The sequence below is a fragment of the Haloferax chudinovii genome, from assembly GCF_042663345.1.
Taxonomy (GTDB): domain Archaea; phylum Halobacteriota; class Halobacteria; order Halobacteriales; family Haloferacaceae; genus Haloferax; species Haloferax chudinovii.
Genome location: NZ_JBHTAB010000001.1, coordinates 126,870 through 184,540 on the forward strand (window position 1 = coordinate 126,870; position 57,671 = coordinate 184,540).

Here is a 57,671-nt window from a genome sequence, read left to right on the forward strand (position 1 = left end):
GTACGAGTCACCGGGCGACGACGGTCCGTATCCGACCGCGTTCGACGCCTACGAGGCCGTCCGCGAGGACGTGGCCGCGTTCGTCGGTGCCGAGACCGAAGAGGTGGCGCTGACCCAGAGCACCACCGACGGCATCAACCGCATCGCCACCGCGCTCGACTGGGAGGCGGGCGACGTGGTCGTTCGAACCGACCTCGAACACCCGGCGGGCATCCTCCCGTGGCGGCGACTCGAACGCGAGGGCGTCGAGGTCCGCGTCGTCGAGAGCGAGGCGGGGCGACTCGATATGGACCAGTACGCCGAGGCCGTCGCCGACGCCAAACTCGTCTGTTTCAGCGCCCTGACGTGGAACTACGGGACGCGACTCCCCGTGGCCGAACTCGCCGATATCGCCCGCGACGCCGGCGCGCTGTCGGTGGTCGACGCGGTCCAGTCGTTCGGCCAGTACCCCGTCGATGTGGAAGACTGGGGCGCGGACGTAGTCGCCGGTGCGGGTCACAAATGGCTACTCGGGCCGTGGGGCGCGGGCTTCCTCTACGTCCGACGCGAGGTCGCAGAAGACATCGAACCGCACGCCGTCGGCTACCGCGGCGTCACGGAGCCGAACGCCGACGGCCTCGACTTCGCGCCGGGAGCCAAGCGCTTCGAGGTCGGAACCACCAACCCCGCGCCGCACGTCGCGCTCCGGGAGGCTATCGACGTCGCCGACCGCGTCGGCCTCGACCGGACCGAAGAACACAGTCGCGACCTCGCGAGCCAGTTTATCGAAACCGTCCCCGAGGGCCGGCTGTTGAGCCCGCACGACCCCGAATCGGGACTCGTCTCGTTCGAGGTCTCCGACCCCGAGGGAACCGTCGAGCGCCTCAAGTCGGCCGGCGTGGTCGTCCGGACGCTCCCCGAGCCGACGGCGGTCCGCGCGTCGTTCCACAACTTCAACGACGAGTCGGACGTGGCGGCCCTTCGCGACGGACTCAACGGGGAGTGGTAGTTTCCACCAGTCTACCGCGGCGGGCGAGCGTCGGCAGAGGTCGCAGTATCTGCCTCGTCGGCGAACGTTCATATCCGACGGAGCGGAATCCCTGGCCATGCATCCCACGGCACGCGAGTTCGCCGACCGAGTACGCGATTCTCACGGATTTGAAGCGACTATCGAGGAGTTCCCCGAGGGAACTAAGACGGCCGACGACGCGGCGGCGGCTGTCGGCTGTGACGTCGCCCAAATCGTCAAGAGCATCGTGATGCGCGTGGGCGACGAGACGGTCGTCGTCCTCACGAGCGGTGCGAACCGCGTCGACGAGGGCTCGCTCGGCTCCGAGTTCGGCGTCGAACAGGGGGCGGTTCGAAGCGCCAACCCCGCCGAAGTGAAAGAGGCGACCGGCTGGAGCATCGGCGGCGTGCCGCCGACCTGCCACGCGACGGACTGCCCCGTCCTCGCGGACCCGACGTTCGAGTCGTTCGACCGGATTTGGGCCGCCGCGGGGACGCCCGAGGCGGTGTTCCGACTCACGCCGGACGACCTGCAAACACTCTCCGCGCCGCGGTTCGTCGACGTGTTCGAGTGAGACACGAGCGGTATTCAGCCGTATTCCGAGATAGGAGCGGCATCCAGCCCTACTTCCGAGACAGGAGCGGTATCAAGACGGACACCCGACCTCCACCGTCGACCGCGACGAGAACAACACCACTTTGTCCGCTGTTCTTCACCGTCGGTACGAAGTTCCCATCGCTAGAGAAAACGGTGAAACTGCCGCAAAGCTACTTCGAGCCGACCGTAGCGCCGCGGCTGGTGCGTCAGGTGAGATAAACTCTCCGTTCGGAGAAAATGATTACTGGATGTGGCCTTCGCGCCGAAGCTGGTCCGCGTCCTCGCCGGTGTAACGCCATTCGATGTTGGCTTTCTCGTCCTGCCAGTCCCACGGTTCGACGAGCACGACGTCGCCCTCGTTGATCCACGTGCGGTACTTCATGCGGCCGGGGATGCGACCCATGCGGTTCTTTCCGTCTTCACAGCGGATTCGGACGTGATTGCCACCGTTGTGCTCTGTGACGACTGCGAACAGCTCGTTGTCGTTGGGCATTCGAAGGTTCCGACGCCCTTGATTTTCACTCACGGTCTTACTCAGGGACGGAGACGGATAACTTATCGGATACTCGTGATACCAAATGTCACGACGTTGAAACAGACTGGCTGGAGTTTCGAACACCCTGTTGTCCGATGTTTCTCGACAGATTGGCCGGTAAGAGGGATAGCTCGTGGGTACAACCCGCACACAGACACATGTCGCTGGGTCGTTGCTGGGCCGTCGCTGGGCCTGTCGCTGAAAGCGGGCGGGCGCGACGAGGATCTCGATGATTCCCCTACAACACCACTTTGTCCGCAGTTATTCGTCGTCTCAGCCCCTGAAAAGACGCGTTCACCGATTCACAGAGCTTCGCAGAGTCACGGAGAACAGATTCCGTCGGTAGTCGAGGACGAGCGAAGAAGTCGGGTTGACTCGGCCGGCTGAGACTAACCACGCAGTTGTGTGACGACCCGTGTCAACGAGCGGTCGGAAGTGTCCGGTGAGTGTTGACACAGACACCATGTTGTCCGCTGTTCTCGGTGAGTGTGAACGAGGGGACGAGACGGTGTGAGGCGGGGGACACTCACACCACTTTGTCCGCTGTTCTCGGTGAGAAACGGTACCCCCCGTCGTCGTGAGCGGGTTCTCTACCGTCGGTTTCCAACCAGTCGGGTTAGTTTAGAGTCCTAAAGAAGTGGACTAAAAGAACCGTCCTCAAACAGTCCACATACAACTACTATAATTGTTTGTACTACGGAGTGAATTTTAATTATAGCATAATAAATCTTTTTCTATTTCAAGACAAGCGGTCCCGTCCAGTTGAACCACTTGTTACCTTTGGCTACCAGAACGGCGGACAAAGTGGAGGGGGTGTGTCCCCGCCAATCTATATAAAGGACGAGAACAGCGGACACTGCGGACGCGGTGGTTTTATCAATAAAGTGGTCGAACCGTGGTACTATGCCCCTATTCGAGCGGGACACCGAGATTTATCGGGACAGGGACGCCCTCCGGGAGGACTACCAGCCCGAGGAACTCGTGGGGCGCGACGAGGAGCTCCGCACTTTTCAGGCCGCACTCCAACCTGTGATCAACGGCGAACAGCCCAACAATATTTTCCTCTACGGGAAGACCGGTGTTGGCAAGACCGCCGCATCGCGGTACCTTCTCGGTCACCTCCGCGAGGACGCGAGCCACTACGACGACATCCACCTCACCGTCGTCTTCCTGAACTGCGACGGACTCACGAGTTCGTATCAGATCGCCACTCGACTCGTCAACGAGTTCCGGTCGGAGTCGAACCAGATAAGCACGACGGGCTACCCGCTCGGCTCCGTCTACGAGATGCTCTGGCAGGAACTCGACGACTGCGGCGGGACGATAATCATCGTCCTCGACGAGATCGACCACGTCAACGACGACAGCATCCTCTATCAACTCCCGCGAGCGCGGGCCAACGGGAACCTCGACGCGGCGAAAGTCGGCCTCATCGGCATCTCCAACGATTTCTCGTTCCGGGACGACCTCTCGCCGAAGGTCAAAAGCTCCCTGTGCGAACAGGAGATTCACTTCCCCGCGTACAACGCGAAGAACCTCCGCGCCATCCTCGAACAGCGCGCCAAAGTGGCGTTCCGCGAGGGCGTGCTCGCCGACGAGGTGATTCCGCTCTGTGCCGCCTACGGCGCGAAAGACGCCGGTGACGCCCGCCAGTCCATCGACCTGTTGATGAAAGCCGGTGATTTGGCCCGCGACGACGACACCGACCGCATCGAGGAAGAACACGTCAAGCGCGGTCGGCGCGCCCTCGAACGCGGCCGCATCAAAGAGGGCATCAACGGCCTGACCGAACACGGTCACCTCGTCCTCTACTCGCTTTTGACGCTCGAACTCGAAGACGAGACGCCGATTCGCTCCCGCGACGTTCGCCCCCGCTACACCCGATTTACCGAACTCGCCAACCGCGATCCGCTCGTCCCGCGACGGATGCGCGACCACCTCAGCGAACTCGCGATGCTCGGTATCGTCTCGGTCACCGAGCGAAACGAGGGCCGACGCGGCGGGACGTACCGCGAGTACGCCCTCGACATGGACGTCGGACTCATCGTCTCGGCCATGCGCGATACCATCGAACTCGTGGGCGTCCACGAGACGGTCGAACCCTTCCTCGACGGAGAGAAGACGAGCACGCTCGACGACTTCATCGAGCAGTAGGCGACATCGATTGCGATTACTGCGGACATCGTGGTGTTGGTTTCGCGTCCGATAGCCGAAGCGATTCTCTTCCGCGCGTTACGGACTGACGAAACGGTTCTCTCCCGCGTTGCGATACTGCCTGTTCCACGCGGAACTGACTACCAATTGACTACCTCTCGAAACGCGCGTCTCGAAACGAGCGTTTGCCGGACGCGCCGAGTACTCTTCGAGACCGGTTTCCAACCGCTTTGAACACCACCATGTCCGCGGTAATCGGCTATTTTCGCCGCTTACTAGAACCGCGGACATTGTGGTGTACCAATCCGTCTACGACGTTTTATTTCGGCGATAGCGCCTCTCTTCGCGGCTTCTATTGGGATAACAGCGGACATACTGGTGTTCGGTGTCGCGCCTTTCGACGTGCGTAATCTACCCGTCAAATCGCGTTTGCGACAACAGCGGACGCCACGGTGTTCGGTCGTCGTCCGTCTCGACTTCGAACCCGCTGTCACCGACTGTCCCGATACTCGGACGGAACCCTCCGTCTGGAACACCACGTCGTCCGCTGTTCTTCGGGTGTTCGAACAGTTTCCTCGGCGTTCCGTCCTCACGCTCTTCGCGCGCGAAATCGTTGCCCCGTCTCCTCGTCTCGCTCACTGGCCCGCCGCGCGTCACTCGTCGCGGGCTTCGAGGACGGCGTCGGCGATTTCTTCGGGGTATTCGGCGGCGACGCGGACGAGTGCGTCGTGGAACTCGCGGCCGGTCAGGTCGCGCACGTCGTGTTTCCGGCGGAGGAGCGACTCGACTTCGAACTCGGCGTCGTCCAGTCGGTCGAGCGTCGCGGTTCGGACGTAGATGCTCTTGGCGGTCGTCGCCTCGAACTCGAACGCCGGGCCGCCCTTCGCTTTTGTCGCTTGTTCCGTGTCGTCGACGCTTTCCGCGCTCTCTTCTCCTGTGTCTGACTCGGCCGCTTCCTTGGCGTCATCGAGTTTCTCGTTTTCGTCTAGTTCGTCGCTCTCGTCTGGCTCCTCGCCTTCGTTACTTTCGCCGTCACCTTTCTGCTTCTCGTCGCCGCCATCCGACTCCTCGCTCGCGTCTTCCGACTCGGATTCGTCCGCAGTCTCGGACTCGACCGCCGGTTCGGAATCCGAGTTCTCGGACGCGTCGGAAGCGGCTTCGTCTGGGGTCTCCTCGTCGTCGGCCTCTGACTCCGATTCCATCGCCTCGCCGAGGCCGGCGAATCGGTTCTCCTTAGGCATCGTTCGTCCCTCCGCGCTCGACGATTTCCGCGAGCTGGTCGAGTCGGTCCAACATGTCGTTCGAGGGGTCGTACTCACGGAGTGTCTTCCCGTCGCGCCAGGCGCGACTGAACGCGATTCGGTGTCTGATTCCCGGGCCCTTCGAGTCGGGGTCGTCGAACAGGTCCGAGTGGGCGAACGGCGGGATGAACCGCTCGAAGGGGGAGTCTTCGAGGTTGCGGATGATGCGTTTTTCCTCGTTGTTCCCCGTCAGGTCGTTCGGGACGATTGCGAGGATGTCGAGGTCGACCTCGCGGCGAATCGGCCCGATCTGCTGTTCGAACATCCGCTCGAAGCCGCTCACGCTCGGTTCGCTCATGAGGAGCGGGACGACGACGTTCCCGGTTCCGATGAGCGCCGCGTCGGACAGCGGCCCGAGGCTCGGCGGCGAGTCGATGACGATGTAGTCGTAGCCGTCGCCGAGAAGCGGGTCGACGATTCGGCGGCGGACCCAGAGCACGCCGAACGTCGAGTTCCGAACGCGGTCTTCGATGTCGTCGAGGTCGACGTGCGAGGGAAGCACGTCGAAGCTCTCGCGGTCGCGTATCACCTCGTGCACGTCGATTGGGTCGTCGTCGGTCAGCACGTCGCCGATGTTCGGCTCGGCCGACTCGTAGGCGTCTTTCAGTCCGACGCCCTCGGTCGCGTTCCCCTGCTGGTCGAGGTCGACGAGTAGCACGTCATTACCCCGCGCGGCGAGCGCGTCCGCGAGGTTGATGGCAACCGTCGTCTTTCCGACGCCCCCTTTCTGGAGCGAGACGCTCACGGCTCGCGGCATCTATCGGTCTTCCTCCGAAGAGAAATTTCTACAAATTGTACACTGTCTACGCTGTACCCCCCGTCTGAGTGGTGCGAACTTCGTCGGAATTGCGAGTTGTGCGGACATTTGAGGGCTCGAACGGACCTTCCGCACCGTGCCACATAATTTTATCCACGACTTTTGAACCGTCGGCGCTGTGTCTACATTCTGCACTCTCTGCACTTTATACAATTTTTGAAATTTGTACAAATCGTAATCTGTTCGGAACAGTTCTATGTCGATTCGGCCGTGTTTCGGGCGTTCTGGAGCGATTTCGAGCGACCGAACTGCTCGACTTTGGAGCGGTGCTCGCATTCCTCACATCTCTCACGGTGCACGAATCTCACGGAGTGCCCAAATCGCACGGAGTGCGCGAATCCCACGGGGCCCATACATCGCTCAAACTCTATAATTTCCACAAATTGTGAAAATCTTACAAACTTTATAACTTTCACAACGCACGAACAGTTAGCGATTCGTCGGCAGTGCAAACCGCGTCGGCAGTTTCGACTGTCCTCGATGTCCGGGCCGTCTCAACTGCTCTGGCTGTCCGCGCTCTCTGCGCGGTTTCGGCCGTTCGCGACGTTCGCACCGTCTCGGCTGTTCGAACTTCCCGGATTCCGATCGGCTCGACCGTAATCCGAGAAAAACGATTATTCAGCGTCGCTCGACGGCAGATACTGCGGACATCGTGGTGTACACGCGGCCGCCGCGCCCGGCTCAGTTGGCGAGTTTGTCGGCGAACTTCTCGCGGACCTTCTCGACTTTCGGGCTCGCGTGGAACTGGCAGTACGCGTCGTTGGGGTTCTTTTCGAAGTAGTCCTGGTGGTACTCCTCGGCCTCGTAAAACGTCTCCAGCGGGACCAACTCCGTGACGACGTCGTCGTCGTACTCCTCGTCGAGCGCCTCGATGTAAGCCGACGCCTGCCGTCTCTGTTCGTCGTCGTGGAACAGGACGATAGAGCGGTACTGCGTCCCCACGTCAGGTCCCTGTCGGTTGCGTTGCGTCGGGTCGTGGACCGCGAAGAACACGTCGAGCAGTTCGTCGTAGCCGACGACTGCGGGGTCGTACTCGACCTGCACGACTTCGGCGTGGCCGGTGTCCCCCGAACAGACCTGCTCGTAGGTCGGGTCCGCCGTCTCGCCACCGGTGTAGCCCGACGTGACCTCGCTGATACCGCCGAGCTCCTTGAACGCGGCTTCGACGCACCAGAAACAGCCGCCGCCGAACGTCGCAGTTTGTGTGCTTCCCATACCCCCGGTTACGTCGCCGGGGAATTAAGCCCCGCGACGTCGCGGTCGCGGCCGGAGCCCGCACCCGTCGACGACCGCGAACTCACACCGGCGCTCCGACGAGCGAGTCCCGGACGCGTCCGTGGGTTTTCCGACCAAACTGTAGCCGAAGCCAACATTTAACCGCCCCGTCTGTCAGCAATTACTATGGAAGACGTATTCGTCGCGAGGCTCATGTCCACGGCCCTCCACACGGTCACCCCAGACACGCTCGTCGAAGACGCGGCGCAGTTGATACTGGACAACAACATCAGCTCGGTTGTCGTCGTCGACGAGGACAACCGACTCGAAGGTATCTTGACGACGACCGACTTCGTCGACATCGTCGCGAAGAGCCAGCCGAAAGCGCAGACGACCGTCGAGCGGTACATGACCACCGACGTGATTACTGCGGGCGCACAGGACTCCATCGTCGCCGTCGCGGAGTCGATGACCGAACACGGCTTCCACCATATGCCCGTCGTCGACGAGGAGGAAGGCGTCATCGGGATGATCACCACGTCGGACCTCGCCGCGTACCTCTCGCAGACCGGGAAGTTGGCGCGGTCGTAACGCGGTCTCTTCTGTCTGGCTCCGCGCTACTCCACCTGCTCGGAGAGGCTCTCGACGATGCTCGCCAGCCGCGGGTCCGTCGCGTTGCCGTGGTGGACCGCGAGGGGCGAGACGCTCACCTCGCCGTCGACCATCGCGCGGCGGTCGCTCCCGACCGGATAGCGGTCGCGGTGTTCGTCGTCGAGTGGGAACGGGTTCTCGAAGCCGACGGCGTCCGGCCACGAAATGTCCTGCAGGCGGACGTAGACCTCGCCGTCGTCGAGGTCGTGTTCGCGGTCGCCGTCCGGGAGCGCGCCGGCGTCGGCGTGGTGGTCGACCTGCTGGTCGTAGTCCGCGAAGGGGCGGGTCACGCGCATCCGGGGGCTCGGCACGTCCGCCGGGGCGTTGACGTTCAAGAGGTCGACCTCGTCGAACACGTCGGTGCCGAAGACGCGCTCGGTCAGGTCGCGGGCGACCCGCGCGGGGCGAGAGAAGTCGTACTCCTCGGGCGGGTGGCAGAAGAAGTCCCGCGCGTGGTAGCTGGAGACGGCGATGGCGGGCGTCCCGAGGAACGCGGCCTCGACGCCCGCGCCGACGGTGCCCGACCGGCCGACGACGTAGTTGCCCGCGTTCGGGCCGTCGTTGATACCTGAGACGACGATATCGAAGTCGGCGTCGAGGCCGCGAAGACCGTAGGCGACGCAGTCCGCGGGGGTTCCTTCGAGGGCGTACCCCCACGGGTGGTCGCGGCGGACCGCGTGTTCGTTGCGGGCGCGGCCGACGCCGCTTTGGTTCTCGGCGGGCGCGACGACGGTCACGTCGCCGACGGCGGTGAGCTCCTCGCGCATGGCGGCGATGCCGGGCGCGTCGATGCCGTCGTCGTTGGTGAGGAGGATTCGAAGCGGAGACGGGGAGTCGGTCATCGAGTCGTGAATCTCCGCCGGTCGCCGTAGCTATTCCGAATTCGGAGCTGACGACGTCGCCGACCCCTGTCCCGCCGTCGCAAGCGGGTCGTACGCCACGTCGTCGATGGTCGCCCGCCAGTACGGCAGGTCGCCCGTCGGGAGGGTCCACGCCACTTCGGCCGCCGTGGGGACGCGAAACCCGTTCACTTCGCGGTAGTCGTGGAACCGTCCCGTCCACGGACGCCGCTCGTACTCGCCGTGGCCCGTCTCGCGCCACCGGTCCGCGGTGACCCGCGTTATCTCGCCGGTCTCGTCGAAGTGGAACACGACGGTCGCGGTCGACCCGCGGTGGGAGAGCGTCGCGCGGGCCGAGCGGTCGTCTCTCGGCTCCCAACTGACGCCGTGGCCGGGGAGAAACGCGGTCGGAAACCAGACCATCTCGGCGAGGTATCGGGAGAGTTCGCCCTCGTCCAACTCGGGCGACCGCGGGGCGTCCGCGACGGTGACCACCGAGAGGAGCGTCGCTTCGAGCGTCCCCGCGCCACCGACGAACGCGTCGGCAACTCGAACCGATAGGCACGGCACGAGGTCGACTCGGGCGTCCCAGACGAACCCCGGCGGGTCAACCGTGTAGTGCTGGGTCGCCGTCATCGGTTTCCACGGTGAGTCCGCGTCCCCGAGTCTGAACTCGCCCGTCTGGCGGAGCCGAACCGACCGAACGAGCGGGGGCTCGTCGGGAAGCACGCGGTCGAGATACCGCCGAACTGGAGCGGGAAGGTCGGTGGTATCCGGTGTGTCAGTCCCCGCCCCGCCGACGTCCGAGGTCGATTCGACGCGCTCCCGCCGGAGCGTATCCAGCAGTCGGGCGGCCGTATCGTCGGTTCGCGCCCGGATTGCGGCGAGGAGAACGCCGACGGCGAGTGCGCCGCCGGCACCCACGATGCCGAGTCGTCCGAGCGTTCGATTCCGTGCCATACCAGCCGATACGAGCGAGACGGATATGAGCCTCGTCGTCGCTCTCGCGAGTCGGCACCGACCGAACTCCTGTCAACGAGACGTTCAAATATCCCAGACTCTCACGAACACGTGAATATAATTCAAACGATGACTTTATGTAATTAAGTTCGTACTAACGAACGAATGCGCATCGAACCGATGCGGCCGGCACGCCGGGCCCCCGCCGACATCGCGGTTAATCTTCCGTTAATGCGCCTGTTTTCGGAAGATACGTTTCCGCCACTGTCGGTGGTCTTCCCGTCGCCGACCGCCGCGACCGCCGCGAGCGATACGGACCGCCGCCACCGGGCCGCCGTCTCTCTTCCCCGCCGAACGGCCCCGAAAGAACGCTCCGACTCGATTGCTTTCCGACCCGTCTCCACAGGCGAGGTGGGCGTTGCGTGAGCTCCGTCGACGGGGGCGACGACGTGCCGTGGGACGACGTGGGATTCGTCATCAGCTCCCGTTACCGCATCTCCGTGCTTGAGCGGCTCTCCGAGGGCCCGGCGACGCCGACGCAGATCGCCACCGATTCGGAGAGCGCGGTCGCCCACGTCTCGCGGGCGTTGCAGGAGCTCAGAGACCGCTCGCTCGTGGAACTCCTCGTCCCGGAACAGCGCCGAAAAGGGCGGGTGTACGGCATCACTGACGACGCCGAGAACATCTGGCACGTCATCCAAACTCAGCAGATGACGTGACTGCGGTCGTTCGGCGCGGCACCTGCGCGTCCGCGTTCGCGTTCCGCTTACTTCGTGGCGATTCGCTCTGACCCCTTGTTCAGGAGTTGGTAGGTCCGTTTTGCGAGGTTCATCCCGACGCCGGTCGACTCGACGACGTAGTACGGGACGAGCTCGCCGCCGAACTTGGATTTGTAGTTGCAGAGCCGCTCCGTGTTCGCGCCGACGAGGTCGTACTCCGTGACCGACGCGAGCGCTTCGTCCTCGACGATGTCCTCGATGATGGTCCAGTGAAGCAGGCTGTTGATGCTGACGCCGTCGTACTCCCCGCGCGCGCCGCCGAGCCAGAAGTAGCCCACCTCGTCGGAGAAGGGAACGATCATCCCGCTGAGGTACTCGCCGTCGGGGCCGCGGGCGACGTACACCCGACACCGGTCGCCGAGGTTCTCGACCAGCGACTCGACGAACTCCCACGGCATCCCGAACGGTTCGTCCTGCTCGTCGTACCGCGAGACCACGTCGTCGTAGACGACGCGAGCACCGTCGAGTCCCTCGTCCGCGATGGTGATGTCGAGTTCGCGCGCCTGCCGAATCTCGCGGCGGAGACTGCTACTGAACTGGGCCTGTATCTCGTCGAGCGAGCGCCCGCCGAGGTCGAGCCGGTAGGTGAACGAGGGCTTGACCGCGAAACCGGTCCACTCGAACGGGCGGGGGTCGAGATACGCCGGCGAACAGAGCAGGCGGACGAACGTCCGGTTCGAGCGGATGCCGAGTTCCTCGACCACGAGGTCGGCGAACTCGCGGTTCACCGACTCGTAGGCGCTCTGTTTCGGGCTGTTCGGCATCATTACCGGCCCGATGTAGGGAATCGCCATCGACGGCGGCGGCGAGACGACGACCCGCCCGAGGGGGTTCCGGCGGACGAACGTCGGGAACAGCGCGACCGGCTCTTGGCCCTTGAAGACGCCGAACAGGTGCATTTCACCGTCGAAGTGCTCGTCGATGGCGGCGAGCACTGCGGGGGTGTGGAAGACTTCGGTGCCAGACGAGGGGAGCGCGGCTCCCCACTCGTCGAGGCTCAGGGGTTCGATACGGAGTTGTGACATGTGTCGTGGTCGTGTGGTTGGGTGGTCGTCGGTCGGTACGTCGAGCGCGTCGTCATCGGTGGAGGAACCCCGAGACGAGCCGCGACGGGAAGCTCGCCTCGTTCCCGTTTCCCCGGGACAGCATCTCGATGCCGGGGCCGAGGCGGCTCTTGTACAGGTGCGCGATGGTTCTGACCGGGAGCGCGCCGTGTTCGATCTGGTAGAACGTGACGAGTTCGGGGTTGTACTTGCTCTTGTAGCGGTTGAGCCGGCGGTTGTTCGCGCCGACGAGGTCGTAGCGGCGCATCCCGTCGTCCATCCCGTCGCGCATGATACGCCAGTCCAGCAGGTCGTTGACGTCGATGCCGAAGTCCCGCTGGGGTCGGACGCCGCCGAGCCAGCGGTAGAGCGTGTCCCCGTACTGGAGGACGATAATCCCGCTCACGAACGTCCCGTCGTACCGGAAGACGTAGGGCCGGACCTGCCCCGCCGGAAGCGAGTCGTACAGGTCCATGACGAACTGCGGCGGCACGTCGAACGACAGGTCCTGTTCCTCGTAGCGGTCTTTGACCAGCGTGAGAATCGAACAGATATCGTCGCGGTCGCCCTCTTCGATGCCGGAGACGAGCTTTCGACCGTCGCGGATGTTCCGCCGGGCGCTCCGGCTGAACGACATGAGGAGGTCGTCCTCGCCGCGGGTCAGGTCGACGTTGTAGGTGTACTTCGGCGATACGTCACAGCCTCCCCAGAGGAACGTCCGCATGTCGGTGTAGTAGTCGCCGACGCGGACGTGCGTGTAGTTCGGACCGATGTGTCCGCCTATCCACTCGGTACAGCCGTCGATGAACTGGTTGCGGCGGCGCTCGAACTTGCGGCTCTTGATGTTGCCGGCGTCGAGCATCACGGGTCCGAGGTAGGGGACGCCGATGTGCGGCGGCGGCGAGAACGCCGTCTTGACCAGCCCCTTTCGAATCTCGAAGACGGGGAACAGGCCGACCGGCTCCTCGGTCTTGTAGCCGACCAGCAGGTGGAGCTTCGAGTTCGAGTACTTCGCCTGGAGCCGAAGCGCCTCGTACTGGTGAAAGAGGCTGGCCTGACTCGACCGCTCGACGTACGTGTCCCACTCGTCGCGGTCCCGGTGGTCGAACTCGGTAATCTCGATGGTCATGGGCTGGGAGACGTCAGGTGTTCGTACTTCGTCCGCGGCCCTCGACGACACGGTTCGGGGCTGGCCCGACTGTCTCGCCCGACTCGACGACCTCCAACTCCCCGTTCAAACCCCCCGAAATCAGCCGACTCACCGGCTGACGCGGCGGCCCCGTAAATCGACCCGCGGTCCGGCCGGGCCGCGTCTGCGTGTATCATTCGAAAAGACATTCTCGGACTACTGTGACGGGAGGACGGGGATTTGTTATGAAGCGACTAGCCAGCGTTCGCGCCGGCCTGCCCGCCGTCAGGGAGTCTCTGCCGCCGCCCGTAGGCGCTCGATACCGTCGGCGTCGATGCCGTAGCCGTGGGTCGGTTCGTCGGCGATTCTGGTGGCCACGTACTCGGCGATGGCGTAGGCCATCCACGCCTGACACCACCGCATGAGCGTCATGCGCTTGGTGTACAGGCGGTGTTTGCGGAAGTAGAACCGACCCTCCGACGGGACGTACATGTTCGCGAGCGCCCAGTCGATAGCGCGTTCGGCGCGGTCGTACTGTCCGGCGTAGGTGAACACGAGGATGCCCTGGGCCGTCGCGTGGATGTCACGCGGGTAGGGGTGCTCCTCGTCGAAGTTCGGCGCGCCGTCCTCGTCGAACAGCTCGCGGGCGTAGAAGTCGAGCCCGCGTTCGAGCGTCTCGTCGTATCGGCCACTGCCGACGAGTTGCTCGTAGCGCTGGAAGCACTCGACGATGAAGCCGTTGTGGTGGTTGTCCATCGAGAGGTGCGAGGCGCTCGCGGGCTCGCGGTAGTACCAGCCGCCGCGGTCGGTCTGCTTCGACGCGACGAAGTCGTACACCTTCTCGGCGCGTTCGAGCAGTTCCTCGTCGCCGAAGTGGTCGTACAGTTCGACGAACAGTCGCGCCCCGATGGCCAGCGCGTTGAGCGTGTAGCTGTCCTTCGGGTGCGAGAGGTAGTAGTCCATGACCGCGCCGTCGTCCTTGGGTCGGTAGTTGAGGTCGTCGAGCATCACGTCCACGGCGGTCTTGGCGATGTCCGGGTAGTCCGGGTCGAACTCGCGGCCGGCGAGGAGCGCCTTGACGCCGTAGGACGTCGAGACGATGTTCGGCGAGTGGGGAATCCCCGACCGCGGGCCGTTGCGACCGGAGATGTGTTGGATGACGTGGCGGTGACTGCCGGCGAAGCCGCTGTGACCCTTGGCTTGGTTCTCCACGAGCCACTCCGTCAGCGCCACCGCGTCGTCGCGGTACGTCTCCGCCGGCCGGTCGCCGTCGAACCACTCGGCCAACTGGGCGCGGGTCCGGTTCGCCATGGCGAACAGCGTGATGCCCTTGAAGTTCCGGCGTTGTTCGACGAGGAACAACGGGCGGACGTTGACGGGCGAGCGCTTGATGAACTCCTGGACCGCGAGGTTGAACCAGCGGTTGTCGATGGGGACCGAAAGCAGGAGCCTGCTACTCATACCGTCGCCGTAGTCCCAGCCCTTGTAGTCGCGTTCGCGGGCGTAGTCGAGCACGTCGTCGAGCACGTCGACGTACCGTTGGAGTCGCTCCGTGTCGGTGCCGGCGTCGCGTTGATACTGTGTCTTCGGTGATGGGTTCATGATACAGAATGGCCTCTCTGAGGGTACTGGCTGTCCGAGAGGAAGCCCGCTGGTGGCTTTGTTATGGGGCCGATACCGACCGACGACGTCGGATTCTACGGCGACGGCGAGCGGCCCGCGCCGCCGGCGGTCGCGCTTTCGGTCTCCGTCTCGCTCGATTCCTCGCCGGAATCGCGCTCGGCGAGGAACGTCCGGTAGTAGCCGGCGACGGGACCGACCCACGCGCCGCGGTCGAGCGCCCGCTCGACGATGCGGCGGTAGAGCCGGCGGTAGCCGGGGAACTCGTCTTCGTTGAAATACCGCGGGTGCCACAGCACGGTCATCACGGCGTCGTTCGCCTCGGCCTCGTCCAAGAGGCGCTCGCACTCCGCCCACGCCTCGTCGAACGCCGACCCGGGGTCGGGAAGCGACACCTCCATCAGCGTCAGCGGGAAGACGACGAAGTCGTCGCCGAAGGGTCTGAACGGCCGGTAGCCGTGTTGGAAGCCGTTTTCCGAACTCGACCCGGGGCTGGCGTCGTACTTCAAGCCGAGTTCGCGGTGGTAGCGCCACGTGTTCGGCCCGAGTTTGAGGTGGTGCTGTCGGCCGCCGACGACCTCGTGGCCGAGCACCGCTTCGAGTTCTCGCTTTTCGGCCCGGAGGCGGTCGAAGTCGTCGCACGACCGGAACGAGCCGTGGATGCCGACCTCCCAGCCGCCCTCGTCGAGGTCGCGGACGGCGGTGGCGACCGACTCCGAGTCGAGGTCGTACCGGCCGAGGTGTTCGACCCAGTTCTTCGGTTCGAGCCAGTCCGACAGCGACCCCGTTTCGAGGAGGCTCGGCTCGTTGAGGAAGTAGAACGACGAGCGGACGCCGAGGTCGCGTTCGAGCGCCATGATATCCTCGAACTGCCAGTAGGGGTTCTCCCGCCGGAGGAGCGTCCGCAGGTGGTAGCCGGGATTCGACTTCGCCGCGTAGTACAGCCCCTGATACGTCTTGTACGGGCGGTCCACGTCGTGGGTCAGACAGACGGCGAAGCCGGGGGCAGATTCGCTCGGTTCCGTGCGGGTCACGAGCGACTCACCTCGCGAACGCTCGCATCGCGCGTACTCGAATCACGCATCCTCGTACTCCGAGAGCGCGGCGACGATTCGCTCGGCGGCGCTCCCGTCGCCGTACAGCGAGGGCTTCTCCGGGAGCGGGTCGTCGTCGGCCAGCGCCGCCCGAATCGCGGTCGCGTCCGCGCCGACGAGGACGTTCCAGCCGGCATCGACGGTTTCGGTCCACTCGGTCTCGTCGCGGAGCGTGAGACACCGGGTATCGAGGTAGAACGCCTCCTTCTGGACGCCGCCGGAGTCGGTGGCGACGCGCTCCGCGCCGTCGAGCAGGCGGACGAAATCGAGGTAGCCGACCGGCTCCACGAGGACGACGTTCTCGGCGTCGGCGAGCCGCGACCAGAGGCCGCTGGCTTCGAGCGCCCCCTCGGTCCGGGGGTGGACCGGGAAGACGACCGGGAGCTCCGACGACGCCAACCCCTCTACGATGCCTTCGAGTCGGTCGCGGTCGTCGGTGTTGGCGGCGCGGTGGACCGTCGCGAGGACGTACTCGCCGTCTCGGAGGTCGAGGTCGCCGAGTATCGTCGACCGCTCGCGGGCGGCCTCGCGAACCCGGAGGACCGCGTCGTACTGCACGTCGCCGGTCACGGAGACGCCGTCGCGGATGCCCTCGGCCGCCAGCGTCTCGGCGGCCGACTCGGAGGGCGCGAACAGCAGGTCCGAACAGTGGTCGGTGACCACGCGGTTGACTTCTTCGGGCATCGCCCAGTTGTGGCTCCGCAGGCCGGCCTCGACGTGCGCCAGTGCGGGGTCGCGCTTCGCGGCCACGAGCGCCGCCGCGAGCGTGGAGTTGGTGTCGCCGTAGACGAGCACCACGTCCGGGGCCTCGTCGGCGACGACGGCGTCCAGCCGGGTCATCATCTCGGCGGTCTGGGCGGCGTGGCCGCCCGAGCCGACCCCGAGGTTGTAGTCCGGCTCCGGGATGTCGAGTTCGTCGAAGAACACGCCCGACATCGACTCGTCGTAGTGCTGGCCGGTGTGGACGAGCACCTCGTCGTGGTCGCGTCTGAGCGCGTCGGAGACGGGGAACGCCTTGATGAACTGGGGGCGGGCGCCGACGACCGAGAGCACTTTGAGACGGCTCATCGGCCCGGCCCTCCGTGCGCCGAGTCGGCCTCGACTGCAACTTCGGCCTCCAGCTCCGATTCGGTCTCGGACGCCCCGCTCCGCGGTCCGCCGCCGATTTCGTACACGCGGTGGCCGATGTCGCCGAGGGTGCCGCGGCCGTCGACGACGACGAGGTCGTCGAAGGCGGCCCAGTCGATGCCGTCGAACTCCTCGTGCGGCGTGACGACCACGGCCGCGTCGAGCGCGCGGGTCGGGAGGTCGGCGAGCGAGACGGGGGTCGCGCCGAAGGACGCGACGACCTCGTCGGGGAGCATCGGGTCGACCGCGAGGACGGTCGCGCCGAGGTCGTTCAGTCGGTCGATAACGCCCGCGGCGGGCGTCGCGCGGGTCTCGGCAACGCCGGGGCGGTAGGTGACGCCGAGGACGGCGACGGTCGCCCCCCGAATCTCTCGGCCCGCCGCGGCCAGCTCGTCGCGGAGTTTGTCGGCGGTGAACGCCGGCATGCTGTCGTTGACCTCGCGGGCGGTCAGGAGGAGGGGCGTCTCGGCGTCCACTCGACTCGTGATGAAGTACGGATACCACGGGATGCAGTGGCCGCCGACGCCCGGCCCGGGCGCGTGGATGTCGCAGTACGGCTGGGTGTTGGCCGCGTCGATGGCCTCGGTCACGTCGATGCCGAGGTCGTCGCGGAGCCGCGCGAGTTCGTTCGCGAGCGCGATATTCACGTCGCGGTAGACGCCCTCGAACAGCTTCACGGCCTCGGCGGTCGTCGCGTCGCCCACGGGAATCACCTCGTTCGCGGTAATCTCGCCGTAGACGAGCGCCGCGACGCGGGTGCTTTCGGCGTCGACGCCGCCGACGATTTTCGGGTGCGACTCGGTGATGTCGCGGAGCGCCCGCCCCGACGAGGTCCGCTCGGGGCAGAACGCCACGCCGAACTCGCCGGCCGACAGACCGCTTCGGTCCGCGAGATACGGGACGACGAGGTCCGTGCTCGTCCCCGGCGGGACGGTGCACTCGACGACGACGAGGTCGCCGGGCGCGAGGCCCCGCGCGATGCTGTCGAGGACGGCCTCGAACGCCGCGAGGTCGGGTTCGCGGTCGTCGGTCAGCGGGGTCGGGACGATGATGACGTGAATCGCGGCTCCCTCGGCCGCGTCGACGCTGTCGGTGGTCGCCCGGAGCGCGCCGCGTTCGGTCTGCTCGGCGACTAACTCGGGTAGTCCCGGTTCCTTCGCCACGTGGCACTCGCCGTCGTTGACGCCGCGGACCACGTCCTCGCTGATGTCGACGCCGGTGACGTTGCCCGTCGCGCGGGCGTAGACGGCCGCCAGCGGGAGGCCCATCTTCCCGAGGCCGTACACCGCGACGGGGACTTCGCCGGCGCGCAGGGCCCGCCTCTGTTCGTCTGGCGAGCGGTCGGAGCCGTAGAGTCCGGGGCGTTCGCGGCTCATTGCCGGCCCTCCGATGGTTCCGTGGTCGTCGCGTTCTCCGCGGTCTCGACGCTCCGAACCGTCGACTCGGCGTCGGTCTCGATGCGTCGGGCGAGGTCGATAGCGCGCAGGCCGTCAGCCGGCGAGACGAAGACCGGGCCGCCGTCGGTGGCGGCGTCGACGAACGCCTGTAACTCGTGTTTCAGCGGCTCGCCGGTGGAAATCATCGGCTGTTCCATGACCACCTCGTGGCGGTAGCGGACGCCCCCGTTGTCCCGGAGGTAGTCCGGCCGCGACTGGCGGAAAATCTGGACCGACTGGTTCAGGTAGTCCACCCGGATGAGTCGGTCGCGCGCGGTGATGTCGAGGGTCCGCGTCTTCTGCTGGGTGAGTCGGCTCGCCGTGAGCGAGGCGATGACGCCGTTCTCGAAGGTCAACTGCGCCGTCGCGTACTGCTCGTCGGGCGTGGCGGTCGCGGCCACGCGGTCGACCTCGGCGTCGACCAGCGAGAGCACCACGTCGATGTCGTGAATCATGAGGTCCATGACGACGCCGTCGCCCATCTCGCGGTTCAGCGGCGGCCCGAGCCGGTTCGCGGTGATTGCGATGGGTTCGACGCCGTCGAGGAGGTCGGGCAGGGCGCGGACGGCCGGGTTGAACCGCTCGATGTGGCCGACCTGAAGCACGACGCCGCGGTCCTCCGCGAGCGCGGCTAACTCCGCGCCGACGCCGAGGTCGTCGACGAATGGTTTCTCGACGAGCGCGTGGACGCCGGCGTCGATGCACTGCCGGGCGACCGACGCGTGGTAGGGCGTCGGCACCGCGACCGTCACCACGTCCACGCGGTCGAGCAGGTCCTCGATTCCGTACGCGTCGGTGCCGAAGTCGGCGGCGACCTCGGCGGCGCGTTCTGCGTCCGCGTCGGCGACGCCGACCAGTTCGACGCCGCGAAGCTCCGCGTAGACTCGCGCGTGGTTGGACCCCATCGACCCGACGCCGATGACGCCCGCTCGGACCGGCCGCTCTCGGCCGCCGTCGGCGCGGAGTTCGGCGGGTTCTCGGCTCACCTCGCCACCTCCACGTAGTTGGCGACCGCAGTCCCGATGCGCTCCACGTCGGCCTCGCTGAGTCCGGGGTGGACCGGGAGAGAAAGCACCCGTTCCGAGGCTTCCTCTGCGACGGGGGCCGACACCGCGAGGTGTTCGTAGGCGGGTTGCTTGTGGACGGGCTTCGGGTAGTAGACACCCGTGGCGATGCCCTTCGCGCCGAGGTACGACTTGAGGGCGTCGCGCTCGATACCGTCGCAGGCGACGGTGTACTGGTGGAAGACGTGGGTCCGGTCCGGCGGCGTGTGGGGCGTCGTGACCGGTGACCCTTCGAGGTACTCGGTGAGCGCGGCGGCGTTGGCCTGTCTCGCGCGAGTGAACTCGGGGAGGCGTTCGAGCTGGACCCGGCCGATGGCCGCGGCGAGACTCGTCATGCGGAAGTTGTGTCCGACCTCGGCGTGTTCGTAGCCGGAGACGCGGCCGTGGTCCACGAATCGGGCGGCGCGCTCGGCGACGTCGGCGCGGGTGGTCGTAATCATGCCGCCCTCGCTCGTGGTCATGTTCTTCGTCGGGTAAAACGAGAAGCACGCGGCGTCGCCGAAGGAGCCGACGCGCCGTCCCTCGACTTCCGCGCCGTGGGCCTGCGCGGCGTCCTCGACGACCAGGAAGTCGTACTCCTCGGCGAGTTCCGCGAGCCGCGTCATATCGGCGGGGAGGCCGTAGAGGTGGACCGCGATGACGGCGTCCACCCGTTCGCCGGCCCGGAGTCGCGCTTCGAGCGCGTCGGGGTCGATGTTGTACGTCCGCGGGTCGATGTCGACGAAGTCCACCTCCGCGCCCGCGAAAGCGACGGCGTTGGCCGTCGCGATGAACGTGAAGGGCGTCGTCAGGACGCGGTCGCCGGGGCCGACGCCGAGCGCGTGGAGCGCGGCGTGGAGCGCCGTCGTTCCGTTCGAGGTGGCGACGCCGTGGTCGGCCCCGCAGTAGTCGGCGAACTCCCGCTCGAAGCCCCGAACCTCGGGGCCGTCAGCTATCATGCCGCTTTCGAGGACGGCCGCGATTCGGTCTCGTTCCGCCGCGCCGAGTTGGGGCGCGGCGATGGGGATGTGGTCTGCACTCATCGTCGTATCCTGTTTTCTCCCCGCAGTTGTTCCGGCAGGTCGCGGTGGACGGCGGGGACGCCCACGGCGAGGGTGCGCGGCGGCACGTCGTTCACGACGAGCGCGCCCGCGGCGACGAACGCGCCCTCGCCGACCGTCACGCCGGGGAGGAGCGTCGCGTTCGCGCCGATTGAGGCGTGGTTCTCGATTATCGGACCGACCAGCTCCGCGTCGGTGCGGACCGGATAGGGGTCGTTCGTCATCACCACGCCCGGCCCGACGAACACGTCGTCGCCGATGCGGGTGTTGGTGGGGATGTAGACGTTCGTCTGGATGCTCACGCGCGACCCGATGGTCGTGGTGCCGTCGACGACCGTCTCGGTCCCGAGGAGGACCTGGTCGCCGATGGCCGTGTGCTCGCGGACGAGGACGTTGTGGCCGGTGACGAAGTCGTCGCCGATGGTCACGTCGTCGTAGACGATGGTGCCGGCGCGGATTCGCGCCCGGTCGCCGATGACCGGGTCGTCGCCGTCGCCGTAGCCGATGGTGACGCCGTCGTCGACGTGGGACTCGACGCCCACCTCGGCGCTCATCGGCGTCCACCTCGCGTCGGTCGCGCTCCGTCGGCCGTCTGTGTCGACTCAGCGGTCGGCCGGGTCGACTGGAAAATCTGGAATCTCATATCATGTCGGCGGGGAGTCTGCCTGCCTTAGCGAAATTCAGTCTCGGTGAGGGCTTTGTTATGGAGTGGTTGCCGCCCGGATTCCGGTCGCAGTCACTTCGTAACGCCGCGGCGGATTCCGGTCACAGAGCGCTTGAGAAGCTCCACACCGGGCGCGCCGTCACCGAGCCAGAGTCGAAAGGCGCTCCCGAGCAACGCGAGTTCGAACGCGACCAGAATCCACGCCCCGGGCCGGCGGAGGAACACGACAAAACGGCGCAGGTAGAACCACGTCTGGGCGAAGAAGCCGCCCATCGACGACTCGCTCCCGTGGGACAGCGGCCAGAGGAACGCCCGAATCACGCCGTAGTTCCCGAAGAAAAAGCCGTTGTACAGCAGGTCCGCGGGGATGTGCGAGAGGTAGCCGAGGGAGAAAGCGACCCCGACGGTCGTCGCCCCGTAGCGCCGCGCGGCGGCCACGACGGCTATCGAGAACGGAATGGAGACGAGAATCGAGTGCGCCGCAGAGATACCGCTCGGGAGGATGCCGAACGACCACGCCAGCGGCTTGTCGACGAGGTCGGGGAACTGCGTTCCGAACAGCACCGCCAGCGCGGCCCAGCCGTCGAGTCGCCGGCCGGTCACCCGCGCCCACAGAGAGACGAGGATGTAGCCGACGGCGGCGTGTTCCCACGGGAACATCAGCGGTCGCTCCCGGTCGGTCGGCTCGTCGTTGCGGTCGGCCGGTTCGTCGTTGCGGTCGGTCCAGCCGCCGCGTGTCGGCGGTTCGTCGTTCCGGTCGAGTGGCCCCGCGCCGTCGCGTCCGTGTCGGCGGTTCGTCGTTGGGGGGTGCGAGTGGGGATAGGCGTTTGAGACATCTGGTTTGTGGGGCGCGTCGGCGAGCGGTTGTGGAAGGCGAGATTTCCTCCCGCGTCGGGTGCGGATGGGCGAAACGGTGCGCGAGCGCCCGGTCAGGGAACCCGAGTGCTCGTCCGGATTTTGTTATGGCGACCGTAACGACTTCGGGCCGATTTTCGCTGTCGGCGGTCGGCGTCGACTCGACCGAAATCGGTGGGTAGACGCCGTATAACTACTCTTGCGGGGCGCGTGGCATCTCCAGAGAGTATGCGATACCTGTTCTTCACCAACACGCCCGCGCACGTCCACCTCTACAAGTACGCCGTCAGAGAGCTTCAGGCGATGGGTCACGACGTGCTCGTCCTCGGCCGCGACTACGGCTGTACCAAGGACCTCCTCGAATACTACGACCTCCCCCACGAGATTTACGGCTCCTGCGGGACGACGAAGTACTCGCTTTTCAGGTCGCTCCCGTTCCACTACGTCAACATCTTCCGGGCCGTGCGGCGGTTCAAACCCGACCTCATCTTCGGGATGGGCGGCTACGCGGCCCACGCCGGGGCCGTCTCGCGGACGCCCGTGGTCCTCCTGCTCGACTCCGAGCCGACCTCGCTGGACCACGTCGTCTCCCGGCCGTTCGCCAAGGCGATTCTGACGCCGCACACCTTCGGGAAGGACCTCGCGGACAACCACTACCAGTTCCGCGGGTTCAAAGAGACCGCGTACCTCCACCCCGACGTGTACGAGCCCTCGGTCGATATCCGGGCCGAACTCGGCCTCGGTCCCGACGAGAAATTCGTCGTCGTCCGGTTCAACGCGTTCGGCTCGCACCACGACGTGGGTCACGGCGGGTTCACCCCCGAGCGCCGCCGCGAACTCATCTCGATGTTGGGCGCGCGCGCGACCGTCTTCGTCCTCGACGAGAGCGAGGAGCGCCGCGACGGCGACCTCGACACCCGGCCGTTCGACTTCCACCCCGCGCTCGTCCACGACGTGCTCGCCGAGGCGAGCCTGCTCGTCGCCGACACCCAGACCATGGTCACCGAGGCGGCGCTCCTCGGGACGCCCGCCATCCGGTCGAACTCCTTCGTCGGCGACGACGACATGGGCAACTTCGTCGAACTCGAACGGCAGGGACTCATCTCCAACCTCAAATCGTTCGACGACGTGATGGCCCGCGCCGAGGAACTCCTCGCCGACGACGGCGCGAAGGCCCGCTGGGCCGACAAGCGCGACGCGCTCCTCGCGGACAAGGTCAACCTCACCGACGTCATCGTCCAGGTGGCGCTGAACTACGGCTCCGTCGAGACGGTGGACTCGCTGACGCGACACACCGTTCCGGCGTAGTCGGTGCCTCGTCGCGACCCCGCCGCCGTCGCCGACGTTCCGACGTCATCGAAGGCGTTCCCGCGGCGTCTCCGTCCGCCCTCGAAGACGGTCAACCGACCCATAACTAACCCCTGAACCGCCCAATTTTCGCGTATCGACCGGCGCGCGCTCGCGCCCGCCTCGACGCGTCCCGCGACTCGAGTCGGAGTCCGCGACTCCTCGACCACGACCCGCAGAACCAACCCATGAAGCCCAAGCAAACACTCCTCATCGTCGGCCCGAAAGGAACCGGCGGCATCGACCGATACATCACCGAACAGCGTCGCTACCTCGAAGACCGGATGGACGTGCGCGTCTACACGCGCTACACCGCGCCGAAGGGCGAGGGGCTCGAACTCGCCGCGCGGATGCTCCTCTCGTCGCTCGTCGCCGTCGCCCTGTTTCCCTTCCAGCGACGCCCGGACATCGTCCACGTCCACTCGTCGCACACCTACTCGTTCTACCGCGCGGCGTTCTTCGCCCTGTTTTCGAAGTACGTCTGGGGCGTCCCCGTCGTCCTCCACATCCACGGCTCGTCGTTCGACGACTTCCTCGCCACCGACTCGCGGGTCGTCCGCCGACTCCAGTCGCTCGTCTTCGACGCCGTCGACGACGTGGTCGTCCTCTCTGAGTACTGGCGCGGCCTCGTCTCCCGCCTCGCCGGCGAGGAGAAGGTCCACGTCATGGCCAACGCCGTCGAGCCCGCGGAGTACGACCCGACGTACCCGACCGACCCCGTCCACCTCGTCTTCGTCTCGAACCTCATCGACCGCAAGGGCATCCGCGAGTTCCTCGACGCCGTCGAGAGACTCGAATCGACGCCCGGTCTCGATTTCGAAGTGAGCATCGGCGGCCGCGGCCCCCACGCCGACCGCGCCGAGGCCGTCGCCGACGCCCACGACAACGTCTCGTATCTCGGCTTCCTCTCCGAGGCGGACAAACGCGACCTCCTCGGCCGCGGGACCGTGTTCGTCCTCCCGACCTACGCGGAGGGGCTTCCCATCGCCATGCTCGAAGGCATGGCCGGCGGCAACGCCATCGTGACCACGCCCGTCGGCAGTATCCCCGAGGTCATCACCGACGACCGCGGAATTCTCGTTGCACCCGGCGACGCCGAGGAACTGGCGCGGGCGCTCGCCCGACTCGTCTCCGACCCCGAGGAGGCCGTCCGCATGGGCCGGACGAACCGGGCGGTCATCGAAGAGCGCTACTCGTGGCAGTCGAACGCGGACGAGTTGGTGGCGATGTACGCCGAGGCGGCGTAGCGCCGGGCTCTGTCTCTCTCGCGCGTTTTCGTCTCAACGACTCTTCGATTTAATCCCACAGGGGTTCGCCTGGAACCCGGCCGACACGTCCGACCCGTCAGAGTCCGCGATGCTTCAATCCCACAAGGGTTCGTCTGAAACGGCCGTCGCGGCCAACCAAAGACCCTCAAACCCATACTTCAACCCCACAAGGGTTCGTCTGAAACGTCGGACGGAATAATCGATGCGTGTCTCAACAGCTACTTCAACCCCACAAGGGTTCGTCTGAAACGCCGGTGCCCGGCGTGGGTGTCGTTCGTGTGTGTCTATACTTCAACCCCACAAGGGTTCGTCTGAAACGCGCTGACGAGTCTGCAGTCCGCACACCGTGACAGACTTCAACCCCACAAGGGTTCGTCTGAAACGACGGTCGGATTGACTGGTCGGTGGATTATAAAGAACTTCAACCCCACAAGGGTTCGTCTGAAACTGGCGTCGAGTTCGTAGCGCGGAGGGTCGCGAGCGACTTCAACCCCACAAGGGTTCGTCTGAAACTCGACACGCTCGGTCGGCCGGACAAGTTCCTCACTTCAACCCCACAAGGGTTCGTCTGAAACATCTCTTGGGAATCCGTGAGGTCTTCCCGCAAGTGACTTCAACCCCACAAGGGTTCGTCTGAAACCGGCAAGGTCGGCGTCGAAGACGAAATCACGGTCGTCGACTTCAACCCCACAAGGGTTCGTCTGAAACAATCCTGCCGCGCGGACAGCCTCGTTCCACGTTCCACTTCAACCCCACAAGGGTTCGTCTGAAACGAGTACCTTCTCGACACGCACCTGACTGACCTCGGGAAACTTCAACCCCACAAGGGTTCGTCTGAAACTTGCTCGACGAGCGACGGCTTCGCTCTTGCAAGAACACTTCAACCCCACAAGGGTTCGTCTGAAACAGTACGGGAACACCGCGCAGACGGACGCGGACGCACTTCAACCCCACAAGGGTTCGTCTGAAACACGCGGGGTTCTTCGAGGTCGAGTCAGCGACCGTCACTTCAACCCCACAAGGGTTCGTCTGAAACTTCGCGAGTGGGCCGACTCGTCGATGCTTAGCTTCTCACTTCAACCCCACAAGGGTTCGTCTGAAACCGTCATCGCCCCGCTCAAGCCGGGGGCGTTCGAGGAACTTCAACCCCACAAGGGTTCGTCTGAAACCCGACCGCACGATTTGTTTCCCGACGTGAGTGTTGAACTTCAACCCCACAAGGGTTCGTCTGAAACCACGACGACACGGTCGCCGACACGATCCTCCTGTCACTTCAACCCCACAAGGGTTCGTCTGAAACTGGCCTCCGCGTCGGGGACCTCTGTGACGCGGCCGAGACTTCAACCCCACAAGGGTTCGTCTGAAACTCGGACGGAATAATCAATGCGTGTCTCAACAGCCACTTCAACCCCACAAGGGTTCGTCTGAAACCCGTCATCGTGTTTTCTCGTCCAGGTCTTCGAACTTCAACCCCACAAGGGTTCGTCTGAAACTCGAAGATCGTCACGGACGAAGACACCAGTGGTCGAACTTCAACCCCACAAGGGTTCGTCTGAAACGACGTCGGTCGCGCCTTCGAGCGCCATCCAGTGGTCACTTCAACCCCACAAGGGTTCGTCTGAAACCGATGTAGCCCTGCACGGTGTCTCCGTGCACCTTATCACTTCAACCCCACAAGGGTTCGTCTGAAACACCGGTTCCGCGGAGAACCTCGACAACCGGTCGGCACTTCAACCCCACAAGGGTTCGTCTGAAACCCGATGAGCAGCATGTGCGGGTCGCCCCGGCGACTTCAACCCCACAAGGGTTCGTCTGAAACAATCGCATCCCCCTCGATGACTGGCGCTGACGAGTCGACTTCAACCCCACAAGGGTTCGTCTGAAACGGGGTCTGTGGGAGTTGGTCGACGACCCGAGAGACACTTCAACCCCACAAGGGTTCGTCTGAAACCATGGCAACTAACTCTATCGACGCGATCCGCCAGCAACTTCAACCCCACAAGGGTTCGTCTGAAACGACCTCGCCCGGTACGACTTCGAGCGCGACGAGGTGACTTCAACCCCACAAGGGTTCGTCTGAAACTCTCGAAGGCGTCGCCTAACGACCCTTCGCACGCCGAACTTCAACCCCACAAGGGTTCGTCTGAAACTACCCCACCAAACCGTTGCAGTTAAGTCACGAGAGACTTCAACCCCACAAGGGTTCGTCTGAAACTATCTAATGCCAATCGTTGTTACCACGGAGTTTCCAACTTCAACCCCACAAGGGTTCGTCTGAAACCCGGCAACGGCTTCGACCAGTTTTACGACATCACAACTTCAACCCCACAAGGGTTCGTCTGAAACCATGTCCGATATCGAGGACACAGGCTCTCTGAAGGGTGACTATGATAAAGAAGTTCCGTCGACCTTCAGTAACCCGAGTCGACCGGGGGGTCGACGGAACTCAGAGGAAGCGTTTCTCGTCGGTCGGGTCGTCGCCGTAGACCGAGCGGTTGAGAAGTGTGTCCGAAGATAGTTCGTAGATGATCGTTGACTCACCCGGCTTCAACAGGTCTTCGACCTCGTTTCGAAGTGTCGCTAAATCTCCCTCTGAAATTTCGCCTTCGAGGACGGAGTTTTGCACGTGTGTCAGATAGCGTCGCCCCAGTTTGAGCGCTTTGTGCGTCCGGTCGGCTTCGAGGTCGTACACCATCACGACGTACATCTCACCACCACCGTTCGAAGGGGTCGTACTCCTCCCCGGTCAGTAGATGTTTTTTGAGTTTGTACGCTTCGAGTCGCATCAGATACTGGTAGCTCACCTTACGGTTGAGATTCGGGTGGTCGACGGTCCGTTCGAGCGTTTCCTCGAACGCTTTCGTGTACGTCTTTCGACCGCCTTCGTTGAGGAGACAGGCCCCGAGCTCGGACTCGAAATCGCTCGGAGTAATCTGATTCCTGTTGATAAGTCGAAACAGGACGCGATCAGCGAGGACGGGTTTGAACAGGTCGGCGAGATCGAGCGATAGCGAGTAGCGACGCTCTCCGGGTTCGTGGAGATAGCTAATCGCCGGGTCGAGCGCTGTCGCGCGAATCGCCGAGACGCAGTTGGCATAGACGAGCGCGTTGCCGAACGAAATCAGGCTGTTGATCTCGTTCGGCGGTGGGTTGTATTCGCGGCGCTCCAGCTGGAACTCGTCGGAGAGAATCTGATTGAAACTCCGGTAGTACGCTTTTCTGGCAGTCGCTTCCACGCCCATGAGTTCGTCAATCGGACGCGTCTGATCGACGCGCGCCGATGCGGCCTCCAAATCTGAAATCTCGGTTTCTAACTCTCGATTTCGATTGTTGTAGTAGACGACGTTCGTCCGCATATTGTGAATGCTCGCTGAGACGATTGCCGCCGCGAGTCGTCGCCTGTGGTCGCTGTCTTCGTAGGCACGGACTTGCTCGACGACCGTTCGGCCGGAGGTCTGGCCGCGCTTCGGCATCACCGACCCCGCGTAGTAATCCTCCCAACCGAAGATGTGGAGCGCGACCGTGTGCTGGTTGAGAAACGACATCAGCCGGGTGTTGAAGTCGATCTGTCCGTGCAGGAAGAACGCCTCCGCGTTCTCTATTGGGACGTATTTCTTCTCGCCGGTTTCGGTGACGAGCCTGAGCGTATCGTCGCTTCGTTCGAGTCGGCCGTCGGAGAATACGTGATAGTTCCTGTCCATTGTCAACACCAGCAGAAGTCGTGGTACGCACACGAATCGCAGAAGGGCTTTCGCTCGGCTGGAGGCGGTGAGGGCCGGCGTACGAGTTCGTGAATCGAGCGAATCGCCGACTCGACCTTTTCTACCCGTTGGTCCGTGAGTTCCACCGACTCTCGACGGCGCTCTCGCGGATGCGCGAGAACGCCCCCGCGACGAACGCCGGCGACTCTGTCGAGGTACCACAGATAGTACGACAGTTGCATTTCGGCGGGTTCGGTGAGCGCCGACGAGGGTTTGACTTCGACGACTCGGCCGTCGTCGAGCAAGTCCAAAGAGATCATTCCGAGGTGGAGGTTCTCTCGTTTCTCGTCGTATGCAGTCTCGTCGACGCGCGTCCCTCTTACGACGGCCGCGTTCTCGCGATCGATTTCGAGGTTCCGACTCTCGAACCAGAGCTCCCGCTCGCAGACGTGGTAATACTGCATCATCACCCCGGTTACGCGAAACGGTTCGTCGACGGGTGCTCCCCGTGCGGTCGCGAGCAGTCGGTCGACCGGATCTTTCGTCGTCATAAAATCCGGTTGTCCACGCTACTCTCTGCGGCCAGTCCGGTCGTCGAATCGAAGTAGCTGTCGTGCCGGGCGTCTCGCGTGTCGATCCACCGTGTTTCGGTGTCCTCGTGAATCCGCGGGAGGTCGCTGAGCGCCTTTGCTTCCTTCGAATCACTCCGATATATCGGAATGGACACGGTCGTTTCCTTCAAGCCGTCTACGAGCCGGCGTACCGTTTCGTATTCGTAGTCCTGCCACGCCGCTCTGACGGCCTCGACTCGCTTCCGTTCCTCGGCCGTTCGACAGACGACGACCTCCACGCTCCGCCGCTGTTCGATCAGCGATAACTCCGCGAGTTCGTCCGCTCTCGCGTCGTTCACGTACTCGACGTACGCGTCTTTTCCGACGTTCTTCTCGTCGTGGAGCCGACGGTAGTACTCTTCGACGGCCGTTTTCGAAACCGTCGCTTCCGGAATCGTCCCTTCGGTCCCACCGATATCGTCGAGCGTTTCGGTCGCGACGGGAAGTAGCGCTGTCCCCCGGTTGTACACCGCTTCCGACGGCGTCTTCGCCTGTTCGTCGGGCGCTTCGAGCCACCAGACGACGACGCGACCTCTGTCTCTCTCGAACGAGCGGTTGCAACGCCCGGCGGCCTGGACGACGCTGTCTATCGGTGCGAGGTCTCTGTAGACGCGGTCGAAGCTGATGTCGACGCCGGCCTCGACGAGCTGAGTCGAAACTACGACGAGCGAGCGACCTCGTTCGGTGAGCAGTTTCGCGGTCTCGATGAGGCGAAGCCGGTCGACCGGACGTAATCGAGTAGAGAGGTGGAGGACTGGCCGCCCTCCGGCGTCGACGACTCGATCTGCGACTGTCTCCGCGTCGACCTCCGTACTGTCCCCGGGGGCGGCGGTTTCGAGCACGTCGGTGTAGATCGCGCCGACTGATACCGCATCGGAGAGCACGTCGGTGACGTTCGTTGTCAGCGCTTGAGCACTGTCGATGGTGTTGCAAATCGCGAGCACCGATTCCGCTTTACTCGTCTCGTCGCCCGAGCCCCCGTTGGCGCCGGCAGTCCCGTCGACTATCGCATTTGCCGCCTCCGCATACGACCGCGGTTCTTCCCGCGATTCGATATACCGAGTCGCCGAGCCATCCAGTTCGTACTGGACGCGTTCTGTCGCCTCGAAGTATGTTTCGGGCTCAGAGACCAGTTCAGTCGCGTCATCGAATAACTGCGGTTGCGTTGCGGTCATGGCGATAACCGTCGCCCCGTACTGTTCGGTCAGCATCCTCACTAGCCGCGGAACCAACTTCCACCAGTCCAGCGGGAGACTCTGGGGCTCGTCCAGCACGACGACGCTGTTCCGGAGCGCCGGGAGCTTCATCGACTGCTTGTTGGCCGGCCCGGCGAGGCTTTCGAACAGTTGGACGAACGTCGTCACCGTCATTCCGGCGCGCCAGCTTTCGGCTAGCATCCCGGCGACGTCGTCGTTGGCATCCGCTTCGTCGGCGTTCTCGTCGTCTTCATCGACGATTGTCGCCTCGGACAGATGGTGGTGCGCGGTCAGCAACCGCCCGGTCGTATCGACTTGATATATCTCTTCGACCTCGGCGACGACTTGGTCGATGATGCTCGTAAACGGGAGCGCGTAAACCACGTGCTTCCCACCGAGTCGGTCGCGAACACTGAGGGCCGCGGACAGCCCGGTGAGCGTTTTTCCCATCCCAGTCGGAAGCGTTACCGTCGCGACCCCACCGTCGGCGTCGGCGAACGATTCGACGTTCGACAGAACGGACGCTCTCGCTTTCGCTCGGAGGAAATTCAATCGCTCGCTCCGGTTCCCGTGTCGGTCGGAGTCAGCGGTTCGCTCTATCGACTCGATGTACTCGTCGAGCCGTTCGAACGGTGGCTTCTCTGCGGCGTAGGTCGCCGCGGACGCGCCGGCATCGACCGCGGCCGCCGCACTCGTTTTATCGGCGAGGACCAGCGACCCCCAACACTCTAAAACGAGCCCGTAACAGCGCTCCGAGAGCGTTTCCCGGTTAATCGACGTTGCGCTCGACCCCGTCGATTCTCTGACTTCAGCCAGGAGTTCCGTGAACGAACTCCGGAAGGACGACCACGACCCCTCTCCGTCGGTCGCCTTCTGAAACACCTCTCTGGCGAGTTCCGGCACGTGCTCGTCGATATCTTTGATTTGCTTCGCAATCGCCACCTGTTGCATCTCGGCGGCGTTCTGGTTCCCCTTCGAAACGTTCTCGCGACGATTCGCCCGACTGAAGACGTACGCCGCAACGTCGGGGAGGCGGCCGTGATGTTTTGCGACCGCCACGAAGCCGGCGAGACACGTCTCGGGGTCGAAGTTCTGGGCGTCGAGCGCGTAGTACGCGACGAAAGAGCCGAGCGGCGCGTGGTACCGATACTGCTCGTACCGCGGTTCGCTCGACCGCAACAGGTAGTCCTGAAAGTACGTCGTCGCCTTCCCGAAATCGTGCACGTACGCGAGCGTCTCGACGACCGCCCGGAGCGGTTCGCCGGTCGGAGTCGTTGCGTCGCCCGGAACGGCGTATCCCACACGTTCGGCGACATCTTCGAGGTGGTCGATCAGCGGAACGCCGCCGTGAGCATCGTTCGGAGGATGCGAGTACCGCTCTGCCATCAGACGAACACCACGTTCCGGCCGTCGACCGCGACGGTGTCGATGCCGTCGATTACCAGCGGCTGGGCGTCAGGGTTGTACGCGTACGTCGTGAACTCTGTCGTCGTTCGACCCCCGGAGTCCGCTCGCATAAACGCGGGTGACTCTTCCACCTGACACCGCGTCCCTGCTCGCAGTACGACGTCGTCCACCGCGTTCGGAACCGCGGAGTCGACTTCGATTCGCTCGTTTTCAGAGACGGTCTCGACGTCGAACTCCCCGTGATATTCGATTTCCGCGAGGTGTTCCGACAGACCGAGGCTCGGAACGTAGTGTGACTTCCCGGACTCCAACATCTCTCGAAGCTCCCTGTACCGAGCGGTTTCGGCGAGCCACACGTCGACCCGGTAGGCGGGTTCGACGAGCACTTCGTAGTTGTGTTGTTGACGGAGCGCCGTCGGATTCGGTAGCTTCACGCTGATTTTCCCGGGACCGTTGAGTGACTGTAAGTTCCCGCTCGCGGTCGACAGCGTGTTCATCGGCATGTTGAGCGTTCGAATCGCACGAACCGGCTCGATAGCAATCGCCGAGGAACCCGACGCGAACAGGTCGTAGTATCCGTCGCGTTCGATACCGAGCACGGCCGCCAGCAACCCGGCTACCGTCGTCCGTGGAATGATACGATACGTCTGTTTGACGACGTTCCCCTCGACTCTCCGAAAATGTCCCCACGGACCGCTGACGGTGAACGACAGACAACGGTCCGGATGCCCGTCACCGCTGTCAGCGACCCACTCGTCCAACGATTCCTGCCCCATGTTATGCGGCGTCGCCGGTCGGAAGCGTCTCGGTGTGTTCCTCGTAGACGTCGACGACCTCGACGGCGTCGTCTCCCACAGCCCTCCGAACCGCGCTGTACAGGAGTTCGGAACCACCCACCTCTCCGTCGTACGAGACGTCGAGGACGTCACTCGCGACGACTCGAATCCGATTAATCCGGTCACTCGCGGTCGCAAGCCGGTCGACGAATCCGTCTATTTCGAGAGTGAGATCCCGAACCGTTCGGAGTTCCTCGTCCGGCTTGGAACGGTCGTCGTCGAGAACGAGATCTCTGTCGAGGCCGCCGAGATGGAAACTCTCGTCGGCGTACTCGACCCGGCAGTAGAGCCGCGGTTCCTGGCCGACTTTGCTTCGGCTTATCGTCTGGTTCTTGATTGCGCGCCAGCAGAGCGTGTCGAGTCGCTCGACGTCGCCGACCGTGAGAGTCGTGTCGGCAGCGCCGTGTTCGTCGACGAGTCCGTGGAATCGGATGAGTCCGTACTGTATCCGGTGGTCGTCGAGGTCGAACCCTCCCTGCTGTTTGTTGTCCTGCGTGGCGATAACGCTCGTGAGACTGTCGTATTCCTCGTTTTCGCTCACAGCGTGTATCGACTTCCCCGGAGAGAACTGGACGGGGCCGGTGAAGTGGTCGGGGAGGTGCTTGGCGTACACGTCGTCGGTATCGACAGACATCGTCGCGCCGAAATATCGAACGTCGACGCTGGTGTCGAGGAACTCGCCGAACACGTCGTTTCGGAACCGTTCCGACTCCTCGTCGTCATCGAGATCGTACTCGTCCGGTTCGACGTCTTTGAGTCGGTCTTCGAGGAGGTCCCCCCGCGTGTACTGGTTCCCCTCGCGTTGGACGTTCCTGATGTAGACGCCGTGGCCGTCGTCGTCCAACTGGTCGCGGAGATAGCGTTTCAGCCGAACGTCGGTGACGATGGCCTGTTGGGTCTGCGGGTCGATTCGAGGTCGATTCGACCCACTGAGGGGGTTCCCGTTCGGGTTGGCGTCGACCGCGTCGTACAGGAATACGATTTCCGAGCGATTCGTGACGGTGTCGTTCGTATCTGTCATCTTAATTTTCCTCGTCCGCCGTTAGTTCGTCGTTCGCGTCGCTACTCTGTTGATCCCAGTCCGGATGGTCGTTCATGCCGTAGGTCACGCCGAGGGCGTAGTAGAAGCGGAGATCGTCGGTATCTATCTCCCAGTCGTCGGGGTCGGGGTCGAGAACTGTCTCTCGCAGTCGCTCGACGATATGTTCTGCCTTCGTCCCCGGATAGCGCTGGCCGCTTTTCTTTTCTTGACGCGTGTAGGTCAGTGTCTTGGCCACGGTTTCCTGAGTGACTTTCTTGATTCGCGCTCGTGTAATCGATTTGACCGGATACTGGTCGACAAGCGTTGTGGAGCGGTCCTCGTGGTACTCTTGGTAGCTTCCGATGTCGCCGACGAGCGCGCCGAGAAGGAACGCTCCTCGGCGCTCGCTGGTCACGGAGTCTTCGTCGTCGTCGTGCGCCGGCGAGAGCGCGGGCGTCTCATCGATGAACGATTCGAGTTTCTGTTCGGCGGGGTAGCCCCCGTCGGCGATTAGGATCTCTTCTAGTGTTGGCATCGTCAGTCTCTCGTAGGTCGGTTTGAGGGCAATCTGGTTTTTCCCGGGGTCGTTCGTCTTCAACAGGTCGAGATCGCCGTCAGCTAGCGCGCAGAGCTGTGCGAACTGGCTGGCGACCAGAAACGACGGAAATCCCTCGAAATCGTCGTCTGACTCCCCGTCGATGATGCGGGTGACGTACTCTTCGAGCAGTACGTCGACGGCTATCGCGTCCCCGCTCAGCACGCTCACGAGCGCTTCGATTCGCGGGTCGTCCGCGTCCGCTTCGGCGTCGTCCCGCTCCGCGAACGTCTGATAGAAGTACCACCCCGTCGAAACCGCGTGAAGTTGTTCGTCGTTCGCCGACAGTAGTCCCCACTTGTCGTTTTTCGGGAGCGGTGCCGTCCAGTCGGTGTCCGTGTTGAACGCGGACGCGTTTCGAACGAATCGGTTATGCGTGAACGCAAGCTCCCTTGGAAAGTGTAAGCGGCCGTTCAGCGTTTCGCCGAAGACGTCGTACCGAGACATCTGGTGTGGCATGACCGCCGAAACGTAGAATCGGAGCCTGGCGTCGGAGTCGTCGAGTTCCCGTTCCTCCATGTACGCTAGTTCGATTGGTGTCGCGTCACTGCCGTCTTCGACTGCACTAAACAGCATCTCGTAGAGGCGGTAAACCCTCTCTGGCGTCAGCTGTCCGAAGAAATACGGCAGGTAGTACACTTTGGCACCGAACGTCCGATAGGTACACGCCTCGACGAACGCCTCGGCGTTCATCACCGTCACCGCGGCGTCCTCCGAAATCGGATGAGAACGCCACGCGTTTTCGATATCGAGCCCGGGAAACTTTTCGAGTTGCTTGCCGAGGAAGTAGTTCTGTGGATCTTCCGCGGTTCCAACCGTCCGGGAGGGTTCCCCGGTTACGAGGTCGGTCGCGTCTCCCGACGAGTTGTCGGCCTTGTTCTTCGTGACGAGCTTCGATAGCTTGCGCTGACGCATCGCCTCGTTGAACGCGGCGATATCCCCGGGCCAGCGATAATCCCCGTCTCGTTCGGTCTTCACTTGGACCGTCAACAGCGCGGTTGCAGATTCACCGCCCAGGCCTCGAACGACCGCTTCTTCGATGGCTTCGAGCGCACCTTCGCGTGTTCCGAGCTCGGCGAGACGATTGATAACCCAGCCTTCCGGATGACCGCTTGCGGCGGTTGTTACGACGTCGTCGGTCGCCCACCTCGTGAGTCGCTCTTTGGCGTATCGCGCGAGTTTTTCAGGGTCGCTGTTTCGCCCGGCTTGGTGGGTGACGCTGTGGTCGATTCCGCGTGCGGCCGGGTATTTCGAGTGTCCAACCTGCTGAATCAGATCGTTCGTGTACCGCGTCACCAGTACCGGGCCAGGGGCATCGTCGGCTAACTTCGGTTCGTCTCCCGAGACGTCGATGCGGACGACAATCAGACTATCATCCGTGTCTACGAGGTCTCGTGCCGCGTCCGGTGTGAGATACGGAGCGTACTCTCCGCCACCCGTCGTGGCGAGCGTGTAGAGCTTCCCGTAGAGGTACTGTAAATCTCGGAGCGAGCTGACCGGCGAATCCGGAAGCTCGTCGGACAACTCGCTTTCCGGATAGCGGTCACGGAACTCGTTAGGCGAAAGCATCGCGCTCCTCTCCCATCGTCTCACCCGGACGCGTCCGCTCTGTGACGTTCATAAACCCGAGGCCAAGCGAATTTCGCTCACCGAGCCCGCAGTCGAGCGCGAGGTTCAGGTGTCTCCGATGGTCGTCGTCCCGAACGGTGTACTCGAACTTCCACTTGCTCAGGACGTAGGTCATCTCCTGTCCCTCGGTCACGGTCAGCGGAATCGCGAACGTCTTCAATAACTCGTAGCCGTCGAACAAGTCGCCCGAGACGTCGCTCGGACCGGGGAGATGGTCGTGAGCGAACCGGTCGTGTTTCTGGTCGAGGTTCGCCTCCAACTGCTCTCGAAGCGGGGCCGTGGTGTGTTCCGGTCGCCAGAACGTCGCGGTATCGCCGCCGGGGTGGTCGATTCCGTACTCGTCGCACCGCCACGGTGGGATTCGAACGAGAAGTCCGGTCCCGGTTTCGAGCGTCCCTCTGGTCCCGGGTTCGCCCACGTCGGGTTCGAGTGACGTTACCTCGTCGACGTGAAACGGCATCTCACCGACGTTAAGCTCTCGGTCGTCGAGCAGATTCGTCGCCACGTTCGCGAGCAGTTCCTCGTCGGGGGACGCGACCAGTAACTTTCGGTCGTCACCTTCCCGCATATCTCGGGGCGGAAACGGATTCGAGTAAGCGAACCCCGGTGGCTCGCCGGAGTCGTGTCGCTCCCCGTAGGGTGTCCCGTCGAGCGCGTTCCATATTCGCCCGCGAATCTTGTGGTGGTAATCGTTCTGATACGCGGCGTCAGAGCGCGCTGACAAGTGAGCCATGATCCGCACCGTTATCCGACACCTCTCTCTGCACTCATTGCTGTACTCCCGATTGTACGCTCCCCGACATAAATTTATGCCCGAAATTTGATGGGTCGAGACTCACTGAAGTCCGTCTGTAAATATATCGCGATATACGGTTTGTCAGTCTCTGAGTTTGCTTCAATCCCACAAGGGTTCGTCTGAAACCGGAGTCGAGCTCGACGACGGTGTCGCTCGTGTGCTCGCTTCAACCCCACAAGGGTTCGTCTGAAACTGGTTTAGCGACACGTTGCGACGGTCTTTGGTTTCCTGCTTCAACCCCACAAGGGTTCGTCTGAAACCACCACCACCCCCGCCACCGCCGAACGTTGAAGTGCGCTTCAACCCCACAAGGGTTCGTCTGAAACTACGACTGACGACGCCGAGCGCGTGATCGATCTCGTGCTTCAACCCCACAAGGGTTCGTCTGAAACACGTAGCCGAGACCCCAGAGGTCGCTACTCTGGAACGCTTCAACCCCACAAGGGTTCGTCTGAAACGATCAGCGGCGCGCTCACTGACTTCTGACCATGCTCCGCTTCAACCCCACAAGGGTTCGTCTGAAACCCGAGGACGAACTCGACAGCGTTCGCGACTCCGAGGCTTCAACCCCACAAGGGTTCGTCTGAAACACCCGTACTGCGACGGCGTGAGTTCAGTCATGTCGCTTCAACCCCACAAGGGTTCGTCTGAAACTCGATGAACACTCGCAGGAGGCCGTTGTCAAAAACGCTTCAACCCCACAAGGGTTCGTCTGAAACAAGCGCGCTTCGTCGCGGGCGGCGACCCTGTCGGCGCTTCAACCCCACAAGGGTTCGTCTGAAACGTCTTCGACCGCCCGAGGAGTGAGGTTTCCGTGCTCCCGCTTCAACCCCACAAGGGTTCGTCTGAAACCGTCCCACAGCGAGAGGTCAGCGTTGCCGACGCGGGAGCTTCAACCCCACAAGGGTTCGTCTGAAACCGGCTCCGTCTCGTGTCCGACCTGCGACGCGCCAGTCGCTTCAACCCCACAAGGGTTCGTCTGAAACTCGTGGCGCTCGGTCACCGCCGACTCCAGAGCGTCGCTTCAACCCCACAAGGGTTCGTCTGAAACCCTCATCTGGTGGGTCGGCCCGACGTACGACCAGGCGCTTCAACCCCACAAGGGTTCGTCTGAAACCGGCCTTCGCGAAGAGTCCCACCGGACGGTCGTCCTTGCTTCAACCCCACAAGGGTTCGTCTGAAACTCGCGCTCCGACGCCATGTATCCCTCCGTGAGGCGGTTGCTTCAACCCCACAAGGGTTCGTCTGAAACACTCGACCAGCTCTACGCGACCGTAGCTGATGGTCTCGGCTTCAACCCCACAAGGGTTCGTCTGAAACGCGTTGCGTTCCTCGTCGGTGAGGTCCTGCCGGAGGCTTCAACCCCACAAGGGTTCGTCTGAAACGACTGGAATCGGCGACAGCACGACACTCGCAAAGGCCGCTTCAACCCCACAAGGGTTCGTCTGAAACTGACTGCCATACCCTAACTATGTTTGCTCACAACAAGGCTTCAACCCCACAAGGGTTCGTCTGAAACGCGGCGTCGGGATCACGAACGTCTCTCAGCGTCCGAAGCTTCAACCCCACAAGGGTTCGTCTGAAACCCAGTGGGGGTCGAGCCCCGACCCCGATGTCGGCCCGCTTCAACCCCACAAGGGTTCGTCTGAAACCTTCGACGTCCCTGCCGACTTCGTGACTTACGGAGAGCTTCAACCCCACAAGGGTTCGTCTGAAACTCTGGAACAGGCGGTAACGGCGGGACCGGCAGTGCTTCAACCCCACAAGGGTTCGTCTGAAACTTGCGTTCACGTCCTTCTCAACAACCTCGTCCGCATCGCTTCAACCCCACAAGGGTTCGTCTGAAACCCCAGTGTCGCGGCGCACCGAGTCGCCGCCGTGGATGCTTCAACCCCACAAGGGTTCGTCTGAAACGCGCGATGGGTAAGCGACACATCGCATATCTCCACGCTTCAACCCCACAAGGGTTCGTCTGAAACCCGGGCGACACGTTCGTCCGCGACGCCGGCGTCCCGCTTCAACCCCACAAGGGTTCGTCTGAAACGCGACGCCCGGCGGCGTCCCGGAGGTCAGACTCTCGCTTCAACCCCACAAGGGTTCGTCTGAAACTACCAGCTCGTCGGCGGCGAACTCCACCAGATTGAGCTTCAACCCCACAAGGGTTCGTCTGAAACACGGATTCTACGTCGTCCGTGAACGCTACCGCTCGCTTCAACCCCACAAGGGTTCGTCTGAAACCGCCGACCTCCGTCTCGGGCTCAAGCTTCTGGATGCTTCAACCCCACAAGGGTTCGTCTGAAACACAACTTCTCGAAGGCGGCATGGACCGGCGACGAAGCTTCAACCCCACAAGGGTTCGTCTGAAACAGCGAAGCCGACATATCGCCAACCGTGGTCTCGGTCCGCTTCAACCCCACAAGGGTTCGTCTGAAACATCCCGCAGCGGCTGATGTCGCGCTACTTCCCTGATGCTTCAACCCCACAAGGGTTCGTCTGAAACCATTACTGCGCACAGTGTGGTCGGTTGCTCTCTACCGCTTCAACCCCACAAGGGTTCGTCTGAAACTCGACTACGAGCCAGAGGACGTCCCAGACGGGACGTCGCTCTGGCGTGCCTTCGACGACCTTCACCCCGATGCTTCAACCCCACAAGGGTTCGTCTGAAACCGAGCAGATCGATCCGGAGGATGTCTGAGATGGTCGCTTCAACCCCACAAGGGTTCGTCTGAAACCGCGGTATCGACTACTGGGCGACGGAGTTGGAGATGGCTTCAACCCCACAAGGGTTCGTCTGAAACCGTCCCGAAATCACGGGCGTAACGTTGCGTACGAACTGAATTCAAAAGAACGTTTCCGTCGACCCTCAATTCCCCCGTACCCCCCGGGGGGTCGACGGAAACGAATCGCTTCTCCCTCACGACCAACGATTCCAAAAAACCAACCGAGAGCCCAACCCGGCCTCAGTCGGCCGGTTGCGGGGCGTCTTCGGCCTCCGTCGCACTCACGGCACCCTCCCCGCCGTCTCGTCCCTCGCGGTCGATGTATTTGCGGACCCAGAGCTCGCCGGTGATGATGCCGGAGATGGCGCTCATGTGTTCGGCTTCGCCCGTGCGTTCCTCGCGCTGGAGGCGGCGAATCTCGTCGGCGTCGAAGTACGGGCGCTCGCACGCCGAGTCGAGCAGGTCGTCGACCCGTTCGCGGAGCGCGCGGTTCGTCCGGTACCAGTCGCCGATGGTGGAGCGGCCGCCGTAGGTGTGGACGTCGCCGACGAGGCGCTCGCGGATGCGGTCGACGGAGGTGCCGACGACGAAGCCGGCGGCGTGTTGCCACATCGGGCGCGCCGGCGGGACCTTCGTCCGCTCGTAGGGGATGCCCGCGAGTCGGCTGTCGAGGCGGCGGACCAGTTCGACCTTTGGGTAGGCCGTCCCGGCGGGAATCTTCCCGTTGGTGAACGGAATCGAGCCGACGCGGTGCGACAGCGGCATCCGCGTCACGGCCCGGAGGAACCCGGTGTCGCTGAACGGGACCCGCGTGCCGGCCTGACTCTCGGCGATGGGGTTGCTGGCGAAGTCGCACCGCGGGAAGTAGTTGCGGTAGTAGCAGTCCATCGCGGTGCTGTAGAGGTCCGGCTGGTCGCTCTTGCGCACCTCCTCGCGGTAGGTCGTCATCGGGTCGAACTCCGTCCGCAGGAGCCGGCGGACGTCGTCAACGTCGATGCGGTGTTTCGCGCGGTAGAGCGCCGCCTCGGGTGACTTGCTTCCCTCGACGGCGGCCCGGCCGATGCCGTCGCCCATCATCCCGCCCTGCCCACAGCCCTCGATGAGTACGTCGGGCATGTCTTCGATGTTGAACACGTTCGCGAGGTTGACGAACGTCGAGAGGCCGACCATCCCGCTGGTCAGCTGGACCGACGCGTCGAGGGAATCGACGAGCGCGTCCGAATCGACCGGCACGCGCCTGTTTTCGAGGCCGAGCACCTCCGAGACCTTCGCGGCGAGTTCGAGGTTGCTCCCGTTCGCGGGGTTCGAGTCGTAGGTGTAGGTCGTGAGGTCGTGGTAGCGGCTGAGTTCCCCGGCCATCGAGCGGCTGTCGAGGCCGCCGGAGAGCCACAGGCCGATATCGCCGTCTATCGTGTCGGCCATGTCGGCGATGACGTCTCGGTAGGCCTCGGTGAGGTCGTCGAGGTAGGAGTCGTCGGCGCTCTGTTCGAACGTGTGGTGCCAGTACGACTCGATGTCGACGCCCGCGTCGGGTCGGTAGTCGAGCACGGTCCCCGAGGGGAGGAACTTCACGCCCTGCACGAGCGTCTTGTCGCCCCAGACGTGCCCGATCATAAGGAGGTCGCTGATGGCGCGCTCGTCGACCTGCGGGTCGTCGAGGAGGGTCGCCAGCGCGCCGACTTCGCTCCCGAAGGCGAACGGCTCGCCGTCGACGTAGAAGCACTGTCGCGTCCCGAGTTTGTCGCTGGCGAGCACGACGCGCTCCGCCTCGCCGTCGACGGCGACGACGATGAACGAGCCGTCGAGTTCGGAGAGGAGGTCGTGGGGGTCCTCGAAGAGCCGGGCGAACAGCCCGTGTACGTCGAGGTTGAGTTCGTCGAGGTTCGTCACCGCGCCGTATATCGCTCCCACGCGCGGCCCGTCTTCCCAGACGGTACAGCCCTTGGGGTCCCGCGCGCCGTGGTGGAGCACCGAGACGCCGAACCGGCCGGTCGTCCGCCTTGCCGACTCGTACCAGTCTTCGTGGTGGAGTTCGGCCGCGCAGGCGTCGAGCGTCGCCGCGTCGAGCGCGCCGCCGACGAAGCCGGTCATCGACGGCCCTCGCGTCCGGTTCGCTCGGCGGTCTGTGGCGTGACTACTGTGAGTGACATCGGTGCCCGATATCCGCGTGCGTCGGGTTTTGTTATCACGCACCTATACGTTCGAGCAACGGGGTCGAGCGCCGCCGAACCGAACGGTATCTCGGCTCCACCGGGTCTCTGTGCCGGCCAGACCCTCGGTGGTCGGACGCCCGGCGACCGACGCTCGAAAAAACACCGCGAAGAACGCCTATAACGCCGACTGAGTCGATTACACGCTCAATAACAAACTACGCTACTCGCCTTCTCTCACGGGATGACGCAACGTGATTCGCGGCTCACGAGAACGCTCCTCCTCGTCGGATTTCTCGCGATAGCCGTCGGTATCCTCGTCGCTCGCGCGTCGCCGGCGCGCGCGTACGAGGTTTCAATCTACCAGTCGACCCCAGCGGTCTTCTGGGTCGGCGTGGCGGTGGCGGTACTGACCTCGTTGGTCGTGGTCGTTCGCGCCCCGAGCAGTCGGTTCGCGGCCGGCGGGGTGGCGCTAGCGGCCCTCGCGATAGCCTCGGTCTCCGCCCTCCCGCTCGTTCGGGAGTACCACTTCTACGGGTTCAACGACTCGCTGACGCACCTCGGCTGGGCGAAGTCGCTCGTCTCCGAGACGCTGACGCCGCTGGCAATCGTCTACCCGAGCGGCCACGTGTCGGCGGGGATGTTCAGCGCCGCCCTCGGCGTCGAACTCACCACGGCGATGATGCTCGTGGTGTTTTTCGTCTCGGTCGTCTACCTCGTGTTCGTCCCGCTTCTCGTCTCGCTCGTCGTTTCCGACCGGCGGGCGGTCCTCATCGCCGTGTTCTCGGCGCTGTTGTTCCTGCCGGTGAACCTCAACGGGTTCAAGCTCATGTTCTTCCCCTACTCGCTGGCGTCGTTCCTCGGACTGGTGCTTCTGTACCTCTTTTTCAGACACCAGTTCTCCGGCACCGACGCCGTCGAGAGCCGGTGGCGCGGCCACGTCACGCCCGTCTCGGTCCTGTTCGCGGTCGGGACGGTCGCGCTGGTGTCGTACCACCTGCAGGTCGCCGTCAACTACCTCGTGTTGTTCGCCGTCGCCGCGGTCATCCAACTCGTCCAGCGCTGGCGGACTCCGGACGCCGTCGCCGACCAGCGCCCGGTGTACGGGCTGACGCTCGTCTTCGCCGCGGCGTTCGTCTACTGGCTGACGCAGTACACCGTCGGCTTCTCGACCGGCGGCCTGTTCGTCGAGGGCGTGCTCGGGATTCTCTCGGGGAGTTCCGAGGCCGGGACGGCCATCTCTCAGCGCACCGGCTCCGTCACGGCCGTCGGCGGCGGTCTCTTCGACGTGTTCGTGAAGCTGTTCCTCGTGAACGCGGTGTACGCCCTGATAACCCTCGGCGTCTTCCTCGGCGTCCTGTTCGGTCGGCTCCCACGGCTGTCCGCTCAGGGCCGGTCCATCCTGCGGACGCTGACGTTCGGTCTCGTCGTGTTGGTGCCGTACTTCTTCGCGCACCTCCTCGGCGCCATTTCGGAGACGAACTTCTTCTTCCGCCACGTCGGCTTCGCGATGATTCTCGCGACCGTCGTCGGGAGCGTCGGGCTGTTCTACGCCTTCGAGTGGCTCTCGCGGACGGAGTACTGGTCGAAGTACGGAGCGGCCGTCAAGGCGGGCGCGCCCGTCGCGTCGGCGCTCGTCATCGGACTCACGCTCATGGTGATGTTCCCGTCGCCGTACATCTACCTGCCGTCGAATCACGTCCCCTCCCAGCAGATGGGGGCGTACGACACCGCCTTCGGGATGTCGGACGAGGATATTCGGTACGTGGGCATCCGCGGGAACCCCGACCGCTTCGCCGAGGCGCTTCCCGACAGTCCCACGCCTGCGCTCGGCTTCACGACGCCCGACGAGGCGCTTTCCGACCTGCCGAGCTACTACGACGGCCCGCGGTATCTGATGGTCTCGAAGACCGACCACGACCGCGAGGTAATCGCCTACCGCGAACTCCGGTACTCCGAGGCGAACCTCACGGCGGTCCGCGACCAACCGAACGTGAACCGCGTCATGTCGAACGGTGCGGCTGACCTCTACTACGTGTCCGGGTAGCGGCACCTCCGTGGGCGTTGCCGTCCGGTATCGGCCATCGACTCGATTCTCCCGGTCACCGTCGCCCATCGACTCGATTCTCCCGGTCACCGTCGCCCATCGACTCGATTTTCCCGGTCGCCGTCGCCCATCGACTCGATTTTCCCGGTCGCCGTCGCCCATCGTCCGGCCGTTCGGGTCCGTCGTTTCGTCAAACAGCGCCTAACTCCCGCGGCGGCGGGCGCGGCGGCCCCCGCGGAATCCAGTAGCGAGTCAATAATTAATCGCCTTCTGAGCCGATGTGTAGCCGAGTGTTACCGTTCGTGAATACGCCGTGTCGCCGCCGAGAGGGCGGCCCGAGAGGTGCGTTCGATGAGAGATAAGATTCGCTCGGTCGTTCGGACGATTCGCCGCCGGTTCGTTCCCGGCGACGACGACGGCGACCTCGCAGAGCGGACGGTGAAAAGCGGGATGTGGGTGTCGGCGATGAACGTCCTCGACCGGGTGCTGAAGGTCGTGATGTTCATCGTCCTCGCGCGACTGCTCGGCCCCGAGGCCATCGGGCTGATGGGCATCGCGCTCCTCACCATCTCGGCGCTTCTGAGCCTGACGAACCTCGGCATCGACGCCGCGCTCATCCAGCGCGTCGACGACGACGTCGACGAGTACCTGAACACGACGTTCACGCTCGAACTCCTCCGCGGGCTGGTGATGAGTTCGATTCTCTACGTCGCCGCCCCGTCGCTCGCCTCGCTGTTCGGCGAGCCAGCCGCGCGGGACCTCATCCGCGTCATCGCGTTGGTTCCGATCTTCCTCGCGGTTCGGAACCCCGCGATGGTCTACTTCAAGAAGGACCTCGCGTTCCACAAGGAGTTCGCCTACCGGGTCAGCGGCACGACGGCCTACGTCGTGGTCGCGCTCGGCTACGCCGCGGTCAGCCCGACGGTCTGGGCGCTCATCTTCGGCTACCTCGCCGACGCCAGCGTCCGGTCGGTCGCGACCTACTTCCTGCACCCGTACCGCCCGCGCCCCGCGCTGAACCGCGCGTACGCCGCCGAGCTCATCGGTTACGGGAAGTGGGTCACGGGGTCGTCCATCGTCGAGTTCCTCTACGGGCAGGGCGACGACGCGGTCGTCGGCTGGCTCCTGACGGCGACCTCGCTCGGCTACTACCAACTCGCCTACCGCATCTCCAACGCGCCGGCGACCGAAATCGCCGTCGTCGTCTCCAGCGTGATGTTCTCGACGTACTCGAAGCTCCAAGAGGACCAGCACGCCCTCCGAGAGGCGTTCTTCAGTACCTTCCGACTCACCGCCTTCGTCGCCCTGCCGATGTCGGTCGGCATCTACCTCGTCGCGCCCGCGTTCGTCGGTGCGTTCCTCGGCGAGGACTGGCTTCCGATGGTGCTCGCCATGCAGATTCTCGTCGCCTACGGGCTCTTTCGGACGCTCTTCGCGACGTTCAATCCCGTCTGGCGCGCCGTCGGTCGCCCCGACGTCCAGACCAAACTCGGCTTCGTCAGGGTCGCCCTGCTCGCGATAGCCATCGTCCCCGCGACGAGCGCCTACGGCATCGAGGGGACCGCGTTCGCGGTGACGGGCATCCTTGCGTTCCCGATGGTCCCGCTCTACGCGCGCGAGATGAAGCGGACGCTCGGCACGACCTACCGGCGGTTCCTCCGCGAACTCTCGTACCCCGTCGCGGCCAGCGGCGCGATGGCGCTGGCGGTCCTCGCGGCACAGAATCGCGTCGGGTCGCCGCTCGTCGAGTTCGCGCTCCTCGTCGCCATCGGGGTCGTCGCCTACGTCGTCAGCGCCGCGTCGCTCATGACGCTTTTCGACTGGCGGGTCAAACAGAACCTCCGTGAACTCGTCTCGGTGATGTCGAAGTGAGGGAGGCGCTTGGCCGACTCGCCGCCCCCGGCGAGCGGTCGATTCGACTGACACTCATTGCTAGTTGAACCTTCGCAGTGAATCAAACCTATCAGAACACAGTCAGAATATGTGGGTGTGGTGAAACGAACGCCCTCGCAAGATTCGGTGGGGGCGTAATTACCAGTTCATATATCGATTATCTACCGAGCAGAGGCGTTTCACGGGCTAAATTCAACTCGTCACGGGATGCCGATTTGCTCTGTATAGTCTCGATTAAGCGGTTGTTTCACGGACGCAAACTGCCGCTATATTACTATTTGATTGAAACTATTTTGGTAGAATATAAGGTATGACTTTGGCATGCATCTGGTAACTAGATGGCCAGCATCCGAACCAATCCCGTAAGTAATCGTAGGCAACTAGATTATACTCTGCAATAATGATTATCACCTTAACGAGGGCTTTCCTGAGATATGGTACGACTAACCGATGGAGACGACGACGAATCCCCCGCGGATTCGGACTCCATCCTCGAATCGCAACTCAACAGGCGGAACTACCTCAAACTCGGTGCATTGGCCGCATCGACTGCCCTCTCTGCCGGCGTCGCGTCGGCTGCGTCTGGACCAGAGGAGCGCTTCGGCATCCAATGGGACCGCGTCGTCAACGCGGTGGACGACCTTGGAATGGACCCCAACGGAAACGAACCGATAGACAACCAACTCGATTCCGCGTACGAGAGCGGGACGCTCATCGAATTCCCTCCGGGTGAGTACCTCGCCACCGAGACGCAGTACTGGAACGACGACGTCTCCCGCTTCGGGATGGTCGGCACCGGAAGCTCTCACAAGGACGTGCAGTTCGTCTTCCCGTCGGGCAACAACGGCGAGAAGTACCGGTTCCTCGAAATCACCAGCGGGGACCACCACGTCCTGAAGAACTTCTCCATCCAGCAGACCGACGACTCCACGACCACGGCGGACATCTGGATGATAAACGACGACGGCGGCCTCATCGAGGACGTCGAGTGGCTCGGTCGCACCCCCACCGACAACGACGCTCGCCGTCAGCTCCTCGCGTACGACTGTTCCTCCGTCGACGGCGTCAACGTCGCCCGCCGCGTCTACATGCGCGAGGGTTCCGAAATCCCCGGCTACCCGGACGGCGTCGCGGGCATCCGCGTGCAGGGCGGCTCCGTCGGCGAGATTCGGCTCGTCGACTGCCACATCGAACAGCGCGGGTCGTCGTCGTTCCGCGCGACTCACACCCGCGGCGTCCTCCGCGTCGAGGGCGGGCTGTTCAAGAACAACGACAACACGAACATGCGCATCTCCGCGGGCGACCACCCCGAAAAGACCTCGTGGATTAAGGGCGCGACCGTCATCATGGACGCGGACAACCTCAACGAGCACGCCCACGACGGCGACAGCCTCGACAGCCCCGAGGGCCTCCGCATCGACTCCACCGGCAACGGGTACGCGGGCGTCCTCATCGAGGACTGCGACTTCATCTTCAAGTCCTGTCCCACCTCGCGCGGCGTCGTCTCGTCGCCGACGTGGGGCGGCCACGGCGGCTTCACCCTGCGCAACTGCCGCATCCAGAACGACACGTCGGTCCAGACGATTCACGCCGACTCTATCGACACCGACACCGCGGACAAGCCGTGGGGCGTGAACCTCGAAAACGTCTCCATCACGGGGAGCGCGCGGTCCCAGCCGTCCGGCGCGGCGGTCTGCATCGACAACGACCGCAACGGCTCGACCGTTCAGAACAGCTGTATCCACTTCCCGAACGGCGACGTGGACGGCGTCCTCGTCAACGACGCCACGAGCTGTGAGATTGTGGACTCGAACATCAACGTCTCCGGGCAGGCGACGGTGTTCAGCGGGGCCGACGTTGACACGAGCAACATCACGAGCGGCGACTCCTGTCCGCTCCCGAGCGCCGACGGAAGCACCGGCGGCGACTCGTCGAGCACGGATTCGACGACGGACTCGACGACGGATTCGACGACGGATTCGACGACCGACTCGACGACCGACTCGACGACCGACTCGACGACCGAGCCCCTCCCGAACGAGATTCGACTCGTCGGCACGGGCACGACGACCCAGTACGAGTTCACGGTGACGGACTCGCTACAGGCCTCGGGCGGCACCATCGAGGAGTGGGACGACATCGAAAGCGGCACCGCGACCGGCTGGATTACGACCGAGGGCGTCGAGGACGCCTACACGTTCTCCGGCGACGTCGACTCGTTCTCGTTCCTCGAAGGCGAGTCCGAGGTTTACGTCAACGGCGAGCAGGTGACCGAGAGCACGGTCACGGACGCCACGACCGATTCGTCGACCGATTCGAGCACGGACGGCTCGACGGACTCGACGACCGACTCGACGACGGACTCCACCACCGACCTCTCGCACGAACTTCGGCTCGTCGGCACGGGGACCCAGACCCAGTACGAGTTCACCGTCAGCGAGGCGCTCGAAGCCTCGGGCGACACCATCGAACAGTGGGACACCATCGACGGCACCTCCGCCAGCGGCTGGATTACGACCGAGGGCGTCGAGGACACGTTCGACTTCGCGGGGAGCGTCACCTCCTTCGGCTTCGTCGAAGGCGAGGCCGAGATTTACGTCGACGGCGAGCAGGTGACCGAGAGCACGGTCACGGACGCCACGACCGATTCGTCGACGACCGACTCCACCGATTCGAGCACGGACTCGACGACTGACTCCACCGACAGCCAGAACGAACTGCGCCTCGTCGGCACCGGCGTCGAGACGCAGTACGACGTCGCCGTCAGCGGCACGCTCGAGGCCTCGGGCGACACCGTCGAACAGTGGGACGACGTGTCCGAAAGCTCCGCGACGGGCTGGGTCACCACCGAGGGCGTCGAGGACGCGTACACCTTCACGGGCACGATTACGTCGCTGTCGTTCCTCCAGGGCGAGGCCGAGGTCTACGTCAACGGCACGCGGGTCGACCCCGCCGTGTTCTCCCTGCCGAACACCCTCGTCGTCGAGGGCGACGGCACCGAGACGACCTACGACTTCATGGTCTCCGGCGATATCCTGAACGACCCGCTCGTCGGGCCGACCGAGAGCGCCGACAGCCTCACCAACGGCAAGGCGCAGGGTTCGGTCACCGACGACGTCGACGCCTTCCGGTTCTCGGGCGATATCAAGAAGATGGATCTGGTCGGCGACGCGGCGCTGACGTTCGAGGACAACGACGGCTGAGGCGACAGCAAGGAAACGATACGACAGCACAGCACGCGGCGTGCCGCCCGCGCGGTGACGCCGCAGACGACAGAGGCACCCATTTTCGGGTTTCGACGCGGTTTTTTGAGGTTCCGCGCGACAGCCGAGCGGCCGCCGCGTTCCGCGACGGAGTGACGGTCGCTCGTGGGACCGAGTTACGCCGCGTCGTCGCCGGCGTCCGCGCCGTCGGTGGGCTCCTCGGTCACGGTGACCCAGACGTACGCCGAGCGGTACGCCGTGTCGGTGCTCGGCTCCGCCGGCGCGTCGCCCTCGTACAGGTAGTACGTGAGCCGGAGGTCCTCGCCGGTCAGCGCCGGGGCGAAGTTGTGGCGGGTCCGCCACGTCTCGCCGTCTTCGACGGTCTCCGTCCGCGACCCGAGCGCCTGTCGCTCCACGACCGTCGTCTCGCCGTTCACCCGCTCGACGCGCTGGAGTTCGGCCACGAGCGCGTAGTTCGTCGCCTCGCCCTCGTCGTTCTCGACGGAGACGAACAGGGCGGTCTGTTGGCCGACCGTCAGCGACTCGGGGTAGTCGGCGGCGACGAACTCGCCGCCGGCGTCCCGCGTGAGAAGCGACAGGCTCGAATACGACTCGCCCGTCCCCGGCGCGACGAGCGCGTAGCTCAGGCTCGCGACGGCCAAGACGATGGCGGCGGCGAGCGCGACGTTCAGAAGCGAATCGACCCGCGAGGGTCGGTCGAACGACCGGACCACGTCGGCGTACCAGCGCCGAATCGGGACGTGGAACCGCTCGGTCTCGGGGAGTCGCCGCCGCCGGATTTCGCCGACAGTGAGGCCGCCGACGATGACCGCCGACAGCGCGGCGATGACGGGCGCGGCGGCCAGTCCGACGCCGGCCCAGAGGAGCGACAGCCCGACGACTGGGAGCAACGCGACGCTCATTCCGAAGGCGAGCGCGAACCGCTCTTGCAGGCTGAGGTTCGGGTGTCGCTCGGACCGCCCGAACGACGGTCCCTCGACGGCTCCACCCGATGACTCAGCGGGGAACAGCGCGAGCAACAGCGCGTAGCCGGGCAGAAACAGCAGTACGGGGAGTCCGACGAGCGCTTGGACGGTCGAAACGATGTCGAGAACCGCGACGAGGCTACTCGCAACGACGATGGCCAGCGCGAAGGGCACGTCCAGCGAGAGTTCGCCGAGCGCCCGGTTTAACCGCCCTTTGCCGTGTGATGTGGACCCCATTACTGGATAGATGACGCGTCTAGGGTGTTGTTATTGAGCACCTCACACCCCCGTTTTCGCGGGTACGAGGTGACTAACTCTCTGTTATCTCGCGCCCTGCAACGCCGTCGGACGCGCTATCTCCGCGCTCGTCGCTCTCGTCAGCACCGCCGCCGCCGCGAGCGGGTCGCGGGCCGCTCGGTGTGCCCCGCTCGAACGACGCCGACGGCTCCGACGTGACCCGTAACCGTTCGTTCTCGTGGCTGTCGAGGAGCATCGCGCCCCCGAGCGACCCGAGACCGCCGAGGACCCCGGCGAGGGACCGCCGGCTCGCGCGGTTCTTCGACGCGACCCCGGTCGCCAGCCGGAACGCCCCGGCGAGGACGCTCACGAGGCCGAGCGCGTAGAGGGCGGCCACCGGACGGACGCCGCCGTCGAGGTACCGCACGCGGAGCCGCCAGAGGAAGTCCCTGAGCAGGAGAAACGACAGCCCGGGGACGAACGTCGAGTACCTGATGCCGCTTTCCTCGTCGCCGTAGCGGGCGTGCATCGGCACGGTCGCCACCCGCTTTTCCGCGACGTTCAGGTTCACGAGCAGGTCGTTCAGGAAGCCGTACTGGTCGTACAGCCGGTCGAACTCCAGTTCCGCGAGCGCGTCCGCCGAGACGGCCGTGTAGCCGTTCTGTGGGTCGCGGATGTGCCAGTAGCCGCTGGCGATGCGCGTCAGCCCGGACAACAGGAGGTTGCCGAACAGCCGCCACGGCGGCATCCCCCGGCGGGTGTCCCGCGCCGCGAGTCGGTCGCCGACGGCGTAGTCGGCGACGCCGTCGACCACGGGGTCGATGATGGCGGGCATGATGTCCGGGTCCATCTGGCCGTCGCCGTCCATCACGACGATGACGTCCATCCCGTCTTCGAGCGCGCGCTCGTAGCCGGTCTTGACGGCCGCGCCGCGCCCGCGGTTGACCGGGTGTCGAATCGGGACGACGCGCCGGTCGAGCGACGCGCCGCCGTCGGCCGCGGCGAGGACGGGCGCGGCTACTCGCTCGTTCGCGCGCGCGGCGTGCCGCCGAATCACGTCCCACGTCCCGTCGGTCGAGCGGTCGTCGACGACGTAGGTTCGGTCGACGAACCCGGGAAGCGTGTCGATGACGCCGCCGACGAACCGCGCCTCGTCGTACGCGGGCACGACGACGCCCACGGCGTTACCGCGATACATCGCCCCTCGCGCGCGACCCCTGTGTTGCACGCCGTGCGCCGGCCTGCCAGCCGCCGTGAGACGGCGCTCCCGGCGGCGACGAATCGAGTCTGAGAGTGCGTAGGAACATTGATACTTCGACCCGCTGATTGGGTCGTTCGGGTCTTTGTTAGTCGTCAGCAACACGTATGAAAACGTGACTTTCGGGCATTTAGGACAGTTAGAGCGGGTGTCTAACGTTCTTCGAAACGTGACTGACTGCGTTCGAATCACGTTCGGAACGATTGTCAGGAAAATAGACATACCGGCGCGCCCGGGTCGGCGTGGCGAGCGGGTTTCTGTGCGACCGCGTTTCCGTTCCGAGCGAGTCGCCGCCTCAGACGGAGTCTCGAATCGAGTCCCAGTAGCTCGACGCCGTGACCACGTCCAACCCGAGTTCGTCCACGTAGTCCATCGTCTCGGCGAACGCCGCCGGACTGACAGAGCGTCCCTTCCCGGTCACGTCGTGGTACATGAGCACCGCGAGCTGGTTGTACTGCGCGGCGAAATCGAGCGCCTGTTTCGCCTTCTCCACGTCGTCGCCGTTGGTTCGGCCGACGATTTGCGGGTCGGATATCGCGCCAGTCGGTCCCCCGACCGTCACGAACCCGAGGTAGTGGTAGTCGCTCGCGGCGTCGAGCGCCGACTCGTCGTATCGACCGTAGGGCCAGATGATGAAGTCGGCCCCGCGTTCGAACCCGTTTTCGACGAGCCACGCCTTCGACTCCCTGATGCTCGCGCGCTGGTCGGCGGGCGAGAGGTCGCGGAACGAGTCCGACCGCTGGGGGTGACTCACCATGTCCCAACCGGAGTCGACCATCTCGTCCATCCCCGACCGCGGGATGCGGTGGCTCGACCCCACGGTCCACGGGATGACGCCGACGACGCCGGCAAAGCCGTGGGACTCCAGTATCGGATATGCCGTGTCGTACTGGCTCCGGGTGTTGTCGTCGAACGTAATCATCACCTTGCCCGCGTCGGCGCGCGGTTTGGCCCGGAGGGAGTCGACGTAGAATCGCGCGGTCGTGCCGCCGCCGGTGTACAGCTGGATGCTTATCTCGGTGACGTTGGACAGGTCCGGCGACCCGGTGACGCGCCGCGGACCGAGGTCGAGGCGTTGCCAACCGGCCTCCCAGACGTGGCGGCCGAGAAGGAGCGTGTTGTCGTAATCGGGCGCGGCGAGGCGAACCGTGATTCCCTCGGTATCGGGCGTTTCGAGGTTGACGGCCAGCGAGAGGTCCACATCGGAGAGGTCGATGCCGCCGTCGAACGTCCGGTAAATCCACACCCGCTCGTCGTCGGGCGTCGCTTCGAGGCGGAGCGACTGCGACCCGCAGTAGACGACGTCTTCTTCGACGGCGTACCGTCCCGCGAACGTCCCCCAGAGCCGCTCGTCTTCGAAGTCGTCGACGAGCCAGCCCGCGTCTCTGAACCGTTCTCGACTGTTGAACGCGACCGACAGCGGGTCGCCCGCCGCGTCGACGCTGGGGTCGTCGTAGCTGAACCGTGGGGTCGGAACCGGTGACTCGCTCGTCGGAGGTACCGAAGGCGTGCCGGCCGGTTCCCCGCCCCTCGCGACGCACCCGCTGAGCACGGCGGCGCTCAGTCCGAGATATGAACGCCGTGACAGATTCATACAGATAACTGTCGTCACGAGTGGATAGTAATGCGATTCGTAATTTCAGTAGTCTCGGACTGAACACGTCGAGAACCGCGAATACGCCGCTTTTGACCGGTCTGTTCGAACGTCTCGTTTTCCGTTTCGCCGCCGCCGACGAGCCGCGACTCTACGCCCCCCGCGCCGTCAGCCGCGGTTACACACCGTTTACCAATCACCTTCCCGGTCCAACTGACGGGAAGCATGTGTAATCGACGGTGGTCCCTCTCTTTCCCACCTTCACCTCGCTCCTCGCGGCGATGTGACGCCGACGCTCGACGAACACCCGACAGCCACCGGGAACGCCCCGACCGCGCGGAGGTCCCCCGCCGGTGAAGCGCAGAACCTACCTGCGGACGCTCGGCGCCGTCGGCGTCGGTGCCGCGCTCGCCGGCTGTAACACGCCTGACGAGGAGACGCCGACCGAGACGCCGATGGCCGAGCCGACGCCCACGCCCGAACCGGAGCTCACCGTCCTCGACGCGGTCGACGACCTCGGGATGGACCCGACGGGACAAGAGTCGGTCGACGACATCCTCGACGGGGTGTACGGCGACGACACGGCCGTCGAGTTCCCGCCCGGCGACTACCTCATCACCCGCGAGCACGACTGGGACCGCGGCGTCTCGAACTTCCAACTCGTCGGCCTCGGTGACTCCCACAAAGACGTGCAGTTCGTCTTCCCGCCGGCGGGCCCCGGCGAGCAGTTCCGGATGCTCCGCATTACGAGCGGGGACCACCACGTCCTGAAGAACTTCTCCATCCAGCAGACCGACGACGACACCACGAGCGCCGACATCTGGCTCGCCAACGACGACGGCGCGCTCATCGAGGACGTCGAGTGGCTCGGCCGTACCCCCACGGACAACCACGCCCGCGACCAACTGCTCATCTTCGACTGCACCTCGGTCGACGGCGTCAGCGTCATCCGCCGCGTCTACATGCGTGAGGGCGCGGCGCTCCCCGGCTATCCGAACGGGGTCGCCGGGATTCGCATCACCGAGCGGTCCGTCGGCGAGGTCAGGATGATCGACTGCCACATCGAACAGCTCGGGTCGTCGTCGTTCCGCGCGACACACACCCGCGGCGTCCTCCGCGTCGAGGGCGGGCTGTTCAAGAACAACGACAACACGAACATGCGCATCTCCGCGGGCGACCACCCCACGAAGACCTCGTGGATTAAGGGTGCGACCGTCATCGTCGACGCCGATAACCTCAACGAACACGCGCGAGAGGGGGACCGACTCGACAGCCCCGAAGGGCTCCGCATCGACTCTACCGGCCACGGCTACACGGGCGTCCTCATCGAGGACTGCGACTTCGTCTACCGGTCGAGTACGTCTTCGCCGGGCATCATCACCGCACCGACCTACGGGAGCCACGGCGGCTTCACGATGCGCAACTGCCGCATCGTCAACGACACCGGCGTCCAGACCATCTACGCGGGGCCGGTCGACACCGACATCGCGCGCGAGCCGTGGGGGATGATCCTCGAAAACATCACCATCACGGGGGCGTGCGAGAGTCAGCCCTACGGCTCGGCGGTCGTCGTCGACGAGAACCGAAACGGCTCCCGAATCGTCGATAGCTGTATCTACCTGCCGAACGGTCGGGTCGGCGGCGTGCTCGTCAACCGCGCGTCGAACTGTTCGGTCGAACACACCAGCATCAACGTCAGCGGCCCGCCGACCCGGAGTCGGGACGCCGAGCTCGTCCTCGACGACGTGTCCTACACCGCGACCTGCGCGTTCCGCGACGAGTGAGGGTACACAAACGCCGTGTCGGCACGGGCTGAACAGGGATACGGTGATATCTGTTAGAATGACATACCTTGACAGTTTGTTGTGACTGCACTGAATACAGCGTGCGTACTGACGGTTGATTCATCTTAGTTGGATTTAGAGGAATAGTTCGTTTTGAGTGATTGTCGCTGGATCAGTTTTATTCGTTTTCGGGTTGGGAACTGAGTTATATGGAGTTGATTGGGGTCGAGGTCCAGGGGTTCCGTCGGTTTAAAGATTCTACTAGTGTTCGTCTGCTAGAGAATTCAATTGCATTGATTGGACAGAATGAATCCGGTAAAACCTCATTTTTAGACGCTCTGGAAGAATTGAATAGTGAGGACGAAATTCTGGATCAAAATCAGACCCGTAGGGTAGATGTCACGACGAGGATAGAAGCCACATTTAGTCTTGAAGATGAGGACTACGAGGCTCTGAAACCCGTTGAGAATTCAGGAAATATCAAAAAATGCACTTTCACAAAGGTTGAAAATGGCTTCGTCACTGCTAGACTCCAGCCTGGACTAAGCCATAATCTTGAGCCTCGAAAAGAGGTAAAATCTAAACTTGAGGAGTTCTTCGAGTCGCCAGTTTTTAATCGGAAGACAAATAGTCGAATCTCTTCTAATCTAAAGGAATTGTCTGACAAGCTAGGATCCAATAATGATTATCTTGGTGATCAAACAATAAACTTCATTCAAGAAAATTCTAATAGATTAGAAAAAATCCTAGAGAATCTTGATTCGGAGGAGTTTGATGCTGATTTGGTCAAGCAGGTGATCGAGTCGCTTGAAGAGTTAGCGACGCATGAGAGGAATTCACAACCAGAGCAAGCAAGGAAAATTTTGCTACAGAGGCGTCCAATATTTCTTTCCTTTAGTGAAAATGATAGAGATTTAAAATCAAAATATGACCTGAGTAATGCAGTTCCCAATCCGCCGAGTGCGCTATCGAATTTAGCGGAGTTAGCTAGTCTAGATCTTCAAGAGCTTAAGGAAGCAACTGAATCTGGCACGGTGCACCTAGCAAATGACTTGACAGATGAGGCCAGCAAAGAATTGGAAGGAGCGTTCTCTAAATCGTGGGTTCGGACAGATGTCGTTCCGTTACTTGACATTGACGGCACCATTCTACATATAAATGTTTTGACGCCGGACGACCAAAACCGAGCACCAATCCACCAGCGGAGTGATGGGCTTCGGTGGTTCGTGGCGTTGGTTGCCTTCTTGAACCAGAAAGATGCTGGTGAAAACCCTGTGTTACTAGTTGACGAGGCAGAAAGGCATCTAAGTTATGATGCTCAGGCTGAATTGGTTGAAGTACTTGAAACCCAGACTGTTGCACAGAAAGTAATTTACACCACTCATTCCGCTGGCTGTCTTCCATCGGACCTTGGTAGAGGGATTCGACCTGTCATACAAAAAAGGGGTGAAAGAAGTGACATTAGAAATGGTTTTTGGGTTGACGAGCCGGGTTTCAAGCCAATTATGGTGGCAATGGGTTTGAATCCCTTAGCGTTCACAGTTGCGCGAAATTCGTTAATTGCTGAAGGGCCGTGTGAGACTATTTTACTGCCGACGCTTATCCGCCAGGCGACTGAGAAGTCCGAGTTGAAGTATCAAATTGCCCCTGGCGCGGCAAACGTCGGTGAGAAGAGAATCACAGAGTTGCTTTCAGAGGCAGGTAGATCAGTAATATTGCTTGATAGTGATAGTGGTGGTCGCGAAAATAGGGACGATCTTGTGGATGCAGGTGCCAACCCACAGAAAATCAAAACGTATTGCGATTTCTCCGATGAACTGCTTGTGCTGGAAGATTTGGTCGACTTACAAAAGTACGTTGAAGCCGTCAATAACGAACTGAATGAATGGCAGGACCCAGATGCTGAACTGAACACAGACGACTTTGTCGAAAAAAACCGTGTTCAGGTTGTAGAAGACTGGTGCCAGACAAAAGGCGTTGATGCACCATCCAAAGTAAATGTCGCGCAGAGGTTGGTTAAAATGGCATCAGAAGGACAGAGAATTATCGATCCAAGGAAGGAGGTAGTTCTCTGTAGAATTGATGATTGGGCTACTAGTCATTTTGTCACACCTTCTGACTCTCAATAACTGACCGAACTAGAAAACCCAGTACAATTACTCAATCTACAAATCCTCACCGCCCCACGGCGAGCGGCGACGCCACGACCGCCGGCCGACTCAGCGACCCCTGAAGTTGAGTCCCGGCGTCAGCGTGATGCCGGTCCCTCGGCGTTCCACCTCGTCTCCGTCGCCGTCGCCGTCGCCGTCACCGTCGCGGTCGGTGGTCGATTCCTCCTCGGCCTCGTCACCCCCGCGGTTGAACACCGCGTGGTGCACGTAGCGGGCGAAGGGGACCGGGTCGTCGAGGCGCGCGAGGTCGAATCTCGGCTCGCGGTAGATTGAGGCGGCGACCTCCCAGACGGTCCTGACGAACGACGGGCGCTCGACGAGCGGCGAGTCGTCGCGGCGGACGCTCATCACGTAGCCGAGTTCGCCCCAGAGGTAGTGGGTGCCGACGCCGAGTTCGTAGCCCGGTTCGATGCGGTGTTTCTGCCCGGTCGCCTGCAACCAGTAGTAGTACGGGAAGTCGGCCCCGGCGCGGACGGTGGAGGGAAGCGACTGCCACATCCGGGGGTTGATCTCGATGAGTTTGAACTCGCCCGTCTCGGCGTCTTTGAGGTACTCGATGCACGCGAGGCCGTGCCAGTCGATGTGGCCGAGGAGCTTTCGCGCGACGGACTCGAGTTCGGGGTCGTACACCGAGGTCCGGTAGACGCCGCCGCCGCCGGTGTAGGAGTTCCCGCGAATCTGGAGGTGCTGGAACGTCGCCAGCGGTTCGCCGTGGTCGTACAGCGCCGCGAACATGTACTTGTCCTCGGTCGGGACGTAGTCCTGCACGACGGGGTCGTGTTTCATCTCGGCGTATATCTCGTCTCTGTCCGGGCGGTCGCCGGGGCGGACGTGGCGGACGCTCTTGACGATGTCGTACTCGTGGGGGTCGTAGCTCTCGACGTACTCGCCGGCGACGACGTTGTACCGTGGCTTGATAATCGAGGGCTTGTCGAACGCCGCGACCTCGCTGAACAGGCGGGTCCGCGGCATGGGGACGCCGGCCTCGACGGCGGCCTCGTAGAGGAGTTTTCGGTCGTGGACCCGGCGGAGCGTCTCGAAGTCGGGGACGACGAGGTCGACGTACTGCTCGAACTCGTCGAGGTACTTCGAGAAGACGTAGCCGTCTTCCGGTCGCGTCGGGATGATGGTCTTCACGTCCGGCCGGGCGGCGATGCCGACGAGGGCGTCCTTGTAGGCCACGAGGTCGTCTTTCGGCGCGGGGATGCGGACGAGTTCGTCACAGAATCGGGACGAGGCCGCCGGCGTGTCGTCGTGTTCGGAGGCCATGACCGTGTGGACGCCTCGCTCGCCGAGCGACCGGACGCAGGTG

The 57,671-nt window shown here is 63.6% G+C and carries 41 protein-coding genes and 2 CRISPR repeat arrays (2 of these 43 cut by a window edge); of the genes, 12 read left to right on the forward strand and 29 right to left on the reverse strand.

What is annotated here, in order from left to right; all coding sequences use genetic code 11:
- Positions 1-988 carry the 3' portion of an aminotransferase class V-fold PLP-dependent enzyme gene (locus ACFQI8_RS00680; protein WP_390242165.1) on the forward strand. Its footprint begins 128 nt before the window's first position, so 988 of the gene's 1,116 nt are visible here — the last part of the coding sequence; the start codon falls outside the window, past its left edge; its stop codon occupies positions 986-988.
- 97 nt (positions 989-1,085) lie between these two features.
- Entirely contained in the window at positions 1,086-1,562 is a 477-nt protein-coding gene (locus ACFQI8_RS00685) for a YbaK/EbsC family protein (RefSeq protein WP_390242166.1), read from the forward strand.
- Positions 1,563-1,826: 264 nt separating this feature from the next.
- On the opposite strand, the gene eif1A is transcribed toward ACFQI8_RS00685, so the two are convergent.
- Positions 1,827-2,111, reverse strand: coding sequence for a translation initiation factor eIF-1A (eif1A, locus tag ACFQI8_RS00690; RefSeq protein WP_013035036.1), 285 nt, complete (start codon positions 2,109-2,111; stop codon positions 1,827-1,829).
- 912 nt (positions 2,112-3,023) lie between these two features.
- On the opposite strand from eif1A, the gene ACFQI8_RS00695 reads away from it, so the two are divergent.
- Positions 3,024-4,274: an orc1/cdc6 family replication initiation protein gene (locus ACFQI8_RS00695; RefSeq protein WP_004967771.1), complete on the forward strand. Its 1,251-nt coding sequence runs from the start codon at positions 3,024-3,026 to the stop codon at positions 4,272-4,274.
- Positions 4,275-4,927: 653 nt separating this feature from the next.
- Here ACFQI8_RS00695 and ACFQI8_RS00700 read toward each other — a convergent pair.
- The 3 genes from ACFQI8_RS00700 to msrA all read right to left on the reverse strand — a co-directional run bounded on the left by ACFQI8_RS00700 (position 4,928) and on the right by msrA (position 7,607).
- Entirely contained in the window at positions 4,928-5,515 is a 588-nt protein-coding gene (locus ACFQI8_RS00700) for a DUF7970 domain-containing protein (protein WP_390242167.1), read from the reverse strand.
- A complete protein-coding gene (locus tag ACFQI8_RS00705; RefSeq protein WP_390242169.1) occupies positions 5,508-6,332 on the reverse strand; it encodes a ParA family protein in 825 nt (274 codons plus the stop codon). The genes ACFQI8_RS00700 and ACFQI8_RS00705 overlap by 8 nt, the downstream gene beginning before the upstream one ends.
- A gap of 741 nt (positions 6,333-7,073) precedes the next feature.
- Entirely contained in the window at positions 7,074-7,607 is a 534-nt protein-coding gene (gene msrA / locus ACFQI8_RS00710; RefSeq protein WP_390242171.1) for a peptide-methionine (S)-S-oxide reductase MsrA, read from the reverse strand.
- Between the two features lie 186 nt (positions 7,608-7,793).
- On the opposite strand from msrA, the gene ACFQI8_RS00715 reads away from it, so the two are divergent.
- Positions 7,794-8,198, forward strand: a complete 405-nt coding sequence (locus tag ACFQI8_RS00715; RefSeq protein WP_390242173.1) for a CBS domain-containing protein — start codon at positions 7,794-7,796, stop codon at positions 8,196-8,198.
- Positions 8,199-8,224: 26 nt separating this feature from the next.
- Here the strand turns inward: ACFQI8_RS00715 and surE are convergent, their stop codons facing one another.
- Both surE and ACFQI8_RS00725 read right to left on the reverse strand, forming a co-directional pair.
- Positions 8,225-9,100 (reverse strand): 5'/3'-nucleotidase SurE, encoded by an 876-nt coding sequence (gene surE, locus ACFQI8_RS00720; RefSeq protein WP_390242174.1) that lies wholly within the window; start codon positions 9,098-9,100, stop codon positions 8,225-8,227.
- Between the two features lie 30 nt (positions 9,101-9,130).
- A complete protein-coding gene (locus tag ACFQI8_RS00725; protein ID WP_390242175.1) occupies positions 9,131-10,057 on the reverse strand; it encodes a DUF6920 family protein in 927 nt (308 codons plus the stop codon).
- 422 nt (positions 10,058-10,479) lie between these two features.
- Here ACFQI8_RS00725 and ACFQI8_RS00730 point away from each other — a divergent pair, with 422 nt between their 5' ends.
- Entirely contained in the window at positions 10,480-10,776 is a 297-nt protein-coding gene (locus ACFQI8_RS00730) for an ArsR family transcriptional regulator (protein WP_390242177.1), read from the forward strand.
- 47 nt (positions 10,777-10,823) lie between these two features.
- On the opposite strand, the gene ACFQI8_RS00735 is transcribed toward ACFQI8_RS00730, so the two are convergent.
- The 10 genes from ACFQI8_RS00735 to ACFQI8_RS00780 form a co-directional block, all read right to left on the reverse strand.
- Entirely contained in the window at positions 10,824-11,861 is a 1,038-nt protein-coding gene (locus ACFQI8_RS00735; RefSeq protein ID WP_390242179.1) for a lipid II:glycine glycyltransferase FemX, read from the reverse strand.
- 52 nt (positions 11,862-11,913) lie between these two features.
- Positions 11,914-13,008: a lipid II:glycine glycyltransferase FemX gene (locus ACFQI8_RS00740; protein ID WP_390242180.1), complete on the reverse strand. Its 1,095-nt coding sequence runs from the start codon at positions 13,006-13,008 to the stop codon at positions 11,914-11,916.
- A 285-nt stretch (positions 13,009-13,293) separates the two neighbouring features.
- Complete coding sequence (locus ACFQI8_RS00745; RefSeq protein WP_390242182.1) at positions 13,294-14,610, reverse strand: antibiotic ABC transporter permease; 1,317 nt, start codon at positions 14,608-14,610, stop codon at positions 13,294-13,296.
- A 95-nt stretch (positions 14,611-14,705) separates the two neighbouring features.
- Entirely contained in the window at positions 14,706-15,662 is a 957-nt protein-coding gene (locus ACFQI8_RS00750) for a polysaccharide deacetylase family protein (RefSeq protein WP_390242184.1), read from the reverse strand.
- A gap of 42 nt (positions 15,663-15,704) precedes the next feature.
- Positions 15,705-16,790: a non-hydrolyzing UDP-N-acetylglucosamine 2-epimerase gene (gene wecB, locus ACFQI8_RS00755; RefSeq protein ID WP_390242185.1), complete on the reverse strand. Its 1,086-nt coding sequence runs from the start codon at positions 16,788-16,790 to the stop codon at positions 15,705-15,707.
- Entirely contained in the window at positions 16,787-18,226 is a 1,440-nt protein-coding gene (locus ACFQI8_RS00760; protein WP_390242186.1) for a nucleotide sugar dehydrogenase, read from the reverse strand. Before ACFQI8_RS00760 ends, wecB begins: the two co-directional genes overlap by 4 nt.
- Positions 18,223-19,272 (reverse strand): Gfo/Idh/MocA family oxidoreductase, encoded by a 1,050-nt coding sequence (locus ACFQI8_RS00765; RefSeq protein ID WP_390242187.1) that lies wholly within the window; start codon positions 19,270-19,272, stop codon positions 18,223-18,225. The genes ACFQI8_RS00760 and ACFQI8_RS00765 overlap by 4 nt, the downstream gene beginning before the upstream one ends.
- Entirely contained in the window at positions 19,269-20,372 is a 1,104-nt protein-coding gene (locus ACFQI8_RS00770; protein WP_390242189.1) for a DegT/DnrJ/EryC1/StrS family aminotransferase, read from the reverse strand. Before ACFQI8_RS00770 ends, ACFQI8_RS00765 begins: the two co-directional genes overlap by 4 nt.
- Positions 20,369-20,944, reverse strand: a complete 576-nt coding sequence (locus ACFQI8_RS00775; RefSeq protein ID WP_390242190.1) for an acyltransferase — start codon at positions 20,942-20,944, stop codon at positions 20,369-20,371. The genes ACFQI8_RS00770 and ACFQI8_RS00775 overlap by 4 nt, the downstream gene beginning before the upstream one ends.
- 182 nt (positions 20,945-21,126) lie before the next feature.
- A complete protein-coding gene (locus tag ACFQI8_RS00780) occupies positions 21,127-21,714 on the reverse strand; it encodes a metal-dependent hydrolase (RefSeq protein ID WP_390242191.1) in 588 nt (195 codons plus the stop codon).
- Between the two features lie 423 nt (positions 21,715-22,137).
- Between ACFQI8_RS00780 and ACFQI8_RS00785 the strand changes: the two genes are divergently transcribed.
- Complete coding sequence (locus tag ACFQI8_RS00785; protein ID WP_390242192.1) at positions 22,138-23,217, forward strand: DUF354 domain-containing protein; 1,080 nt, start codon at positions 22,138-22,140, stop codon at positions 23,215-23,217.
- A 227-nt stretch (positions 23,218-23,444) separates the two neighbouring features.
- A complete protein-coding gene (locus ACFQI8_RS00790; protein ID WP_390242193.1) occupies positions 23,445-24,503 on the forward strand; it encodes a glycosyltransferase family 4 protein in 1,059 nt (352 codons plus the stop codon).
- Positions 24,504-24,614: 111 nt separating this feature from the next.
- A CRISPR array of direct repeats spans positions 24,615-26,870; the repeat unit is 30 nt; unit sequence ACTTCAACCCCACAAGGGTTCGTCTGAAAC.
- Between the two features lie 100 nt (positions 26,871-26,970).
- On the opposite strand, the gene cas2 is transcribed toward ACFQI8_RS00790, so the two are convergent.
- The 9 genes from cas2 to ACFQI8_RS00835 form a co-directional block, all read right to left on the reverse strand.
- The gene (cas2, locus tag ACFQI8_RS00795) at positions 26,971-27,231 is read right to left on the reverse strand and encodes a CRISPR-associated endonuclease Cas2 (protein WP_390242195.1); all 261 of its coding nucleotides are present in this window, start codon (positions 27,229-27,231) and stop codon (positions 26,971-26,973) included.
- A 1-nt stretch (position 27,232) separates the two neighbouring features.
- The gene (gene cas1b, locus ACFQI8_RS00800; RefSeq protein ID WP_390242197.1) at positions 27,233-28,225 is read right to left on the reverse strand and encodes a type I-B CRISPR-associated endonuclease Cas1b; all 993 of its coding nucleotides are present in this window, start codon (positions 28,223-28,225) and stop codon (positions 27,233-27,235) included.
- Positions 28,226-28,227: 2 nt separating this feature from the next.
- On the reverse strand, positions 28,228-28,776 hold the full coding sequence (cas4, locus tag ACFQI8_RS00805; RefSeq protein ID WP_390242198.1) for a CRISPR-associated protein Cas4: 549 nt from the start codon (positions 28,774-28,776) through the stop codon (positions 28,228-28,230).
- Entirely contained in the window at positions 28,773-31,418 is a 2,646-nt protein-coding gene (locus ACFQI8_RS00810; RefSeq protein ID WP_390242199.1) for a CRISPR-associated endonuclease Cas3'', read from the reverse strand. Before ACFQI8_RS00810 ends, cas4 begins: the two co-directional genes overlap by 4 nt.
- The gene (gene cas5b / locus ACFQI8_RS00815) at positions 31,418-32,215 is read right to left on the reverse strand and encodes a type I-B CRISPR-associated protein Cas5b (protein ID WP_390242200.1); all 798 of its coding nucleotides are present in this window, start codon (positions 32,213-32,215) and stop codon (positions 31,418-31,420) included. Before cas5b ends, ACFQI8_RS00810 begins: the two co-directional genes overlap by 1 nt.
- A 1-nt stretch (position 32,216) precedes the next feature.
- Positions 32,217-33,296 carry a type I-B CRISPR-associated protein Cas7/Csh2 gene (cas7b, locus tag ACFQI8_RS00820; RefSeq protein ID WP_390242201.1) on the reverse strand — a complete coding sequence of 360 codons (1,080 nt, stop codon included), beginning with the start codon at positions 33,294-33,296 and terminating at the stop codon, positions 32,217-32,219.
- Position 33,297: 1 nt separating this feature from the next.
- Entirely contained in the window at positions 33,298-35,460 is a 2,163-nt protein-coding gene (cas8b, locus tag ACFQI8_RS00825) for a type I-B CRISPR-associated protein Cas8b/Csh1 (protein ID WP_390242203.1), read from the reverse strand.
- Positions 35,447-36,253, reverse strand: coding sequence for a CRISPR-associated endoribonuclease Cas6 (cas6, locus tag ACFQI8_RS00830; RefSeq protein WP_390242204.1), 807 nt, complete (start codon positions 36,251-36,253; stop codon positions 35,447-35,449). The genes cas8b and cas6 overlap by 14 nt, the downstream gene beginning before the upstream one ends.
- Before the next feature lie 159 nt (positions 36,254-36,412).
- Positions 36,413-39,114: a CRISPR direct-repeat array (repeat unit 30 nt; unit sequence GCTTCAACCCCACAAGGGTTCGTCTGAAAC).
- Between the two features lie 162 nt (positions 39,115-39,276).
- Complete coding sequence (locus ACFQI8_RS00835) at positions 39,277-41,127, reverse strand: asparagine synthase-related protein (protein ID WP_390242206.1); 1,851 nt, start codon at positions 41,125-41,127, stop codon at positions 39,277-39,279.
- 303 nt (positions 41,128-41,430) lie between these two features.
- On the opposite strand from ACFQI8_RS00835, the gene ACFQI8_RS00840 reads away from it, so the two are divergent.
- The 3 genes from ACFQI8_RS00840 to ACFQI8_RS00850 all read left to right on the forward strand — a co-directional run bounded on the left by ACFQI8_RS00840 (position 41,431) and on the right by ACFQI8_RS00850 (position 48,329).
- Positions 41,431-43,233 (forward strand): hypothetical protein, encoded by a 1,803-nt coding sequence (locus ACFQI8_RS00840; RefSeq protein ID WP_390242207.1) that lies wholly within the window; start codon positions 41,431-41,433, stop codon positions 43,231-43,233.
- Positions 43,234-43,584: 351 nt separating this feature from the next.
- Positions 43,585-45,105 (forward strand): lipopolysaccharide biosynthesis protein, encoded by a 1,521-nt coding sequence (locus tag ACFQI8_RS00845; protein ID WP_390242208.1) that lies wholly within the window; start codon positions 43,585-43,587, stop codon positions 45,103-45,105.
- Between the two features lie 455 nt (positions 45,106-45,560).
- Entirely contained in the window at positions 45,561-48,329 is a 2,769-nt protein-coding gene (locus tag ACFQI8_RS00850) for a hypothetical protein (RefSeq protein WP_390242209.1), read from the forward strand.
- Positions 48,330-48,505: 176 nt separating this feature from the next.
- On the opposite strand, the gene ACFQI8_RS00855 is transcribed toward ACFQI8_RS00850, so the two are convergent.
- The 3 genes from ACFQI8_RS00855 to ACFQI8_RS00865 form a co-directional block, all read right to left on the reverse strand.
- Positions 48,506-49,552: a DUF1616 domain-containing protein gene (locus tag ACFQI8_RS00855; protein WP_390242211.1), complete on the reverse strand. Its 1,047-nt coding sequence runs from the start codon at positions 49,550-49,552 to the stop codon at positions 48,506-48,508.
- Positions 49,553-49,625: 73 nt separating this feature from the next.
- Positions 49,626-50,750 (reverse strand): glycosyltransferase family 2 protein, encoded by a 1,125-nt coding sequence (locus tag ACFQI8_RS00860; protein ID WP_390242212.1) that lies wholly within the window; start codon positions 50,748-50,750, stop codon positions 49,626-49,628.
- Between the two features lie 355 nt (positions 50,751-51,105).
- Positions 51,106-52,362 carry a polysaccharide deacetylase family protein gene (locus ACFQI8_RS00865; protein WP_390242956.1) on the reverse strand — a complete coding sequence of 419 codons (1,257 nt, stop codon included), beginning with the start codon at positions 52,360-52,362 and terminating at the stop codon, positions 51,106-51,108.
- A gap of 395 nt (positions 52,363-52,757) precedes the next feature.
- Between ACFQI8_RS00865 and ACFQI8_RS00870 the strand changes: the two genes are divergently transcribed.
- Both ACFQI8_RS00870 and ACFQI8_RS00875 read left to right on the forward strand, forming a co-directional pair.
- The gene (locus tag ACFQI8_RS00870) at positions 52,758-54,188 is read left to right on the forward strand and encodes a twin-arginine translocation signal domain-containing protein (protein ID WP_390242214.1); all 1,431 of its coding nucleotides are present in this window, start codon (positions 52,758-52,760) and stop codon (positions 54,186-54,188) included.
- A gap of 209 nt (positions 54,189-54,397) precedes the next feature.
- On the forward strand, positions 54,398-56,317 hold the full coding sequence (locus ACFQI8_RS00875; RefSeq protein ID WP_390242216.1) for an AAA family ATPase: 1,920 nt from the start codon (positions 54,398-54,400) through the stop codon (positions 56,315-56,317).
- A gap of 90 nt (positions 56,318-56,407) precedes the next feature.
- On the opposite strand, the gene ACFQI8_RS00880 is transcribed toward ACFQI8_RS00875, so the two are convergent.
- Positions 56,408-57,671, reverse strand: partial view of a carboxylate--amine ligase gene (locus ACFQI8_RS00880; RefSeq protein WP_390242217.1) — the 3' portion only. 53 nt of this gene lie beyond the right edge of the window; only the last 1,264 of its 1,317 coding nucleotides appear in the window; the start codon falls outside the window, past its right edge; its stop codon occupies positions 56,408-56,410.

Excerpts from the sequence above, each read along its gene's own strand:
- ACFQI8_RS00685 (WP_390242166.1), top strand. The coding sequence starts at position 1,086 with ATGCATCCCACGGCACGCGAGTTCGCCGACCGAGTACGCGATTCTCAC.
- ACFQI8_RS00695 (WP_004967771.1), top strand. The coding sequence starts at position 3,024 with ATGCCCCTATTCGAGCGGGACACCGAGATTTATCGGGACAGGGACGCC.
- ACFQI8_RS00700 (WP_390242167.1), bottom strand. The coding sequence starts at position 5,515 with ATGCCTAAGGAGAACCGATTCGCCGGCCTCGGCGAGGCGATGGAATCG.
- ACFQI8_RS00705 (WP_390242169.1), bottom strand. The coding sequence starts at position 6,332 with ATGCCGCGAGCCGTGAGCGTCTCGCTCCAGAAAGGGGGCGTCGGAAAG.
- msrA (WP_390242171.1), bottom strand. The coding sequence starts at position 7,607 with ATGGGAAGCACACAAACTGCGACGTTCGGCGGCGGCTGTTTCTGGTGC.
- ACFQI8_RS00715 (WP_390242173.1), top strand. The coding sequence starts at position 7,794 with ATGGAAGACGTATTCGTCGCGAGGCTCATGTCCACGGCCCTCCACACG.
- surE (WP_390242174.1), bottom strand. The coding sequence starts at position 9,100 with ATGACCGACTCCCCGTCTCCGCTTCGAATCCTCCTCACCAACGACGAC.
- ACFQI8_RS00725 (WP_390242175.1), bottom strand. The coding sequence starts at position 10,057 with ATGGCACGGAATCGAACGCTCGGACGACTCGGCATCGTGGGTGCCGGC.
- ACFQI8_RS00735 (WP_390242179.1), bottom strand. The coding sequence starts at position 11,861 with ATGTCACAACTCCGTATCGAACCCCTGAGCCTCGACGAGTGGGGAGCC.
- ACFQI8_RS00740 (WP_390242180.1), bottom strand. The coding sequence starts at position 13,008 with ATGACCATCGAGATTACCGAGTTCGACCACCGGGACCGCGACGAGTGG.
- ACFQI8_RS00745 (WP_390242182.1), bottom strand. The coding sequence starts at position 14,610 with ATGAACCCATCACCGAAGACACAGTATCAACGCGACGCCGGCACCGAC.
- wecB (WP_390242185.1), bottom strand. The coding sequence starts at position 16,790 with ATGAGCCGTCTCAAAGTGCTCTCGGTCGTCGGCGCCCGCCCCCAGTTC.
- ACFQI8_RS00760 (WP_390242186.1), bottom strand. The coding sequence starts at position 18,226 with ATGAGCCGCGAACGCCCCGGACTCTACGGCTCCGACCGCTCGCCAGAC.
- ACFQI8_RS00770 (WP_390242189.1), bottom strand. The coding sequence starts at position 20,372 with ATGAGTGCAGACCACATCCCCATCGCCGCGCCCCAACTCGGCGCGGCG.
- ACFQI8_RS00775 (WP_390242190.1), bottom strand. The coding sequence starts at position 20,944 with ATGAGCGCCGAGGTGGGCGTCGAGTCCCACGTCGACGACGGCGTCACC.
- ACFQI8_RS00780 (WP_390242191.1), bottom strand. The coding sequence starts at position 21,714 with ATGTTCCCGTGGGAACACGCCGCCGTCGGCTACATCCTCGTCTCTCTG.
- ACFQI8_RS00785 (WP_390242192.1), top strand. The coding sequence starts at position 22,138 with ATGCGATACCTGTTCTTCACCAACACGCCCGCGCACGTCCACCTCTAC.
- ACFQI8_RS00790 (WP_390242193.1), top strand. The coding sequence starts at position 23,445 with ATGAAGCCCAAGCAAACACTCCTCATCGTCGGCCCGAAAGGAACCGGC.
- cas2 (WP_390242195.1), bottom strand. The coding sequence starts at position 27,231 with ATGTACGTCGTGATGGTGTACGACCTCGAAGCCGACCGGACGCACAAA.
- cas1b (WP_390242197.1), bottom strand. The coding sequence starts at position 28,225 with ATGGACAGGAACTATCACGTATTCTCCGACGGCCGACTCGAACGAAGC.
- cas4 (WP_390242198.1), bottom strand. The coding sequence starts at position 28,776 with ATGACGACGAAAGATCCGGTCGACCGACTGCTCGCGACCGCACGGGGA.
- ACFQI8_RS00810 (WP_390242199.1), bottom strand. The coding sequence starts at position 31,418 with ATGGCAGAGCGGTACTCGCATCCTCCGAACGATGCTCACGGCGGCGTT.
- cas5b (WP_390242200.1), bottom strand. The coding sequence starts at position 32,215 with ATGGGGCAGGAATCGTTGGACGAGTGGGTCGCTGACAGCGGTGACGGG.
- cas7b (WP_390242201.1), bottom strand. The coding sequence starts at position 33,296 with ATGACAGATACGAACGACACCGTCACGAATCGCTCGGAAATCGTATTC.
- cas8b (WP_390242203.1), bottom strand. The coding sequence starts at position 35,460 with ATGCTTTCGCCTAACGAGTTCCGTGACCGCTATCCGGAAAGCGAGTTG.
- cas6 (WP_390242204.1), bottom strand. The coding sequence starts at position 36,253 with ATGGCTCACTTGTCAGCGCGCTCTGACGCCGCGTATCAGAACGATTAC.
- ACFQI8_RS00835 (WP_390242206.1), bottom strand. The coding sequence starts at position 41,127 with ATGACCGGCTTCGTCGGCGGCGCGCTCGACGCGGCGACGCTCGACGCC.
- ACFQI8_RS00840 (WP_390242207.1), top strand. The coding sequence starts at position 41,431 with ATGACGCAACGTGATTCGCGGCTCACGAGAACGCTCCTCCTCGTCGGA.
- ACFQI8_RS00845 (WP_390242208.1), top strand. The coding sequence starts at position 43,585 with ATGAGAGATAAGATTCGCTCGGTCGTTCGGACGATTCGCCGCCGGTTC.
- ACFQI8_RS00850 (WP_390242209.1), top strand. The coding sequence starts at position 45,561 with ATGGTACGACTAACCGATGGAGACGACGACGAATCCCCCGCGGATTCG.
- ACFQI8_RS00855 (WP_390242211.1), bottom strand. The coding sequence starts at position 49,552 with ATGGGGTCCACATCACACGGCAAAGGGCGGTTAAACCGGGCGCTCGGC.
- ACFQI8_RS00860 (WP_390242212.1), bottom strand. The coding sequence starts at position 50,750 with ATGTATCGCGGTAACGCCGTGGGCGTCGTCGTGCCCGCGTACGACGAG.
- ACFQI8_RS00875 (WP_390242216.1), top strand. The coding sequence starts at position 54,398 with ATGGAGTTGATTGGGGTCGAGGTCCAGGGGTTCCGTCGGTTTAAAGAT.